Below are 55,891 nucleotides of genomic sequence, written 5' to 3' on the forward strand. Positions count from 1 at the left end.
GCCGGATGGCGGCGCGCGCCTCTTCCGCCGAAGCGCCCATCGGCACGTCGTCGACGATGACGGCGACCTCACCTTCCAGATCGATGCCCCAGGCCTCGTCGGCCATCACGATCGGATCGCGCGGCCCAAGGAACGTGTCCGAACCGCCCTGATACATCAGCGGATCGGTCCAGAAGCTTGCCGGCATCTCGGCGCCGCGCGCCTTTCGCACCAGCTCGACATGGTTCACATAGGCCGAGCCGTCGGCCCACTGATAGGCGCGCGGCAAGGGCGATGCCGCATCATGCTCGTGGAAGCGCATAGTCGGCTGCGCACCGGTCTCGATACCCTCGGCGACAAGGGCGAGGCGCGGGCCGACATGGGCCCAGTCGTCAAGCGCTGCCTGCAGCGTGCGGGCGATATGGCCGACCTCCGAGCAGCGGGTGAGGTCTTTTGAGACGACAACAAGCCTGCCGTCGCGGGTGGAGTCTTTCAGCGTCGCGAGTTTCATGATGTTTCCGTCTTCACTTGATGCCCGGCGTGCCGTCGAACTTGCGTTCGAGGCCATCCCAACAATCGATGTAATTGTCCTGCAGCGTCTCCAGCTCGGCGGCGAATTTCGTCAGCTGCTGGGGATACCGCGTCTCGAACATGAAGGCCATGGTGTGGTCGAGCTTGACCGGCTTGAGCTCACCGTTCGACGCTTTCTCGAAGCCCATGGCATCGGGCCCGTGCGGCAACATCATGTTGTGCAGGCTCATGCCGCCGGGAACGAAGCCTTCCTCCTTGGCGTCGTACTGGCCATAGATCAGGCCCATGAACTCGCTCATGATGTTGCGGTGATACCAGGGCGGACGGAAGCTGTGCTCGGCCACCAGCCAGCGCGGCGGAAAGATGACGAAGTCGACATTGGCCGTACCTGCTTCTTCGGTCGGTGCGGTCAGCACCGTGAAGATCGACGGGTCGGGATGGTCGAACAGGATCGCGCCGACCGGCGAGAAGGTCCTGAGGTCGTATTTGAACGGTGCGTAGTTGCCGTGCCAGGCGACAACGTCGAGCGGCGAATGGCCGATCTCGGTGACATGGAATTTGCCGCACCATTTGACGAGCACGCGGCAGGGCGTTTCCTTGTCTTCGTAGGCTGCTGTCGGCGTCTTGAAGTCGCGCGGATTGGCGAGGCAATTGGCCCCGATCGGGCCACGGTCGGGCATGGTGAACTTGGCGCCATAGTTCTCGCAGATGTAGCCGCGCCGCAGCTCGCCGTCGCCGATACGCGACACCTTGAACATCATGCCGCGCGGGATCAAACAGATCTCCGAAGGCTCGACATCGATGATGCCCATCTCGGTGAAGATGCGGATCGACCCGACCTCAGGCACGATCAAAAGCTCGCCGTCGGCATTGAAGAAATAGTCGTCGACCATGTCGTCGTTGAAGGCATAGACGTGGGCCGCCATGCCAACCTGGGTCATCGCGTCACCCGCCGTCGTCATGGTGCGAATGCCCTGGATGAAGTTGAGCTTGTCTTTGGGCTGAGGCAGCGGCCCCCAGCGCAACTGGCCGAGCGCCAGCGAATGATCGTCGAGGCACGGCGCAGTCTTCCAGTGCGGATAACCCGCTGCCGAAAAGCGCTTGGTGTGACGCACGCTCGGACGGATACGGTAGAGCCAGGAGCGCTCGTTGGTGCCGCGCGGTGCTGTGAACGGCGAGCCTGACAATTGCTCGGCATAGAGCCCGTAATTGCATTTCTGCGGGCTGTTCTGGCCTTGCGGCAAGGCACCGGGCAGCGCCTCGGTTTCGAAGTCGTTGCCGAAGCCGGGCATGTATTTCACCCCAGCCGCTGCGGCCACCTGCTTGTCGGTTTTGTCAGGCATGACTTGCACCTCCCGTCAGCACATGGGATCGTCGAATTGGTTGCAAGTGTAACCATTGATTTTGTAACTATCAAAGGCTGTTCGATGTCGGCGCCCTTCGATCTCGAGAGTTTCCTGCCCTACCGGCTGAACCGCGCGGCCGAGCTGATCAGCCTGAGCTTTTCCAAGGAGTACAAGCAGCGTTTCCAGATGACGCGACCGGAATGGCGCGCGCTGGCGGCACTCGGCAGCGTCGGTCGGATGACCGCCACCGACATCGGCGTCCATTCCAACATGCACAAGACCAAAGTCAGCCGTGCCGTGCACGCGCTGGAGGAGCGCCGCTGGTTGAGGCGCCAGGAGAACGAGACCGACCGCCGGGTCGAACATCTCGAACTGACAGCGCAAGGCCAGAAGGCTTATCGCGAGATTGCCGATCTCGCCCGCGCCTATCAGTCCACGCTCGAAAAGGCTCTCGGATCGGGCGCCATAGAGCGCATCGAGGCTGGGCTCGCCGATGTCGAGCAGGCCTTGCTGGCCCGGCCCCGAAAGCGGGCGTGATCACCCGATCGGCAACGGTCCGAACTGCTTCAGCGTCGTCAGCACGATCGCTGTCTTCACATGCTGCACGGAATCGTGCGGCAGAAGCACTTCGTTGACGAAGCGGGACAGGTCCGAAAGGCCGCGCACCACGACCTTGATGTGGTAGTCCATCTCACCTGTCAGCGAATAGGCTTCGAGTACCTCCGGCAGGTCGTTGACCAGCCGGGCAAAACGCTGGGCGTTGTCACGGTTGTGGGTAGCCAGCGTCACCGAGATCACCACCAGAAGATCGAGCCCCAGTCGCTCACGGTCGAGCATCGCCTGATAGCCACGAATGTAGCCCTCGGCCTCCAGCCGGGCGCGCCGGCGTGAGCACTGCGAAGCCGACAGCGCGATCTTCTCCGACAGCTCGTTGTTGGTCAGCCGGCCGTCGATCTGGAGCTCGCGCAGGATCTTGAGGTCGAACTGGTCGAGCACCTCATTCATTGCATCCAACTCCCCATCCATGCACGCTTCGCGCATAGATCGACCCATACGAGCCCATAATGCAAGCACATTGCATCGAATCGGGAGCACAATATGCGTCACCGAGATTTGAGGAGGAATTTCCATGGGTCCGTTCCCGCACGACGCACCGCCGGCCAAGATCAGCGCCGACAATCCCGCAGGCACCGACGGCTTCGAATTTGTCGAATTCGCCCATCCAGAACCTGAGAAGCTCGAAGAGCTGTTCAGCCGCATGGGCTATGCGCCGGTTGCTCGCCACAAGACCAAGAACATCACCGTCTGGCGCCAGGGCGACATCAACTATCTGATCAACGCGGAGCCGGGCAGCCACGCCATGCGCTTCGTAGGTGAGCACGGTCCTTGCGCCGCCTCGATGGCCTGGCGGGTGGTCGATGCCAAGCACGCCTTTGACCACGCGGTCTCCAAGGGTGCCACGCCTTACACCGGCGACGACAAGGCGCTCGACGTGCCGGCCATTGTCGGCATCGGCGGCTCGCTGCTCTACTTCGTTGACAAGTATGGCGCCAAGGGCTCGACCTATGCGGCGGAGTTCGACTGGCTTGGCGAGGCCAATCCGAAGCCCGAAGGCGTCGGCTTCTACTTCCTCGATCACCTGACGCACAATGTCTATCGCGGCAACATGGACAAGTGGTGGGACTTCTACCGCGAGCTGTTCGGCTTCAAGCAGATCCACTTCTTCAACATCGACGGCCGCATCACCGGCCTCGTCAGCCGCGCCATCACCTCGCCCTGCGGCAAGATCCGCATCCCGCTGAACGAGTCCAAGGACGACACCAGCCAGATCGAGGAATATCTCAGGAAGTACAAGGGCGAAGGCATCCAGCACATCGCCGTCGGCAGCGACGACATCTATGCCGCAACCGACAGGATCGCCGACAAGGGCCTGAAGTTCATGCCCGGCCCGCCCGACACCTATTACGAGAAGTCACATACGCGCGTGCACGGCCATGACGAGCCGATCGAGCGGATGAAAAAGCACGGAATCCTGATCGACGGCGAAGGTGTGGTCGACGGCGGCATGACCAAGATCCTGCTGCAGATCTTCTCCAAGACCGTCATCGGACCGATCTTCTTCGAATTCATCCAGCGCAAGGGCGACGAGGGCTTTGGCGAAGGCAACTTCCGCGCCCTGTTCGAGTCCATCGAGGAAGACCAGATCCGCCGCGGCGTGATCTCCCAGACCGCCGCCTGACCGGCGACATCAAGCAGGTCTCTGTTCGGGGCGGGTTGCACGCAGGGCAACCCGCCTTCTTTTTTGAAATCAGGCCCTTTCGACCATGGCCCAGCGCAGGCGCGCGCGCCGGTAGGCGTCCGGGATCGATAACGCCCAGACGAACAGTCCTCCGGCATGGCGGCCGATGAAGGACGTTTCAGGCGTCGTCGTGACGTAAGAAATCACCGAAAACAAGACCACGAAGAACGCGAAGGCCAGTCCGCGCATGGCGTCGCGCGTGGCGACGTGCCCTGCCCCCGGCAAAACGATTGCCAGGACGAGCACCAGGTAGGGATTGATCGGCTTGGCCATGGGGTGTCCTCAAGCTGCTTCGCAGGCAGAAATCATGCTGTCGTCTTCAGCCAGCAAGGCGCTCAGCGTCTCGGCTTCGGCGATGGCCAGGCTCACCAGTTCAGGGGGGATCGCCGTCAGCGGGAAACGCGCCTGACGGAGAACCTTGTGCGCGCCGGGCTCGCCCTGCGCAGCCTGGCGGATGATGCGCGTGCCGCGTGCGGTGATGACGGCTTCCTTGAGCCCGGGATCGGCAAACAGGCTCCGGAAAAGCGCTGAAACCCGTTCGACCTGCCACGCGGTCGCGCTACCGTCGCCACGCATCAGCACCGATGCCTCGGTCTCGGGCGGCGTCATCCATTCCGCCATGTCGTGGACCAGCGAGTAATATTCGGCACCGGTCGGGCGCGCCAATGCACCGATCGTCGGCCTGGCATGTTGCCTGGCCTCGCTGAGCGTAACCCTGAGCCAGAGCTGAGGCAGCCGCCGCGTGACCATGGTGTCGGCGATGAGTTCGATCTTGGCCTGCCTGCCGTCGCCGAGCCAGCCAACGAGAACGGGAAAATGGTCGGGCCCGAAAGTGATGCGGCCATTGTCGAGCAGCTTGGCCGCATCGTCGAGCAGGCCCCGTCGCTCGGCAAGGGCGGCGCGATGCTCGCGGACAGCACGCACGCCCATCCAGCCGCAGGAAACCGCGACGAAAGCTGAAAAGGCAAGCGTGGTGATCATGGGGAGTGCCTTGCTTGCGAAAATGGCGGCGCGAGATCCGCGCCGCCATTCGCTGAGATGGTCAGTACCCGACCGGCTTCGGCCAGGGCATGGTGAACTGGTCGCCACGGCGCACGAACTGGTAGCGCCGGAAGTGGAACCAGAGCGATGCCACGATGTAGAAACACATCATCGCGCTGAGCTGCGTGCCATAGCCGAGGAACACGGCGAAATAGGCGGTCGAGCACAGGATCAACAGGACGATCGTCGGCAACGGGTGGAACGGATGCACATAGCCACGCTTGATCGTGTCGAGCGGCCACTTGTTGCGGAACATCACCATGTTGAAGGTCATGAAGGTGTAGCCGAGCAGACCCGACAGGATCGAGAAGGTCACGACCTGGTCGAGCGGAGCGCCAAGCGCAAAGATCAGCGCGATCGGCACCAGGAAGACGATAGAGCGGTAGGGCGTGCGGTAAACAGGATGCACGGCGCCGAACCAGCTCGGCAGATAACGGTCGCGACCCATCGAGAACCAGGCGCGCGAGGCGTCGTTGATGCAGCCATTGGCCGATGCCAACGTTGCGAAGGTCGTGCCGACGAAGAGCAGGATCATCAGCGAGGTGCTGCCGGTGACGCGAGCGGCATCGAACAGCGGGGTGCCGGCCTGGCCGAGATATTCCCACGGGATGAGACCCGAGCAGACATACCAGGTCATGGTCGCCGCAATCAGCAGCGTCATGATGCCGGCCATCGTGCCGTAGGGCAGCGAGCGTGCCGGTGAGCGCACTTCTTCGGCAGCCTGGCAGGTGCCCTCGATGCCGAGATAGTACCACAGGCCAAAGTGCAGCGACGCGACGATGCCGACCCAGCCATAAGGCAGCGGATCGGAGGTGATCGCCGAGAAGTCGAGCGGCACGTTGGAAGCGCCGAACTGCACCGAGATGAACAGCGTGATGATCGCCAGGAAGGCGATTGCGGTGATGACCAGATTGAAGGTCAGCGTCGCCAACACGCCGCGATAGTTGAGCCACGCCAAAAACATGATGGCGAGGATGATGAAGGGTTGCTGGTTGAGCCCGGTATGGCCTTGCAAGCCGGCCACCGTGTCGAGCAGGAAGCCGACGGTGATCGCATTGGCTGCTTCCAGCATGGTGTAGGCCATGACCAGGAACAGCCCGACATTGAAGGCCATGAGCGGACCGACGATGTGCTTTGCCTGGGCGTATTGGCCGCCGGCAGCAGCCACAGTCGAGGTCACTTCGGAGTCGATCATGGCGACGCAGGTGTAAAGCAGGCCGGCGACCCAGCAGGCGATCAGGCCGGCAATCATGCCGCCTTTGCCGACCGAGAAGTTCCAGCCCATATATTCGCCGACAAGAACGATGCCGACACCGAGCGCCCAGATGTGGGCGGGGCCGAGCACGCGCAGCAGCTGAAGCCGTTCAGGCTCCGCTGCAGTTGATGTCACATTTGCCATCGTCGTCCCCTCAGATCTCGTGGCGTTCTGCGGTGGCCTCGATCTCGCCTTCGCGAGAGGAGATCAGCAGCTCGTTGTCGTAGGTGGTGTCGATGCGGACGAGGTCGATGAGCATCAGCACGCCAAAAAGTGCGGATAGTGCCCAGGCCGCGTATTCCAGATAATTCCAGGTATCCATTGTCGCCTCCCCTAGCGCTTCTTGTCGCCGAAGCGCTCTTCGATGACTTCGCGGTACTCGCGGTCGGACAGGCGGACCACCATGACGAAATAGCCGATGACCAGCACGGCCATGACGATCAGCGCGCTCCAGCTGAAGCTGTAATCGAAGCGGGCGGTGATGATGTCGTTGGCAGCGGCCGGGTCGGTGACGCCGAGGGCCGCCCACTGCTGCTGTTCGGTGGCGTTCTGTCCAAGCGCTTCCCAGGTCGGGTTGGCGATCGGGTTGGGCACCTTGGCCGCACCGGCAAGACCCAGATAGAGTGGGATGTAGAGCGCGCCCACGGTGAGCACGAGCAAGGTCACGACGTCGAAAATCTGGCCGGCAAGGCCCTGTTTCGGTGGTTTGTAAGCCATTGTTCGCTCCTTAGCCCCGACGGCGACGCATCTCGTCGAGATGCTTGATGTCGAGGCCATAGATGAAATGTTTGTCTTCGACGTAATGGCGCAGCATGGCGAAGATAGCCGCCGTGTTGAAGGCCAGCACCAGGCCGCAGGCAATCGACAAGATGATGCGGATGGCCGGTATGGAGATGTAGGACCAGACGCTGAACAGCGCGAACAACATGGTGCACCAGAGCACCGCAACGAAAACCACGAGGCCGGCTCGATCGCGGCTATGCATCTTGTCAATGCGCTGCTCGAGAGTCGCGTCCCCGCGTTGCTGACTTAAAGTCGCTTCCATTTTTCCTCCTCCACCACGGCCGTTTTCGGCTTCATTCTGGTTTGCTTCTGCGGGAAATTAATTTCCCCTGAGGAATGTCTGGCAAAGTTAATTTCCTGTCAAGTGACGACCGCGCGCACTTGTCGCACTACGACTTTCGACAAAGCTGAACGGCATTGAATCGATTGGATTTTGTCGGCCTGACAAGCTGTCGGAATTTTTACTCGATGAACAAAATGCCTCCGCCCAAAGTCCTTGGACAGGCGATTTATTGAGACAGTAGCACTGTCTATTTGGCCGCTCCCGCCGGCAAGAGTCGCGGCCGATCGATTAGGCTGCCAATGCCAGGGCCAGCCTCCATGAGGTCGCGTGGCCAGCGCGGAAAAATCATTTGCCGGCGTGGAATAAGGCGCCTGCCCGACCGTTCTCCTTGCTAACAACAGGCTCGCTGCAGTTTCGGACCATGAGCTGCAGCGCACCGAGGAGAAGATGACAGATGTCGGAACAACAGGTCCTGCCCGCTGACGGGCATCCGCTACCCGCTGTAGCCTCGAGAGTTGCGGAACGGCAGATCTCGCTACGCTTTGTGCGCATTCTTGTCGGCGTCTTGCTGGTCGCCTTTGCGACCTTCGCCATCTTTGCCAGCATCGACGGCCTGTCCACCGACATGCGCATCGCGCTCTCCGTCTTCGCCGCTACGCTGATCGCCTGGACTGTCATGGACCTGCCGGAAACGCCGGTCGCGCTGGCAGGTGCGCTGGCGCTGGTTCTGGCCGGTGCCGTCGGCGAGCAGGCACTGTTTTCGGCACTTGGTAGCGAGATCGTCGTTTTGATGCTCGCAGCATTCGTCATTGGCGCGGTGCTGAAGCAGACCGGGCTCGCCGAGCGTTTCGCGTTCCGCATGCTCGCTCCGTTCCAAACCGTGCAAGGCATCTTTTGGGCAACGACAGGCGCGATCTTCCTGAGCGCCTTTCTGGTTCCGTCGACGTCGGCGCGCGCGGCGATCCTGATGCCGATCTTCCTGAGCCTTTCGGCTGCTATCGGCAGGCCGGCCGTGACACGCGCACTCGCCTTGCTGTTCCCATCGGCGATCCTGCTTTCGGCAGCGGCTTCGCTGACCGGTGCCGGTGCTCACCTGGTGGCGGCCGATGCTGTCAGGCGGGTTTCGGGTCAATCCGTCGACTTTGCCACCTGGGCGATGCTGAGCGCACCCTTCGCGCTGCTTTCCAGCCTCATCGCCTGCGGCCTGATCCTGTATATGTTCCTCAACGGTGAGGACCGCCAAGCGCAGGCAGCGCATGGTCCGGGGGCTGCATTTTCCCATCGCGACAAGACCATTCTCGCGGTCGTTGGCGCAACCGTCGCGCTTTGGGCGACGGGCGGCCTGCACGGCATCGGTCTGCCGATTGTCGCGCTCGTGGGCGCGCTTGTCGTCGCCTCGGAATCCATCTCGGGCATCACATTCAAAGCAGCGCTCAAGGGGGTCGAGTGGAACCTGTTGCTGTTTCTTGCTGCCACGCTGGTCATCGGCGAAGCCCTGCTCGAAACCGGTGCGGCCAAGCTGGTGGTCGATCGCGTCATGGCAGCCTTCCAGGGTTCGGTCGCGCCGGCTCCGTGGATCCTGATCGCCTTTGCCGCCATCGTGTCTGCGCTTGCCCATATCGTCATCACCTCGCGCACCGCCCGCGCCACCGTGCTCATTCCGGCACTTGCGCTGCCGCTTGCCGGCCTCGGCGTGAACCCTGCTGCGATGATCCTGGTCGTCACGCTCGGCAGTGGCTTTTGCCAGACACTGATGGTCTCGGCCAAGCCAGTAACCCTGTTCGGCGGCATGGAGCCACCGGCCTTTTCGGCGGTCGATCTGCTGTGGCTTTCAGCACTGCTTTTTGTGCCCTTCGTCGCTCTGCTTGGGGCCTTCGCGATCTTTGCCTGGCCGCTTGTCGGCATACCGCTCTAACCAGAAAACCTGCCGTCCAGACCCCAGACGGCCAAACCAGAAATGGCTTGGTCGTTTTTTCATAAGCCACTGTAATAATTTTACTTTTTGAACGGAATAAAGCGGACCGCCCGCCGTTTCTCCTCCATCGTTCACATGAAGACGAGGAGTTACTTCAATGACATTCACCGTTCTTGTCGCGCCGTCCGGTTTCAAGGAAAGCCTGTCGGCCAACGAAGTGGCCGACTGCATCGGCGAAGGCGTGCTGCGTGCTTTTCCGCAAGCGAAGATCCTGAAAGCACCGATGGTCGACGGCGGCGAGGGCTTCACCGAAGCACTGATCGCGGCCACCGGCGGCACCATGCATCGCCTTGCCGTCACCGGTCCGGTCGGTGATCCCGTCCAGTCGTTCTTCGGTTTTCTCGGCGGCGCGCCTGTGCCCACCGCCGTTATCGAAATGGCAGCTGCCGCAGGCCTGCGCCTGGTGCCGCGCGACCGACGCAATCCGTGCCTGACCACCAGCTACGGCGTTGGCGAACTGATCAAGGTAGCACTCGACGCTGGCGCTGAACGCATCCTGCTCGGCTGCGGCGACAGCGGCATCAACGACGGTGGCGCGGGCATGGCCGAAGCACTTGGCGTGCGGTTCCTTGACGATGAAGGCAGGCCGCTCGCCGCGGGTGGCGCGGCGCTCGCAAGGCTTGCGACCGTCGATATGTCGGGCCGCGACCCGCGCCTCGAAACCGTCCGTATCGACGCCGCCGTCAACTGGCACAACATGCTGCTTGGCCCGCGTGGTGTGGCACGCGTGTTTGGCCCGCAAAAGGGAGCATCGCCCGAGCAGGTTGAGCTTCTGGCGCAGGCCATGGACAACTACGCCGCGCATATTCTTGCCACCACCGGCACCGACGTCGGCGCGGCCGAAGGGGCTGGCGCGTCGGGCGGGCTCGGCGCGGCAGTGCTTGGACTTTTGTCCGGCAAACTCCACCCGCGCTACGACATCGTCATGAACTACCTCGACCTCGACAGCCTGATTGCCCGCGCCAATCTTGTCATCACCGCGGAGGGCAGCCTCGACGGCCAGACCCCGTTCGGCAAGGTGCCGGCGGAAGTCGGCCACAGGGCAAAGGCAGCAGGCCTGCCGGTGATCGCCCTTGCCGGCACGATCGGCAAGGGCGTGACGCTCAATTTCGAACACGGTATCGATGCCTTTGCCTCGATCCTCAAGCGCCCGTGCAGCCTCGACGAAGCCATTGGTGCCGCATCAAAGCTGCTGGTGCGCGCCGCCGAAGACGCCTCACGCATGATCCTGGTTGGCATGCGCCTCAATCAGGCCAGTGCCGTGCTGCGCAATCAAAATCTGGCACTGCGCGCGAAAGCCAGCCCCCGCGCCGCCGCCTGACCTGCCAGCAACGAAAAAGACCGGCCAGCAACGAAAAAGCCGCCGCGAATGTCGCGGCGGCTTTTTCGTGGCACCGATGTCAGCTCTGGCAGATCGTTCGTGCGTTAAGCAGGCCCCAGCCGAACACCGGGTCCTTGCCAGGCTTGCCGAGATCTTCAGCACCTTGACGCAGCAGCGCCTCGACCTCGTCACCCTTGAGCTGCGGATTGGCAGCCTTGATCATCGCAGCTGCAGCCGTAACGAAGGGGGCCGCAAAGGACGTGCCGGTCTTGGATGATGCGCCTTTGACCGAGGCGGCCGTCCACACCTGAACGCCAGGTGCCGCGATGTCGATATGGTCGCCGGCGCCGGCGCGGCGATAGGCATTCTTGTGCCGGTCGATTGCCGTCACCGCAATCACCTCGTCATAGGCGCCAGGATAGAGCGGGGCCGCTCGCGGGCCGCCATTTCCTGCGGCCGCAACCAGCACGATCTCGCGCTGCGTTGCCATCTCGACAGTTCGTTCGAGCAAAAGGTTTGCCGGGCCGGTCAGGCTCATATTGATGACGAGCACGCCCTTGCCCGCCAGAAGGTCGATCGCCCGCACCAGATCGTAGACGGCGGAACGGTCATCATTGCCGTTGCGCTGGAAGGCGTCGACAGCGACGAGTTCGCCGCCGGGAACGAGGCCGGGCGTTCGGCTTCCCGCCGACCCGACAAGAAGGGCTGCCACCGCCGTGCCATGCTGGCGCGCCGACTCCGGCAGATCGCCCTTTCCCAGCCTGATCGTCTCAATGCGCCCACCGGCAAAGGCGAGATGTTCGGCATTGATGGCCGTGTCGATGAGGCCGATCCGCACCGGCGCGGTGCAGCGATCCGGTATCGCCTCAGTCTCGGGCCAGCCCACGACATGACGCGCCAGGCACAGGTCCGCACCGCAGGGATCGAGACGATCCTGATCGGGCCGGTAGAAGTGATTGAAGTCGACCACTGCGTTGGGTGCCGCAGCCGCCACTTCGGCGCGCGCCGCTTGGAGCGTCGTGCCGCTGGGAACGCGCAGTTTGACGATTTCGGCCCCGGCGAGTGCTACATCGGCACGGTCGCTGATCAGATAGCCCGCGGCGGTCAGGTTCGTGATCGCGCCCTGATCAAGACCGAGTGCCACGATTTCTTGCGGCGCCTGGCGCACAAGTGCGGGAGCCGGCCGTGCCGCAGCCTTCCGGCTTGGTTCCGGTTTGCGAAAAAGGTCGAAAAGGCTGCGGCCCTTTCCAACACCTTGCCCCGAGGCGCTTGAGTCCCTGCTCCCGGAAGAGCTCCCGCCGCCACCGCCGCCGTCATCATCGTCATCGGCGAATGCCATGCCCGTTCCAAAAACCTGCCCTGCCAACGGCGCCGCCGCAGGGACACCAAAGGTCGCGCCGCTCAAGGCCAGCGCGAAAACGACTGCGAGCGGACGCGATGGGGTCTCGAGAGGCATGGCTCGTCCTTTCCTGGCGATATGGCGCGTCGACTGCAAATGTTAGCAATCCACATAAGCCTTTCGGCATCGCATATCATTTTGACTACATTTGTGCATTTTGGGCCCAACGGACGAGAGGCCGGTTTATTCCGTGGCTTCGTCAATTTCCGCGGGGGAGAGACAGGATACGACTGCATGAAGGCTGACGATGTTCCGGTCAGTGACCGTCTGGTCGCTTTCCTGCCCAATTTGCGCCGGTTCGCCATCTCGCTGTGCCGGTCACGAGACCTTGCCGACGATCTGGTGCAGGCGGCCTGCGAACGGGCGCTTGCTGGACAGGAGCGGTTCGAGCCGGGCAGCCGTTTCGACGCATGGATGTTCCGCATCCTGCGCAATTTGTGGATCGACCAGGTCAGGCGCACCAAGACGGCTGGCCCGCGCGAGGACATCGACGACCGCCAGGACATCGTCGGTTCAAGCGGCGAGCGCGACGTCGAAGCACGCCTGACGCTGAAAAGCGTGGCTGTGGCGATCGACGAGCTGGTTGACGAACAACGCGAGGTGCTGCTGCTCGTCTGCGTCGAGGATCTGTCTTACAAGGAAGCAGCCGAGGTGCTGTCGATCCCCATCGGCACGGTCATGAGCAGGCTGGCCCGCGCCCGCAAGAATCTCGCAGAGGCAGCCGGAATAAACCCGGCAGCTGACCGTTCACCCGAAAAAGGTGGGAAGATATGAACAGGCGCGATTTCGACGACGAAACCCTGATGGCCTTCGCCGATGGCGAGCTCGACGCTGAAACCACCGCGGCGATCGAGGACGCCATGGGCGCCGATGACGCGCTCATTGCCCGCGTCGCCAGCTTCATGGAAAGCCGCGCCCAGGCCTCGGTGGCACTGAAGCCTTTGATCGACGAGCCGGTTCCCCGAGGCGCTGACGCTGTCCGTGCAAAAGATGATCGACGAGGCGCGTCAGCGGGACAATGCAGCTGTCGAAGCAAGCACGCAGCCTGCCCGGGAGAATGTCATCGCGTTTCAACCGCGCGCGCCACGAAAAGTCAGCTCGAGCTGGGCACTGCCGCTGGCGGCCTCACTCGCTGCCGTCATTGTCGGCGCCGGCGGATACTTCGCCGGCAAGGCCGGCGGACCAGCTTCGGATGGCCTTGCCATCGCTTCGCTCAACGACCCGGCGATCATCAGGGCGCTCGATGCGGCACCCTCAGGTACTGATGTGACCATCGGCGACGCAACGGTAAAACTCATTTCCAGCTTCCGTGACGAGGCGGGTGCGCTCTGCCGCGAGTTCGAGCTTCATCGCCCGTCGAAATCGTCACTGGTTTCGGTCGTTTGTCGTGCGCAACAGCAATGGGATGTCAGGCTTGCGGTGGCCGCACCTGCTGCCGGACAGGATTACGTCCCGGCAGGCGCCTCCGAGACTGTCGATGCCTATCTGAGCACGACCCAGGCCGGGGCGCCGCTGTCGGAAGCGGAAGAGAAAAAGGCCCTCGGGCTGCCCTGACCCGCCTATCGCGGGTTCGGTTGCGGGCCGCGCTTGCGCTCGCTGGCATAAAGCGCGACCGCCATGGCGCGGTTGCGCACGCCCAGCTTGTCGTAGAGATTTTTCAGGTGATATTTGACCGTGTTCTCCGAGATCCCGGTCCGTGTCGCGATCTGCAGATTGGTCCAGCCGTCCGCCAGCACACCAAGCAGTTCGAGTTCGCGCGTCGTCAGGCGTGACAGCGGTGTCTCGTTGATCTTGGCGACGTCGATATAGGGAATGCAGATGCGGCCATTTGCGACTGCAAGCAGCGTGTCGAACAGGATGCACGGATCATCGAACTGATAGCAGAAGCCTTGCACGCCCAATCGGACACACTGCTTCAGAATGCCAATGTCATGGTCGTTGGAAAAGATCACCATACGGGCGCTAAGCTGCCGGCGCTGCAGTTCGGTGAGAACCTCGCTGGCGTCCATGTCGGACAGCTTCCAGGCAACAATGGCGACATCGAATGCCGGCTCGATCGCCGCCACCGCCTTGATGAAGGCCTCGCCACTCTGCACACCTTCGACGAAGGCAAAACGTTCGTCGCGGCTGATCATGTCGCGCAAAGCCGAAATCACCAGCGGGTTGCGCTCGGCGATCAGGACATTCAGCTTCTTTTGTTGCGCCATCAGCCCGCCATCCAGGCATCGTGCCTTGGCGCATTCCACTCGAATTCGCCAAGGCATGCCTGCTCTTCTACGACAGAAATCAGTCGTAGATTCGGAATCGGCTGACCAAATCGCGCGTTTCTTCACGCACGGCAGCCTCGATCTTGGCATTTCCGCCCTCGCCATTGGCGGCGAGCCCATCGATGACGGCCATGGTCATGCGTCCGACCTCGCGGAATTCCTCATTGAGGAAACCACGCGTCGTGCAGGCCGGCGTGCCAAGGCGAACGCCTGACGTGACCATCGGTCCTTGCGGGTCGAACGGAATACCGTTCTTGTTGCAGGTGATGTGGGCACGACCGAGAGCTGCTTCGACAGCCTTGCCGGTGAGGTTCTTGCGACGCAAATCAACGAGCATCAGATGCGTGTCGGTGCCGCCGGAGACGATGTCGACGCCGCCGTCCTGCAATGTCTCTGCCAGCGCCTTGGCATTGGAAACGACATTGGCGGCATAGACCTTGAAATCAGGCGTCAGTGCCTCGCCGAAGGCGACCGCCTTGGCGGCGATGACATGCATCAGCGGTCCGCCCTGCAGGCCGGGGAAGACTGCCGAATTGATCTTCTTGCCGATCTCCTCGTCATTGGACAGCACCATGCCGCCGCGTGGGCCGCGCAGGGTCTTGTGCGTGGTTGTGGTCACGACATGGGCGTGTTCGAGCGGATTGGGATGGACGCCACCGGCAACCAGACCGGCGAAATGCGCCATGTCGACAAACAGCTTGGCACCAACCTCGTCGGCGATCTCGCGGAAGGCCTTGAAGTCGATGATGCGCGGATAGGCCGAGCCGCCGGCAAGGATCACCTTGGGCTGGTGCTTCTTGGCCAGGTCGCGCACCTCGTCCATGTCGATGCGATGGGTGTCGGGCTTGACGCCATAGGAGACGACGTTGAACCACTTGCCCGACTGGTTGACCGGCGCGCCATGGGTCAGGTGACCGCCGGCGGCCAGATTGAGGCCGAGGAAGGTGTCGCCTGGCTGCATCAGCGCCATGAACACAGCCTGGTTGGCCTGACTGCCGGAATTGGGCTGGACGTTGGCGAAGCTGCAGCCGAACATCGTCTTGGCGCGTTCGCGCGCCAGATCCTCGATCTCATCGACATAGGCGCAGCCGCCATAGTAGCGGCGGCCGGGATAGCCCTCGGCGTATTTGTTGGTCAGCACCGAGCCTTGTGCCTCAAGCACTGCCCTGGAGACGATGTTTTCCGACGCGATCAATTCGATCTCGTCGCGCTGGCGCTGAAGCTCGCGGCCCATAGCATCACTGACTGCGGGGTCCGCCTGGGCGACGCCAGTGCGGAAGAAGTGACGCGCGCTGCCGATGCCGGGTCTGGTTGGAATGTTCATGAGGCTCCTCCTAGCGGCGTCACGCGACGCCTGAAATCCGGGTCATCCGGTCCAGCCAAGGCCGGCGGAAATGCAGTTGATCGAAAGCAGGAGCGCGTTGACCGCGCGCTTGGGATTGACGGTGGCATCATCCTGCGCGCGCACCTCGCGCAACAGCTGCACCTGCAACCGGTGGATCGAGTCCATCTGCGGGCGGATGCGGTCGAAATGGCGCTTGAAGGCCGGAAAGCGCTCGGACAGCTTCAAGCCGCCATTGACCTCGGAGATCATTCGCCGCGTCAGCGCATATTCGGCCGAAATCTTGGCGTAGATGCGCTCGCCCACCTCGTGGTCCTGCACCAGCCCGGCATAGAGCTTTCCGATGTCCATGTCGGACTGGTAGAGGCCCTTGTCGACCTCATCGATGACGAGCCGGAAGAAGCGCGAGCGCTCGAACATCTGCTGGAGCAGTTCCAACCCGGCATCGCCGCGCACGTTGACAAAGGAGTTCAGCGCGCTGCCGATGCCGTACCAGTTGGTCAGCAGGTGACGGTTCTGGCTCCAGGCAAAGACCCAAGGGATAGCGCGCAGGTCGGAGATGTCGCGAGCACCGAAACGCCGCGCCGGGCGCGAGCCGATCTTGAGCAGCGACAGCTCCTCGACCGGACTTGCCTGGTGGAAGTAGTCGATGAAGCCGGGCTCGTTGATGAGGCCCGAATATGAGGCCTGCGACATGCCCGTCAGCGCTTCCAGCGCCTCGCTGAACTCGGGAATGTCCTTCAGTTCAGCTTCATTCGGCGACTTGACGCTGTGGGCAAAGACACTCGCGGCGAGGATTTCGAGCTGATAGAGCCCGGTGCCGCGATTGGCGAACTTCGACGACACAACCTCGCCCTGTTCGGTGACACGCATCGCGCCGCCGATCGTGCCAGCTGGTTGAGCGGCAATCGCCCTGCCCGTTGGCGCACCGCCGCGGCTGACCGAGCCGCCGCGACCGTGGAAGAAACTGATCTTGACCTTGCGCTTGATGCCGAGCGCGGTGATGCGGCGCTGTGCCTTGTTCAGCTCCCAGTTGGAAGCAAGGAAGCCGCCGTCCTTGTTGGAGTCGGAGTAGCCGAGCATCACTTCCTGGGCATTGCCGAAATCGCGCACCGAGCGGCGCACGATCGACACGCCGAACAGCTGGTCGAGGATTTCGGGTGCTGCGCGCAGATCGGCAATGGTCTCGAACAGCGGCACGACGCGCAGCGCGATGGTTCCGCTGCCGTCCATCGCCGTGGCCAGGCCGGAATACTGCGCCAGCAGATAGACGGCCAGGAGGTCGTCGCTCGACCGCGTCATCGACAGGATGAAGGCGCCGACAGCACCGCCGTTGAGGCCAGCCGAAGCCTTGCGGATGACGTCGAACAGGTCGAGCAGTTCCTGCGCTTCTTCAGACAATGCCAGCCGGTCGACTTCCAGCTGTTCGCCGGAATTCAGCGCCGCGCGGATACGCTGCGTCCATTGAGGCGTATCGGGTGCTGGCGCCGCAGCCGGATCGGCGAGCTTGAACAGCTCCGCCAGCACGCGATTGACGACCGTGGAATTCTGCCTGATGTCGAGCGAGACAGTACGGAAACCGAAGGTCTCGACTTGTTGACGCAAGGGCCGGACGAAACGTCTGGCGATCAGCTTGCCGCCGAGCAGGGCCAGCACGTTTTCAAGCTCGCGCAGATCGGTCTTGAAGCCATCGGAGCGGGCATAAGGCTTGGCCGAGGCCTCACCGCGCATCGCTTCCAGGCGATCGAGCATCGCGGCAGCGAACTGGCGCAGCGGCTCGTCAGGATTGCGCGCGACGATCTCCGAGGCATTGCCACTGCGGTGCAGCGCATGCCCCAGCGCCTTGATGAAGGCATCAGGGACATCGACGACATTGGCGCTGATGCTGAGCACGGTGACCAGCTTGCGCACCTGGCTGATGTACCAGCCGATGATCGCCTGGCGGCACTCGTTGAGCGCATAGGCCGTGGTCCTGGCGGTGACATTGGGATTGCCGTCGCGGTCGCCGCCGATCCAGGAGGCATAACGCATGAAGGACGGCACCTTCAGATCGTATTCCGGATAGTGGCGAGCGAGCGCCTCTTCCACCGAGTCGTAGAGCTTGGGCGTGGCCTCGAATATGACCTCTCGGAAAAAGTGCAGGCCCCAGGCGATCTCGCGTTCGACCGACGGGCGCTCGAGCCGAAGCTCGCCTGACATCCACAGAAGCTCGATCTCGCTCTTGAGATCGTCGATCAGCTGTTCGCGTTCGCGCGGCGCCCAGCGCTGCTGTTCGAGTTCGGTCAGCTTGCGATAGATACGGCGATGGATTTCGAGCACGGTGACGCGCTTGGCTTCGGTCGGATGCGCGGTCATTGTCGGGCCGACACTGAGCCCGTCGAGGGTAGTCTGGATCTCCTCGGCCGGGTAGCCGGCGGCGGCGATCTCGCCCACCACATTGGCGAAGGAACCGATGACCTCGTCAGCGCCGCCCATCTGTTCCAGCTCGCGACGCGACCGCATGGCCAAAAGCTCATTGGCAATGGCAACAAGCTGGAACCAGATGCCGGTTGCCTGCAACGCAGCGATGCGTTGCCCGCTTTCGAGCGCGTCGAGGCTCACACGGCCGGTCAGCACCTCCGCCATATCGGGCTCGCGTTCGCTGACGACGGCCAAAAGCACCCTGAACAGCAGGCTGCGGACGTCCTCGCGAAAGCTGAGTGGTCTGCTCTCCTCCAAGCGGCACCCATTCATCTCGAGTTGTTCCCGAACGTCGCCTTGTTGAGCCGGCTGTCCGGGAAGATGCAGTTTTCCTAACTGACAGCAGACAGTTTTTGTGCCGGCTTGAAAACGCCCCGGACGGGTAGATTTCCTATTCGTTCGGGGTGGTGCCGGCACTGGCCGAACGATGGTTGCCAAGCCCAAATTGGACTACCGCCCCGAACGGAAAATCACGATCTTGCGGAGGATTGGTCCAGCGCGTTTTGCAGTGGACGCAATTTAACTCATGTGCAAATATGTTGCATATAAGGCAAGTATGGGAGGCGCATGAAGGTGAGGTCCATTCTCAAAATCAGCATCGCCGCAGCACGATCCAACCGAGCTTGAAGAGGAACATGCCAATGCAGAAAGTGCTGCCGGAACTTTTCGAGGGCCATGCGCCCATTACCCTCCACAACGCCTTTCACGACGCGCTCGAAGCGCTTGATGAGTGGAAGGAAGGAAGCGAAGAACCGCTCGTACCGGTCGATGGCTTCAACGTCCCCATCAGCCATATCTTCGCACGCATGAGCGCCTGCACGGATCTTTTGCCGCTGCGCACGCGCGACGTGCTCGAAACCATCATCGACAAGGGCTCGTTTCGGGCAACGGGTGGCTCGTTTTATGCCGACGGCGCCAAGCTGGTCATGCCGCTCTGCGTCGAGCGCCTGACGCTATCGCTGCTGCGCCCGACGGCGTCCCTCATCCAGCTGCGCAAGGCCTGCGTCGAAGCCTGATCCGCTCCGACCCCAATGAGCTCTGGCGCAGGCGTTCCCGGGCCTGCGCCAGAGCTTTTCTGCGCCTGGATGGCAGCCTGGCGCGGGAGCCAAAACGCCAAATGAAAAAGCCCCGTCCGGTCGGACGGGGCTTTTCTGTTCGTTTGGATGGAGCGGCCTATGCCGCCTTGGCGCTCGAAGCTTCGACGCCATATTCCAGCGACGAATCCACAATGGTATGCCACAGGCTGTCGGAGAAGCTGGTGAAGACCAGCATGTTGTAGACCGGATGCCCGTCGGCGCCGTTGGCCTCGCGCCAGAAATTCACCGCCGTGTGGTCGACCGAGGTGTTCGCTGCGGTGCCAACCGGAAATGCCGTATCGTGCAAATCGAGCGACGAGAACTTGGCGATCGCATCGCGGCCGCGCGGGCCTGAAACGCGGATCAGGCAGCGGCCATCCGACTGATCGGACAGCGATGCCGAGCCGGCGAAGGCCTGGGTCAGGGCAGCAAGCTGCGATGCTTCATCGCTGCGTGGCGCGATGACCGTGAATTGATCGGGACCCGACCAGATCAGCGTCGCGGTTTTGCCTGTCACAGCCCTGGGCGTGCCAGGCGCCTCGACGCCAAACAGCTTCTTGGCCGCCTTGGCGGTTTCCACTGCCTTGCCGCGCCGCGCCATGACTTGAACCAGAACGATGTCGCGCACTTCCCTCAGCGTCACGCCGGCATGGGTTGCGACCACGCCGTGACGGCCGGGAACAAGCGCCTTCTGCAATGGCGATTGGGTGTTCCAGAGATAATCAACCACGCTGGCGCGCTCCTTCTGGATCGTAGAAGACAGGGTTGCAGATTTCGGCTTCGTAATCCTCGCTGCGCAGTGGATCGTGGATGCGCACGATCTCGCCGAAGCGCTCGCGGCCGCGTTCGACAAGTCCAAGGCCGATCCATTGTTCCAGCATCGGCGAATAGCAGACCGAGGTGACGTAGCCCTGGTCCGTCTGCGGACCCGGGATCGCCCCCTTGGGGACAACATGGGCGCCGGAACGCAGGCGGCGCTTCTGGTCGAGTGGCTTGATGCCGACAACGACCTGGCGGTCGGGCGCGGTCAGCGCCTCGCGGCCGGCCATGACGCGGCCGATGAAGTCCTTCTTCTTGGACATCATCTTGCCGAGGCCGAGGTCGTCGGCGGTCGTGGTGCCGTTGAGCTCGGGACCGGCGACGTGGCCCTTTTCGATGCGCATGACGCCCAGTGCTTCGGTACCGTAGGGCGTGACGCCCAGGTCGCGCCCGGCGATCATCAGGTTTTGCGCCATGGCAGCGCCGTAACGGGCCGGAACCGAGATCTCGAAGGCGATTTCACCGGAGAACGAGATGCGGAACAGGCGAGCGGTGACCCCCCCGCGCAGCTTGACCTCGCGGGCGCCCATGAACGGGAAGCCCTCGTTGGACATGTCCTCTGACGGATCGACAAGTTCCTGCAGCAGCTTGCGGGTGTTGGGCCCGGCGATGGAGAACTGTGCCCACTGGTCCGAGGCGGAAGACAGCTGCACGTCGAGTTCGGGCCAGAGCACCTGGCGGCAGAATTCGAGATGCGCCATGACGGGCCCGGCCTTGGCCGTGGTCGTGGTCAGGAAGTAGTGGTCTTCGGCGATACGCGAGGTCGTGCCGTCGTCCATGACGATGCCGTCTTCGCGCAGCATCAGGCCGTAACGCGCCTTGCCCACGGCCAGCGACGAGAAGGCGTTGATATAGACGCGGTCGAGGAAAGTGCCCGCGTCGGCGCCGCGCACGTCGACCTTGCCAAGCGTCGAGACATCGCAAAAGCCAACACCGTTGCGCACCGCGAGCACTTCGCGGGTGACCGATTCAATCCAGTCCTTTTCGCCCGGCTGCGGATACCATTGCGCGCGCTTCCACAGGCCGGTGTCGACGAACACCGCGCCGCGCTCGGCGGCCCAGTGGTGCGAAGGCGTCAGGCGCCAGGCATGGAAGCTCTCGTCGCGATGATGGCCGGCGAGCGCGCCGATCGCTACCGGCGCATAAGGAGGACGGTAGATCGTCGTGCCGGTCTGCGGGATGGTGCGGCCAGTGGCGTCAGCCATGATCGCAAGGCCGGTGATGTTGGAGGTCTTGCCCTGGTCGGTCGCCATGCCAAGCGTGGTATAGCGCTTGAGATGCTCGACGCTTTCGAAGCCTTCGCGCTGCGCCAGCGTCACATCGGACACGGTGACGTCGTGCTGGAAGTCGACAAAGGCCTTGCCCTTGGCCTTGACCTGCCAGAGCGGCGAGATTGCATAGACCTCGTCGCCCGCCTCGGACGCGTCACCAGCGTTGCCTGAGGCACCGCATTCGGCGGCCGCTGCCGCACCGGCGGCATGGCCGTCGCGCAGGCAGGCGCCGAGCGAAAACTCGCCACGCGCCGCACCCGCCATGACCATGCCCTTGGGGGCATCGCCGGGGATGAAGGCAGCGATGTCGTCGCGCCACACCGGCTTGCCGCGATGGAAGCAGGACAGGCCGACATTGGGGTTCCAGCCGCCGGATACGGCCAGGCAGTCGGCGTCGATCTGCTGTTTCCTGCCGTGATTGTCAGTCACGATGACGCCGCGCACGCCATCGACGCCGCCCTTCACATCGGAGACGCCGCCCGCAAGCACGCGCAGGTCCGAGAGCTCGGCCAGCGCCTGATATTCCGCCGGCACCTTGCCGCGTGGGTCGATCACCGCAGCGATGTCGCCGCCCGCCTGCTGGACCGCTTCGACTGTACGCCAGCCGTCGTCATTGTTGGTGAACAGCGCCACCTTGCGGCCTGGCATCGCTGCAAAACGGTGGACATAGGTGCGTACCGCAGATGCCATCATCACGCCCGGGCGGTCGTTGCCCGGAAAGGCAATCGGCCGCTCGATGGCGCCGGCTGTGACCACCGAGCGCCTGGCGACGATGCGCCAGACGCGCTGGCGGACCTGATGCGGACCGGGCACCGGCACATGGTCGTTGACACGCTCGAGCGCGGTGTAGACGCCGCCGTCATAGACGCCGAACAATGCCGTGCGGACCATGATGCGGACGTTTTCCAGCGAGGCAAGTTCGTCGGTTGTGCGACGCACCCATTCCTCGGCATGCATGCCGTCGATCTCGCCACCGTCACTCAGCAGGCGGCCGCCAAGACGAGTGTCTTCTTCGACGAGGATGACGCGCGAACCGGCGCGGCCAGCCGCCAATGCGGCCGATAGACCGGCAGCACCACCGCCGACGATGAGCACGTCGCAATGGGCCCAGGCCTTGTCGTAATGGTCGGGGTCGGGCAGCTCGGCGCTCTTGCCGAGGCCTGCGGCGCGACGGATGATCGGCTCGTAGATCGCTTCCCAGAACTTAGCCGGCCACATGAAGGTCTTGTAGTAGAAGCCGGCGACGAAGATCGGTGAGAACAGCTGGTTGATCGACATGACGTCGCGGCGCAGCGACGGCCAGCGGTTCTGGCTCTGGGCGACCAGCCCGTCATAGAGTTCCTGCGTCGTGGCGCGGGTGTTCGGCTCCTTGCGGGCGCCCGTGCGCATTTCGACCAGTGCGCTCGGCTCCTCGGAACCTGCGGTGATGATGCCGCGCGGGCGGTGATACTTGAACGAACGCGCCACCAGCTTGACGCCATTGGCAACGAGCGCCGAGGCCAGCGTGTCGCCGGCAAAGCCGGACATGACCTTGCCGTCGAAGGAGAACTGGAGCGGTTGCTGGCGGTCGATCAGACCGCCGCTGCGCAGCCGGTGCGACTGGCTGGCGGATGCTGCCTGGCTGCGCGCACTGGGGGTGTTGCCCTCAAGTGCTGCCGTCCTGCCGAGCGGTTCGGATCCGGAATAGCCCGACATCTTTATTCTCCTGCCTGCACCGGCTTGGCCGCGCCTACGCCTGGGGCTGCGGTCACCGATCTGAATTCGTGCGTCACCGTGTTGCGCTCGGCGATCAGCCAGGAACGGCAGCCGCCGCCGTGGTACCAGTATTCGCGCATGAAGCCGGCTACGTTGTCGCGCAGATAGACATAGTCGTAGAAAGCATCCTCGACGCGCTCGGGGCTTTCGCCGCTATCGGCTGCGAAGTTGGGCCGCTTGGGCGAAGCGTCGCCGAGATAGGTGAACTCGCCGTTCTCGCGTTCGCCGCAGAAAGGACATGCAATACGCATTCCGCCAGTCTCGCTTTCAGTGCAGGTTGGGTTGGGCGCCTTGGCCCTTTTCATCGATCATCGCGCCGCGACGGAACCGGTCGAGCCGGAAACGCGCAGCCTCTGGATGCGGTTCGTCGCGCGCCAGCAGGTGGGCAAAGACGAGGCCCGAAGCCGGCGTTGCCTTGAAGCCGCCATAGCACCAGCCGGCGTTGAGATAGAGGCCGTCGATCGGGGTCTTGTCGATGATCGGCGTCCCGTCCATCGACATGTCCATGATGCCGCCCCACTGGCGCAGCATGCGGACACGGCCGATCATCGGCATCACCGCCATGCCGCCTTCGCAGACGTCCTCGACCACCGGCATGTTGCCGCGCTGGGCGTAGGAATTGTAGCCGTCGAGGTCGCCGCCGAAGACGAGGCCGCCCTTGTCGGACTGGCTGATGTAGAAATGGCCGGCACCGAAGGTGATGACACCTGGGATAAGCGGCTTGATCGCCTCGGAGACAAAGGCCTGGAGCACGTGGCTTTCAATCGGCAGTTTCATGCCGGCCATCGCCGCGACCCGCGAGGTGCTGCCGGCGACCGCCATGCCGACCTTGCCGGCGCTGATTTTGCCGCGCGATGTCTCGACGCCGGTGATCTTGCCGTTGTGGTCGCGCACGAAGCCGGTGACTTCGCAGTTCTGGATGATGTCGACGCCGCGTTGGTCGGCGGCACGCGCATAACCCCACACCACCGCGTCGTGGCGGGCGGTGCCGGCGCGGCGCTGCAACAGGCCACCCATGATCGGGAAGCGCGGGCTGTCGTAATTGAGGAACGGCAGTTCCTTGCGGATCTGTGCAGCGTCGAGCAGTTCGGCGTCGATGCCGTTGATGCGCATGGTGTTGCCGCGGCGGGCAAAGGCGTCGCGCTGGGCATCGGAATGGTAGAGATTGATGATGCCGCGCTGGGAGACCATCGCGTTGTAATTGAGATCCTGCTCCATGCGCTCCCACAGCTTCATCGACATCTCGTAGAAGCCGGTGTTGCCGGGAAGACCGTAGTTGGAGCGGATGATGGTGGTGTTGCGGCCGGCATTGCCGGAGCCGATCCAACCCTTTTCAAGCACCGCGACATTGCGGATGCCGTATTCGTTGGCGAGGAAATAGGCGGTGGCAAGGCCGTGGCCGCCGCCGCCGATGATCACCACGTCGTAGTGGCTCTTGGGTGCCGGATCGCGCCAGGCTCGGGTCCAGCCCTTGTGGCCGGACAAAGCTGCCTTGGCGAGTGAGAAGATCGAATATTTCATCGCATGTGTTCCGGCGAAATGTGAGGTGTAGCCGAGGCTGCGCCCGATCGCGACGATCGGGCGCAATGCCTGTTTGGGTGCCTCAGACGTCCAGCGTGTGGTCGCGTTCCCACTGGGTGAAGTGGGAAGCGTAGGAGTTCCACTCTTGGTGCTTGAGCTTGATATAGGCGGCGGAGAATTCCTCGCCCATCGCAGCTTTCAGCTCGCTGTCTTCGTCATAGGCGCGCAGTGCATCAAGCAGGTTGAGCGGCAGCTTGGCACCGTGGGTTACGGTGTGGCCTTCGCGGTACATGTCGACGTCGCTGCGCGGGCCGGGATCGGCCTTCGAACGAATGCCGCTGAGGCCGGCAGCGATGATGATCGCCTGCATCAGGTACGGGTTGGCCGCGCCGTCGGGCAGACGCAGTTCGAAGCGGCCGGGTCCGGGCACACGCACCATGTGGGTACGGTTGTTGCCGGTCCAGGTCACCGTGTTCGGCGCCCAGGTCGCACCCGAGAGGGTCCGCGGTGCATTGATGCGCTTGTAGGAGTTGACGGTCGGGTTGCAGATCGCAGCGAGCGCCGAGGCGTGCTTCATAATGCCGCCGAGGAAGTGACGGCCCTTCTCGGAAAGACCGAGTTCCATGTTCTTGTCGGCAAAAGCGTTGGACTTGCCGGCAAGGTCCCACACCGAAATATGGGCGTGGCAGCCGCTGCCGGTGAGACCCTGGAAGGGCTTCGGCATGAAGGTTGCGCGCAGGCCGTGCTTTTCGGCGATCGAGCGGACCATGAACTTGAAGAAGGAGTGCTTGTCGGCGGTCTGGAGAACGTCGTCATACTCCCAGTTCATCTCGAACTGGCCGTTCGCGTCCTCATGGTCGTTCTGGTAGGGCTTCCAGCCGAGGTCGAGCATGGCATCGCAGATTTCGGCGATGACGTCGAAGCGGCGCATCACGGCCTGCTGGTCGTAGCAGGACTTTGCCGCCGTATCGTACTCGTCGGCAATCTGGCTGCCGTCCGGCGTGGTCAGGAAGAATTCCGGCTCGACGCCGGTCTTGACCCGCATGCCTTCCTTGGCGGCTTCGGCGACGAGGCGCTTCAGCGTATTACGTGGAGCCTGGGCGACGCCCTTGCCTTCCATCAGGCAGTCGGACGCGAGCCAGGCCACTTCCGGCCGCCACGGCAGCTGGATCACCGAGAGCGGATCCGGCACAGCCAGCATGTCGGGGTGTGCCGGTGTCAGATCCAGCCAGGTCGCGAAGCCGGCAAAGCCGGCTCCGTCTTTCTGCATGTCCGAAATGGCCTGCGCCGGCACCAGCTTGGCGCGCTGACCTCCGAACAGGTCCGTATACGAGACCATGAAGTATCTGATGTTACGAGCTTTTGCGAACTCTTTGAGATCAGTCACCTCCGACTGATCGATCTTGGCTTCGAACGCCGTACCCATGTGAATTGCTCCTCCCAATCCTTGTGGTTTTAAAAGGGACCCTTACCAGGTACCCAGCTCGTTCCCGCAAGCGGCACGCCAGCCATGGCGGCAGCTTCGATCGAAAGAGCGCAGAGATCCTCAGGCTCGAGATTGTGCAGGTGATTTTTGCCGCAGGCACGGGCGATCGTCTGTGCCTCAAGCGTCATGACCTTCAGGTAATTCGCCAGACGGCGACCAGCCGCGATCGGATCGACGCGCTTCATCAGCTCGACGTCCTGCGTGGTGATGCCGGCGGGGTCCTTGCCCTCGTGCCAATCGTCGTAAGCGCCGGCAGTTGTGCCGAGCTTCTGGTATTCGTCCTCCCAACGCGGGTCGTTGTCGCCAAGTGCGATGAGTGCCGCGGTACCGACCGATACTGCATCGGCACCGAGTGCCAGCGCTTTGGCCACATCCGCACCATTGCGTATGCCACCGGAGACGATCAGCTGAACCTTGCGGTGCATGCCGAGGTCCTGCAGCGCCTTCACTGCCGGGCGGATACAAGCAAGCGTCGGCTGGCCGACATGTTCGATGAACACTTCCTGGGTTGCAGCCGTGCCGCCCTGCATGCCGTCAAGCACGACGACATCGGCACCGGCCTTCACTGCAAGTGCTGTGTCATAGTAGGGGCGCGCGCCACCGACCTTGACGTAGATCGGCTTTTCCCAGTCGGTGATCTCGCGGATTTCGAGGATCTTGATCTCGAGATCGTCAGGACCGGTCCAGTCGGGGTGACGGCAGGCCGAGCGCTGGTCGATACCCTTGGGCAGCGTGCGCATCTCGGCGACGCGGTCGGAAATCTTCTGGCCCAGGAGCATGCCGCCGCCGCCCGGCTTTGCGCCCTGGCCGACAACGATTTCGATGGCGTCGGCGCGGCGCAGGTCACGCGGGTTCATGCCATAGCGCGACGGCAGGTACTGATACACCAGCTGCTTGGAATGGCCGCGCTCTTCCTCGGTCATGCCGCCGTCGCCGGTGGTCGTCGAGGTACCGGCCAGCGTTGCGCCACGACCGAGCGCTTCCTTGGCCGGGCCCGACAGCGAGCCGAAGCTCATGCCGGCAACGGTGATCGGGATCTTCAGCTCGATCGGCTTCTTGGCATAACGCGAGCCGAGCACCACCGTGGTGTCGCACTTTTCGCGATAGCCTTCGAGCGGATAACGCGAGATCGAGGCGCCGAGGAACAGAAGGTCGTCGAAATGCGGGACCTTGCGCTTCGCACCGGAGCCGCGGATGTCGTAGATGCCCGTCGCTGCGGCGCGACGGATTTCTGACATCGCATATTCATCGAACGTGGCCGACTTGCGTGGCGTCGTCGGAGGATTGTGATAGCTCATTGTGTTCCTCAGTATGCGTCAGCGTTGTCGATATTGAAGTTGTAGAGCGTGCGCGCCGAACCGTAGCGCGAGAACTCTTCCGGCTTGACGTCGCTGATGCCGGCGCGATCGAGCAGGTCCTTCAGGATGGCGATGTGCTCGGGGCGCATCTCCTTCTTGATGCAGTCAGCGCCCAGGCTCTTGACCGAGCCGCGCACGAACAGGCGAGCTTCGTAGATCGAGTCGCCAAGCGCGTCGCCAGCGTCACCGAGGACGACGAGGTTGCCGGACTGAGCCATGAAGGCCGACATGTGGCCGATATTGCCACGTACGACGATGTTGATGCCCTTCATCGAGATGCCGCAGCGCGACGAGGCGTTGCCTTCGATGACCAGCAGGCCGCCGCGACCGGTGGCGCCCGCATACTGGCTGGCATCGCCCTTCACGATGATCGTGCCCGACATCATGTTTTCCCCGACGCCGGGGCCGGCCGAACCATGCACGGTGATCGTGCTGTTTTGGTTCATGCCGCCACAATAGTAGCCAACGGAGCCCTGCACATCGATCGAGATCGCGTGCTCGGCGCCGACGGCAACGGCGTGGCTGCCCTTGGGGTTGAGAACCTCCCAGTTCGATTCACCCGCGGCATCCTTCACCTCATGGAGGGCCTGGTTGAACTCGCGCAGGGTGATCTTCGACAGGTCGAAGGTCTTCGGCGCGTAGTTGGCCTGGTGCAGGGGCGAGGTCGCAAGATTTGTTGAATGCATAATCTCAGTGCTCCCAGAAATAGACGGTGGACGGCTCGGGCTCCCAGACCTTGGCGTCTTCGATGCCGGGCAGATTGGCGAGCGCGCGATATTCGGAACCGAAGGCGACATATTGGTCGGTCTCGGCCATGACGGCGGGCTTGCAGGAGATCGGGTCGCGGACGACGCCGAAGCCGTTCTTGGTACCGACCACGAAGGTGAAGAAGCCGTCGAGGTCGTTCAGGCTGCTTTCCAGCGCCTCGCCGAGATTCTGGCCATGCGCGATCTTCGACGACAGGTAAGCCGCGGCAACCTCGGTGTCGTTTTCGGTCTCGAAGCGCATGCCGTCGCGGATCAGCTCGCGGCGCAGATTGTTGTGGTTCGACAGCGAGCCATTGTGCACCAGGCACTGGTCCGGGCCAGTCGAGAAAGGATGCGCGCCGAGCGTGGTGACAGCGGATTCCGTCGCCATGCGGGTGTGGCCGATGCCGTGGCTGCCGCTCATCTTGGTGACGTCGAAGCGCTTTACCACTTCGATCGGCAGCCCGACTTCCTTGTAGATTTCAATCGCTTCGCCAGCGCCCATGACGCGGACGTTGGGGCGCAACTCGGTGAGTGCAGCGCGCGCTTCCGCGACCTTGTCGGCGGGAACGTCCAGCACCGCATGGGTGGACTTCACAGTCGACGAAACCTTGGCACCAATCTTCTTGCCGAGCTCGGCATCGAGACCCTTGAAATCCGCATCCGGCGAAGCCGACTGAATGGTGATCTTGGCATGGCCCTTGGCGCCACCGCCGTAGATGGCGATGCCCGCGCTGTCAGGGCCGCGATCGGTCATGGTTATGAGCATTTCGGACAGCAGTGCGCCCAGTTGGGGCTCCAGCGACTTGTCCTTCAAAAAGAGTCCTACAATTCCGCACATCCCGGTTTCCTCACCTGATTGGCTGCCTGTGACAAAAGCTAGCAGGTTCCGGATGCCAATTCAACTGTGATGAATTTTTTATTCCTGTAGAAAAACAAGGGAGCGTCCGATTGATTGGCAGTGGAGCGCACTCCAATGGTTTGGACGCAGTTTTCCGCAGCCCTGTCCGGAGTCGGGCGCAAAGCAATAAGTTGTGGTGATTCAGGGGATGAGGCTGGTTGGCGCTCGATGCGGCGTCCAGAAATGCGCAAGCAGGCCCGCTTCCGCGAGGCTTTTCGACTTGCGCTACATCAGTCAGCTTTTGATTCAGGCCAACGAAATTGGACGCAGCCAATCAGGCCCGCAAAGACAACCGATGTCGCTGCGCAGCCGCCAGGGCCCGGATATCAGGTGATCAGATGTGGCGCCGTTCAGTCGCCACCACGACCGCGCGGATAAGAAATGATCGACAGATATTTGATCGGCAAATGGGTCAGTTCTTCAGGGCCATGCGGTGCGTCGGCATCAAAGAACAGGCTGTCGCCGGGCGTCATGCGATAGAGATTGTTGCTGTGACGATAAACGACCTCGCCTTCCAGCATGTAGAGGAACTCCATGCCGTCATGCTGGAAGGTCGGGAAGACGTCGGAATCCTCCGACAGCGAAATCAGGTAGGGTTCGACCGTTACGCCCGACGTGTCGGAGCCGATATGGCCCAGCAGCGTGTATTGGTGCCCGGCGCGCGTGCCGCGGCGTTCAACGTCAACGCCCTCGCCGGCCTTGACGAAAACGGCGTTGCGTTCCTCCTCGAAGCGGCGGAAGAAGGCCGTGACCGGCACACCGAGCGCACGCGACAACGCCTGCAGCGTCGTCAGCGACGGTGAGGTGATGCCGTTTTCGATCTTCGACAGCATGCCGAGCGAAATGTCGGTGGCCGAGGCAAGATCAGCGACGGTGATGCCGAGCTTCTTGCGGAAGGCGCGAACTTCATGGCCGATCGCCACTTCGAGCACTTTTTCGCGGGTGTCGCGGACAGCGTGCGGATCCTGATGGAGTGGCGGCGAGACGTGAGCCAGAGCGGACTTTGCAGCGCCGGCTGAAACCGCAGCCGACATCGCCTTGCCATTCTTTTTCGAATGCCCGTTCTTTTCTGCCGCCTTAGCCTTGCTCATGTCGACGCCGCCTGCCTCTGCTCGCTGAATCTATTTCACCGAGAGTAAACATTTTCAGCACCGGGTTCAACATATTCTGACAAACGCAGCAAAGCGACGAGCATCGCAAAGATGGTCGTTTACAAGGCTTCAGCGCCCGGAGAAGCGACAGGTCCGGTTAGTGCAGCAACAAGATCTGCAGATCGGCGACATTGGTGCCGGTAGCACCTGTCATCAGCAGATCGCCCGAGGACGCCAGCGCATGGTAGGAATCGTTGTTCTGGAGCAGTGCCACCGGATCGCAACCGAGCTTCCGCATCCAGCTGGTCGATCCGGGATCGACGATGCCGCCGGCGGCATCAGTCGGGCCGTCGCGGCCATCGGTGCCGCCACTCAGGAAAACCCAGGGGCGCTTGATCGAGGTCCATTCGTTGAGCAGCGCAAAGCGCAGCACAAGTTCCTGATTGCGTCCGCCCTTGCCATTGCCGGCGACGCGAACCGTTGGCTCGCCACCGGCGACAATCGCGACCGGTCCACGCTGGTTTGCCGCAAACACCGCCATGCGATGCAAGGTCTTGGCGACATCGGACACGTCGCCACTCAGCCAGTCGTCCGCCTTGACGACGACGGGATAGTTAGCTTCGGCGCGGTTCATCACCCTTTGCAGGCTGATGCCATTGGAACCGATGACGAAGTTTTCGACATGATCGAAGGGAGCAAGGGCTTGCGCGTTTTCGACCAACTGGTCGAGGTGCGCTTTAAGCGCCGGCGGCAAGATGTTGGTGAGGCTGTAGCGATCAAGGACTGCAAGCGCCTCCGCCTGCGTGGCCGAAGGCCGCGCGGTTGGCCCACTGGCGATGGTGCCGACGTCATCGCCGGGGACGTCGGACAGGATGAGCGACAACACCTTGGCCCGCGAGGCGAGCTGGGCGAGACGTCCGCCCTTGAGCCGCGAGAACAACTGCCTGACTGCGTTGATCTCGCTGATATCGGCGCCGCAGCGGATGAGCATGTCGTTGAGCGCGATCTTGTCGGCAAGCGCTATGCGCGGCGCCGGTGCGCAAGTCAGCGCCGAGCCGCCGCCGCTGACCAACACCAGAACCAGGTCGCCTGGCTCGGCCGCGCGCGCTGCAGCCTCGATCGCATCGGCGCCCTTCACGCTCCCTTCGTCGGGCAGCGGGTGGCCGCCGGCGATCACTTCGACACCGTCGATTTCGGCCAGATTTTCGGAGTTGGTCACCGCGCAAGCGGAATGCAGCTTGCCTTGGACGAACGGAAGGGCCGCGCGCGCCATCGGACAGGCCGCCTTGCCAAAGGCGATCAGGATCACCCGTTTGGCAGCGGCGATGTCGTCGAGCCGCGTTTCGAGCGCGGAGATCACCGCCTGCTCGGGATCGGAAGCCGCAATTCCTTCGCGAAACAGGGCCGTTGCCTGCTGGCGAAGCTTGACCAGTGCCGAAACCGAGCAATCGCGTTGCATCACACCACCTTGTCGGGTACGGCGCGGCCCTCGAAGAATGCGGTAAGATTGTCGACCGCCTTCATGCCCATGGCCACGCGGGTTTCTTCAGTCGCGCTGCCCAGATGCGGCAACAGCACCACATTTTCCATGCGCATCAGCGCGCCGGGCACGTCAGGCTCGCTGTCATAGACGTCGAGGCCGGCGCCAGCGATGGTGCCACTGTCAAGCGCTGCGACCAGCGCCTTCTGATCGACCACATCGCCACGCGCCGTGTTGATCAGGAACGCACCGCGCTTCATCGAAGCGAGGCGTTCGGCGTTGATCAGATGCCGGTTCTCGGCACCGCCTGGGCAATGCAGCGACACGAAATCGGAATGCGCCAACACATCCTCGATGGTCGCCAACTGCCGAGCACCCATGGCTTGGGTCTCTGCGTCAGCGACCTTCGAGCGGTTGTAGAAGACGATGTCCATGTCAAAGCCGAAATGCGCGCGCTTGGCCATGGCCTTGCCGATGCGGCCCATGCCGATGATGCCGAGCGTCTTGCCGGTGACCTTGGTACCAATCATGTGGGTCGGGCACCAGCCGGTCCATTGGCCGGCGCGCAACTGGCGCTCGCCCTCACCTGCCCGCCGGGCAACCGAAAGCAAAAGGCTCATGCCGATGTCGGCGGTGCAGTCGGTCAAGACGCCGGGCGTATTGGTGACGGCGATGCCACGGGCACGTGCGGCATCCGTGTCGATGTGGCTGAAACCGACGCCGAAGTTGGCGAGGATTTTGGTGCGAATGTCGGCGTCAGGAAAAACCGCCGCCGGCAGCTTGTCACTGACGGTCGGCAGGATCGCGTCAAAGTTCAGGAATGCCGCCTTGAGCTGGGTCGGCCCCAGCGGAGCATCCCCTTGGTTGAAGGTCGTGTCGAAACGCTCCGCCAGGATCTGTTCGACTGCCGCGGGCCAGCGCCGCGTAACGATAACGCGAGGTTTCATTTCAATTCCTTGATCATGCCTGGAAAGCCGCACGTCCCGAACGGACGCGCGACAAGCACTCTAGCAGTTCGAAACGGCACATCGTGCGATGGATCATCGATAATCGGCGTGCGCACGATCGGGCAGAAGGGAGCCGGTCGGCGCCGGCTCCCCGAAGGCCAGGTCAGGCGGCCTTCTTCTGTTGTTCCAGCACGCCGGCGACTGTCGGGCCAAAGGCTGCCGGGGTCGGCACGATGGTCACGCCGGCTTCGCGCAGGATCTCGACCTTTTCCTGGGCGGATTCGCCGAAGGCCGAGATAATGGCGCCAGCATGGCCCATGCGCTTGCCCTTCGGTGCAGAAAGGCCGGCGATGTAGGCGATCAGCGGCTTGCGCATGTTGTGCCTGGCCCATTCGGCGGCTTCGGCTTCCTGCGGGCCACCGATCTCGCCGATCATCACCACGGCATCGGTATCGGGATCGTCCTCGAACAGCTTGAGGATGTCCTTGAACGACGAGCCATTGATCGGGTCGCCGCCGATACCGACTGACGTCGAAACGCCGATGCCGAGCGCCTTCATCTGCGAGGCGGCTTCGTAGCCCAGCGTGCCCGAGCGGCCGACGATGCCGACACGGCCCGGCAGGTAGATATTGCCGGGCATGATGCCCATCAGTGCCTGGCCCGGCGTGATGACGCCGGCACAGTTCGGGCCAACGAGGCGCATGCGATCCTCGTAGCGGAAGCGGCGCATGTAGCGCTTGACCCGCATCATGTCCTGAGAGGGGATACCGTCGGTGATGCAGACGCAAAGCTTGAGGCCGGCCTCAGCCGCTTCCATGATCGAGTCTGCTGCAAAGGGCGGCGGCACGAACACGATGGAGGCTTCCGCGCCGGTCTCGCGCACCGCGCCCCTGACCGTATTGAACACCGGGATGCCCTGATGGACCTGCCCGCCCTTGCCGGGGGTGACGCCGCCAACCACGTTGGTGCCGTAGCGCTTCATGTCGTCGGCGTGGAAGCTGCCGATCTTGCCGGTCAGACCCTGGACGATGACGCGCGTCCTGCGATTCAAGAGAACTGCCATTTCGACCTCCCTTTAGTTCTTTTTTGATTTCGAATAGGCGCGCATCGCTTCAACCGATTTCTCGGCTGCCTCGGCGAGCGTGTCGGCAACGATTATCTTTTCGCCCGACTCGGCGAGGATGCGCCTGCCCTCTTCGACATTGGTTCCGGCGAGCCGCACGACCAGCGGCACGGTGACGCCAACCTCGCGGATCGCCTTGATGACGCCCTCGGCCACCCAGTCGCAGCGGTTGATACCAGCGAAGATGTTGACCAGGATCGTCTCGATGTTCTTGTCGGCCAACACGGCGCGGAACGCCTTGGCGACACGCTCAGGCGAAGCGCCACCGCCGATGTCGAGGAAGTTTGCAGGCTCGCCGCCGGCGATCTTGATCATGTCCATGGTCGCCATGGCGAGACCAGCACCATTGATGATGCAGCCGATATTGCCTTCGAGACCGACATAGGACAGGCCACGGTCGCTGGCGAAGGTTTCACGCGGGTCTTCCTGCGACTTGTCGCGTAGCTCCGAAATCTCGGCACGGCGGAACAGCGCGTTTTCGTCGAACGACATCTTGGCGTCGAGCGCGATCAGATTGCCGTCCTTGGTGATGACAAGCGGATTGATCTCCAGCATCGAGGCGTCGAAATCGCGGAACACGCGGTAGCAGCCGAGCAGCGTGTCGACAGCTTTGCCGATCAGGCTGTTTTCAAGCCCGAGGCCAAAGGCGATCTCGCGAGCCTGGAACTGCTGCATGCCGGCACCGGGATCGACGATGGCGCGGATGATCGAGTCGGGCTGCTTCTCTGCGATCTCCTCGATCTCCATGCCGCCGGAAGCCGACGCCACGATCATGACGCGCTCCGACTTTCGGTCGAGCACGATGCCGAGATAGAGTTCCTGGCGGATGTCGACGGTTTCTTCGACATACAGCCGCGACACCAGCTTGCCCTTCGGACCGGTCTGGTGCGTCACCAGCTTGCGGCCGAGCATGGATTCGGCCGCGTCGGAAACCTCGTTGTCGGTGGTGCAGATACGGATGCCGCCTGCCTTGCCGCGGGCGCCGGAATGGATCTGCGCCTTGACCACCCACTTGCCGCCGCCGATCTCGCTGGCGCGGTAGGTCGCCTGTTCCGGGCTGTAGGCCAGGCCGCCGCGCGGGATCTGCACCGAATAGCGCGCGAGCAGTTCCTTGGCCTGATATTCGTGAATATCCATCTCGAACTCCTCCTCAGTTTGGCAGGCCGTTGCGCGACCGCGCCGACTGCTCGATTGCGTCATGCATGACCAGGACGTTGCGGGCCATGCGCTCGGATGCGGCGTCGATCATCTTGCCGTCGAGAGCTGCGGCACCCTTGCCCTGCTCCTCGGCTTCCTTGAGCACCTCGATGATGCGGCGGGCACGGGTGACTTCCTTTTCCGGTGGCGAAAACACGGCGTTCGCCAACTCGATCTGCGAGGGGTGGATCGCCCACTTGCCTTCGATGCCGAGGGCCGCGGCACGCTTGGCGGCGGCGATGTAGGCTTCCGGATCGGAGAAATCGCCGAACGGTCCGTCAATCGGGCGCAGGCCATAGGCGCGGCAGGCGACCGTCATGCGCGACAGGGCGGCGTGCCACTGGTCACCCGGATAGTCGGGGTTGAGCCCGCCAATGCTGACGGTACGCGCCTTGCAGCTCGCGGCATAGTCGGCGACGCCGAAATGCATCGCCTCGAGCCGGCCGCCATAGGCGGCGATCGCTTCGACATTGGCCATGCCGAGTGCTGTTTCGATCAGCGCTTCGAGACCGACGCGGTTTTTGAAACCCTTGGCCGTCTCGATCTGGGTGACCATCGCATCGACCATGTAGAGGTCGGCGGGCACGCCGACCTTCGGCACCAGGATGGTGTCGAGCTTGTCGCCGGCCTGTTCCATGACATCGACCACGTCGCGGTACATGTAATGGGTGTCGAGGCCGTTGATACGGACCGAGATGGTCTTGCCCTTGGCGCGCCAGTCGATCTCGTTGAGCGCCTGGATGATGTTCTTGCGGGCGCGCTCCTTGTCGGGCGGTGCGACCGCATCTTCGATGTCGAGGAAGATGTAGTCGGCATCGCCATCGGCGGCCTTGCGGATCATCTCCGGGTTGGACCCCGGCACGGCGAGTTCGCTACGCTGCAGTCGGAGCTTGCGCAGGTGATGGAGTGTATGGCTCATTTTGGTTTTCCTCCCAGTTCCGCGTCAGGCTGCTTGGGCCACGGCCGGCTGAGCCGACAGGCGGTAGTGCTCGAGCGCGGCACCCACACCGGAACCCGGCTGCACCTTGACGCCGACGTCGCGCAGCGCCATTTCCGCCGCCGAGATCGCGCCGCACATCATTACTTCGTTGACCCAGCCGAGATGGCCGATGCGGAAAACCTTGCCGGCAACCTTGCTCAGGCCGACGCCGAGCGAGGTCTGGTAGCCGTGATAGGCGCGGCGAACGACTTCGGCGCTGTCAATGCCCTCGGGAACCAGGATAGCGCTGACAGTGTCGGAGTGCCACTTGGGTTCCTTGGCGCAGACCTTCAGGCCCCATGCGTCGACAGCCTTGCGCACGCCCGTCGCCAGACGGTTGTGACGGTCGAAGATGTTGTCGAGGCCTTCTTGCTGGATCAGGTCGAGTGCAGCACGCAGCCCGCGCAACAGCTGCACCGCCGGCGTGTAGGGGAAGTAGCCGGTGTCATTGGCGCGGATCTGGTCTTCGAAGGAGAAGTAGCAGCGATTGAACTTCGCGGTCTTGGCGGCATCGAGCGCCTTCTGGCTGACCGACAGGAAGCCGAGGCCGGGCGGCAGCATGAAGCCTTTCTGCGAGCCTGACACAGCGCAGTCGACGCCCCATTCTTCCTGGCGGAAATCGATCGACCCGACCGAGGAGACTCCGTCGACGAACAGCAATGCCGGGTGCTTGGCGGCATTGAGTGCAGCGCGCACGGCGCCGACGTCGCTGGTCACGCCGGTCGCGGTTTCATTGTGGGTGACGAAAACCGCCTTGATGCGGTGTTCCTTGTCCTTGGCGAGACGCTCGGCATAGATCTCGACCGGAACGCCCGTGCCCCATTCGGCATCGACGACATCGACATCGAGGCCGAAACGCTCGGCCATGTCGACCCACAGATGCGAGAACTGGCCGAAGCGCGACATCAGCACGCGGTCGCCGGGGCTCAAGGTGTTGGTGATCGCCGACTCCCAGGCACCTGTGCCCGAGGACGGGAAGATGAAGGCGCGGCCGGTCTCGTTGCGGAAGACCTTCATCAGGTCGGTGAACAGGCCGCGGGTGAAGCTGGGATAATCCGGCGCGCGCATGTCCTCCATCGGCATGTTCATCGCCTGCCGGACAATCTCCGGAACGTTGGTCGGTCCTGGAACGAAGAGCTGATTGAAGCCGGCCATGAAAAGTCCTCCCGAAACTGTTGCGGCGTGGTGCCCTGTCTGTGGCTTTCGGGAGGATGATCGGTTTTGCACCGCCGGCTCACAACACCTGCCGGGATAGATTCGCGGACCTTTGGGCGTTGGACCGGGCCTACTCTTTCAGATGCCGGCGCGTCCTATCGGATAGGGTCGAACCTACCCGGCCACAGGACGGCCGACGCTGGCAACCGGCTCACGGAATGTTGTGAAACAAGGGCTCGTTCCCCAGGCGTTTCGGACGATAATGGCGAAATCGGCGAACGAAACGGCCCATGGACATGAGGATCTTCGGCTCCTTCGCATTGGCGGCCTGGCTCTTGCTCCTGCCTGCTCAGGCATGGGCGGAGGACCCTCCCCGTTCGGGCCAGCCGGTGTTCGACCGCGCCGTCGAACTGGTCTTCGACCATTTCCATGACACTTCGGCGCTCGGACGGTTCGGGACAGCGGTCAGACATGAAATCGACGACGCGGATGCCCCGCTCAACGCCGCCAGCTCCAATGAACGGGTCAGCAAGGCGATCGATGCCATCCTCGCCAGCCTTGGCGCCTCCCACACCGGCCGCTTCCAGCCCGACACGATCGCCTATTTCGAACTCGCAGACATTTTCCGCTTTGCCATCCGTGGTGATTTGCGGCGGCTGTTTCCACCTGAAGGCGAGGTCTCCTATCCCGGCATCGGCATGATCGCACAGCCGGGCGGTGGCTCGCTGTTTGTCAACGATGTCTATGACGGGTCGCCTGCTGCGCGGGCGGGGATCCGCGCCGGCGACGAGATTCTCGCGGTGGATGGCGCACCCTATCACGAGATCGCATCGTTCCGCGACAAGGTCGGCCGGACCGTCGAGATCAGGCTGCGCCGCGACGCCGGCGCTGAACCCATCACCGTCAAGGTCGCGGTCGAGCGGCTGCGCCCGCTCCAAACGTTCGAAAAGGCGATCGAGGCGAGCGTCAGCATAACCGAGCTCAAGGGAAGGCGGATCGGCTATGTCAGGCTGTGGACCCTTTCCGCGCCTGACGGCCTCGACATCGTTGCCCGCGAAATGGCGGATGGCCGGCTCAAGGACGTCGACGGCATGGTCGTCGACCTGCGCGGGCGCTGGGGCGGCGGCCCTTCCGATGCGGCGGAGCTTTTCGTCGGTGACACCCCGACTTTCCGGCTCATCCAGCGCGACGGCGAGGCGACGCTTGCCAATATGCGCTGGCAGCGGCCTGTCGTTGGCATCATCGATGGAGGCGCGCGAAGCGGGCTGGAACTGTTCGCCTATGCGCTGAAGGCCAACGGCATCCCGCTTGTCGGCGTGCGGACCGCCGGCGCGTTGCTCGCCGGCCGGGCTTACCTTCTGCCCGACGACAGCCTGCTCGAAGTGGCAGTCTCCGATGCCGTCATCGGCGACGATGTGCGACTGGAAGGGCGCGGCGTCGAACCGGACATTCCGGTGCGCTTCGACCTGCCTTACGCCGCGGGCCGGGACCCGCAGCGTGATGCCGCCGTGGCGGAGATGCACCGCATCCTTGACGGCGGCTGAGACTTTCCGTCGGGTCTACACCCCCGTCGTTGGCCGATGTTTGGTCCCGTCGATGAAACGCTCGTAGCGGAAGGCCTGGGGATCGACGAGCGGTGTATCGCCCGTCACCAGATCGGCGGTTAGCCGCCCGGCAGCCGGACCGATGCCAAAGCCATGGCCGGAAAAACCGGTGGCGATGACCAGTCCGGGCAGCGACTTGACCGGCGAAATCACCGGCACAGCATCTGGCGTGGCATCGATGAAGCCGGCCCAGCGCTGCAACGTCGGCACGCCTTTCAACACTGGAAACACCTTCTCCATTTTGGCGCGTGCCGCCTCCAGCGCACCGACGGCAGGTGCCGGATCGAGCGTACGATGCCGCTCATAGGTACTGCCCTCGCCTTCCAGCCTGGGTGAAAGCCCGAAAGGACCGCCCACAAAATCGCCAAAGCGCAAGCCGACCGAGCGCCATTCACGTGACAGGATCGGCAGGAAGTCGGCGAAATAGCGGAAGCTGTCAGGGCTCAGATGATGATAGCTGATGGTGCCGTCGGCGATGGTGTAGCCGCCGTCGAGGCGCTTGCGATAGGCAAAGCCCTCGGTCCAGGCAGCCCCCTCCGGTCCGCCTTGTACCGGGCCGGTGCGCATGACCGACGAGCGCACGGCAAGCTGCGGCAGGCCTATGCCGACAGAACGGCATAGCCGGCTCGACCAGGCGCCGCCGGCCACCACGACGGTGCCGGCACGGATCAGGCCATTTTCGGTGACGACACCTGAGACGCGGCCGCCTTCGGTCTCGATCTCGCGCACAGCACAGCGCAACAGGATGCGTGCACCGGCGCGCTGGGCGGCACGGGCGATCGCCGGAGCAGCTTTCTGCGGCTCGGCGCGGCCGTCACTTGGTGTGTGCAGTGCGGCCCGGAATGTCTTTTGTGCGCCGGGCATCAACTCGGCCAGCGCCTTGCCCTCGATCATGCTGGTGTCGAGCGCATAGTCGCCTGCGCTTTTCATCCATCCGGCATGATGGTCGACGTCGCTTTCATCCTGGCAGAGATAGAGGATGCCGGTGCGCCGGAAGCCGACATCTTCGCCGACCAGTTCCTCGATGCCACCCCACATCTTCAGCGCCTCGACGATCAGCGGCAGTTCGCGCGGGTCGCGGCCCATGCGCCGGCACCAGCCCCAGTTTCGGCTCGACTGTTCGCCCGCGACATGGCCCTTCTCGCAAACGACGACCGAGATGCCCTTCTTCGCCAGGAACAAGGCGGCGCTGACGCCGATGATGCCGCCACCGACGATGACGACATCGGCACTCTTCGGCTGGATGTCGCCAGCGGGAACCGGATCGACTGGAGGCCCCATTCATATCTCCCCAATGTGCCAACGGGAGATATCCCACCCCGTCTTGAAAATAACATACAGTACTGTATGCATGGCGCCTGAATTCTTGCAATGCCGCCGGAAGCTACCCGGCGATCGAACCGGGGGAAAGAGCCATGTCGCCACGCAAGATCATCATCGACACCGATCCCGGCCAGGACGACGCCTTTGCCATCCTGTTCGCGCTCGGCTCACCCGAGTTGGAGGTGGTGGCGCTGACCACTGTCGGCGGCAATGTTCCGCTGGCGCTGACCTCGCGCAACGCCCTGCAAATCGCCGAGCTTGCCGGCCGCTCCGACGTGCCGGTCTATGCCGGGTGCTCGCGCCCGATGGTCAAGGCGCTCAAGACCGCCGAATATGTCCATGGCCCGACCGGCATTGACGGCTGCGTCCTGCCCGAGCCGACAAAACCGCTGCAGGACAAGCATGCCGTCAACTTCCTGGTCGACACGCTGATGGCCGCAGCCGAAGGCGAGATCACCGTCTGCACGCTCGGACCGATGACCAATCTCGGCATGGCGATGGTGATGGAGCCGCGCATCATCCCGCGCATTCGCGAAGTGGTGCTGATGGGCGGCGGCTTCTTTGAGGGCGGCAATGCCACGCCCGCCGCCGAATTCAACATCTGGGTCGACCCGCACGCGGCGGCGGTCGTGTTCGATTCCGGCGTGCCGGTCACCATGGCCGGCATCGACTGCACCTACACCGCCCAGATGACGCCGGAATGGCTGCAACAGCTGCGTGCGCTCGGCACGCGCTCGGCCATCGAAGCCGCCAACATGGCCGACTTCTATCGCCAGTATGGCTCGCACAAATTCCCGACCGAAGCCCGCCCGATCCACGACGCCTGTGTCACCGGCTACCTGCTCGCACCGAACCTCTACGAGCAGAAGCAGTGCAACGTCACCATCGAGCTGATGTCGCCCGAGACCATCGGCATGACCGTTGTCGACTGGTGGCACGTCACCGGTCGACGCAAGAACTGCAACGTGTTGCGCCGCATCGATGCCGACGGTTTCTTCGCGCTGATGCTGGCACGTTTCGGCAACCTGCCCTGAGGGGGCAAAGAAATGAAGCGCGGCACAACCTCTCCCGAGCGATCGGCCCGGCCCGAAGGGCGGAAGACACTGTCGCGCGAGGCGTGGATTGCAGCGGCTATTGCCACGCTGGAAAAGAAGGGCGTCGCCAACGTCAAGATCGACCACCTGTCGAGACAGCTGAAGGTCACGCGCGGCAGCTTCTATTTCCACTTCAAGAACCTGAAGGACCTGCTCGACAGCCTGCTCGAGGAATGGCGCCAGCGCAATTGCAAGCCGTTCGAAGCCCTCATCGACCAGGAGGTCATCGACGGTCCCGCCTTCTTCGATGCGGTAACAGGGGTGTGGATCAGGGAGGATCCGTTCAGCCCCCGGCTCGATCTTGCGATCAGGGACTGGGCGCGCAGCTCGGCGGTGATTGCCCGCAAGGTGCAGGCGCAGGACGATTTCCGCATGGCGCTGCTTGTGCGCGCCTTTGCCGTGATGGGCTATGACGATGACGAAAGCCTGATCCGCGCCCGCATCACCTACTTCCAGCAGATCGGCTACTACGCCACCCACTTCAAGGAGCCGCAAGCGGACCGCAAGCGCTTCCGCTCGCTCTACACCAAGATCCTGATCGGCTCCGAATGACGGCGCCGGCGCGTATGAATTGAGGAAACGAAATGTCCCTGCCTGTGTCTTATTTGTCCGCCCGGACGCTGACCGTCGTCAAGAAGATCGACACCACGGGTGCGGCACGCGTCGTCAATCTCGGGCTCAACGAAAGCTGGCTCGGACCGGCCCCGGGCGTGGTCGAGGCCATCCGCGCGGCAGCGCCCAACGTCTACCGTTATGCCGATCCGAACTGCGCAACGATGCGTGCGGCGATCGGCAAGCAGTTCAACCTCGACCCCGCCCGCATCGTCTGCGGCAACGGCTCGGAAGAGCTGCTCGATGCTGTCGGCCGCGTCTATGCGCGCGCCGGCGACGAGATCCTGTTTCCCGCCTATTCCTTCCTGCAGTTCGCCATCGTTGCCTACCGCCTCGGCGCAAGGGCGGTCGAGGCCCAGCTCGGCCCCGACTTTTCCGTTGATGTCGATGCGCTTTTGGCTGCCGTCACGACGAAAACACGTGTCGTCTTTCTCGCCAACCCCAACAACCCGACCGGCTCGGTGGTGCCGATGGACGAGGTGGCGCGGCTGGCGCGCGCGCTGCCGTCGCATGTCGTTCTGGTGCTCGATGCGGCCTATGCCGAATATGTCGACCCGGCCGAGGCGATCGCGACGTTCGAGATCGCCGATCGCCACCCCAACATCATCGTCACGCGCACCTTCTCCAAGGCATATGGCCTGGCCTCCGTTCGCGCCGGTTGGGCCTATGCCTATCCGGAGGTGGTTTCCGCACTGAACAATGTGCGTGGCATCGGCAACGTCAACGGCCTGGCGCAGGTGGCGGCGACGGTTGCTGTCGGCGAGCAGGATTTTGTCCAGCACGTGCGGACCCGCACAGCCGAGGAACGCGACTATCTCGAAGGCGAACTGCGCAAGCTCGGTTTCGAGATTTCGCCGAGTGCCGCCAACTTCGCTTTCGTCCGCCTGCCAGGTGCTTATGCCGGCTGGGCCCAGGTGACGGTGGCGCGGCTTGCCAGGCAAGGCTTCATCATCCGCTCGAACGAAGACTATGGCCTGCCGGAATGGCTGCGCATCTCGATCGCCGGCCGGGCCGATCTCGATGAAATGCTCGCCCTGTTGCGCGTCGAGGTCCGCGCCGCCAACGGCTAGGTCGCAACTAACCCAGCGGCTTTGCGCCGGGAGTGCGAAGCATGAGCGGCGTCCGCACCTAAGTGGTCCTTCTGCTGTTTGGTTCCAGGTCCGGTGAAGCCCAGCCTGGCCAGGCCAAGACTAACTTCCGGCGCGCCCATGAACAGCTTCCACAACAGCCCGGTTCGATGATTTTCGATCATTGCGACAATGGGGCCCTGGTTGATCGCCAGATAGGTGCGGGCATACCAGTTGCGGTTTTCACAGAACGCGTCGACAAAGCCGAAACGGCCCCAGATACGTTTCCTCGGCTTGGTCAGGAAACCGCGTAGAGCGGCCATCGTCTGGTCGGGCACATAAGGAAAGCTGGACAGTGCCGCACTCGGCGTGATGACGCCGACATCCCGATCGGGAGCATGCGCGATGTAGCCTGTCGGCCCATGAGAGGCGGTGAGCCCCCAGCAATCGGCGCCGTAACCTCGATGGTTATGCGGGTTGAGCACGCAATGCAGATGGTTGGTCCGCGCGTGACCGACATTTTGCTCCCAATAGTCGGCATAGCGATCATTGAGGCCGCGGGGATCCAGTCCACAGAAGGAATAATGCGCGAAAAAGAGCGGGCCGCCAAAGTCCGTTCCAAGCGGCAGGGCGATCCCGTGATGGTCACGCCCGTTTTGAAACGCTGGTCCGCCAGCAAAACCGTCGTGGTAGCAATCCGGATCAATGGCGTGGCGCTGCGATCCTGCTCCCAGAACGAATGCAAGCAGGCACTCGTTCCAGCCTTCGATCGGGCTGTTCATCGCCCAGCCGTACCTGGGACTCCAGTGCCAGTAGAGTTTGCCATTCCGCGCGAACCAATCCCACTCGGCCTGAGCCAGCAGCGCGTTGATCCGGTCGCGAAGACGTTGTTCCACGTCCGTGACGCAGTCGAGATACTCGCGCGCGCAAATCAGTCCCTGGAACAGGAACGTCGTTTCAACAATGTCGGCCCCGTCGTCCTTGCGCCGGAACGGGATGGTGTCGCCGGTAGAACCGTGGACAAAATGCGGGAACATGCCGTGGTAGCGTGGCGAACGTTCCAGCAAATCCAGCATTTGATGCAGCCGACCCAGGGCTTCCGCGCGATCAACCCAGCCCCGTTCAACCGCAACGATGATGGCCATGATCCCGAAGCCGGAGCCGCCAATCGCTACGAGATCGTTCGGCGCATCGCCCGTGGTCTTCTGGCGGTCCCGGGCAAGGCCGCTGACCGGATGTGCACCCTCCCAGAAATAGCGGATCGTCTGCCGCTGCACGAGATCAAGCAGCGCGTCATCGGCGAGTTCGACCGGATCTTTTGGAAGGGAGGGTGTCGGAAGGGAGGCAAGAATCATGATGCCAGTATGCAGCCAAATTCGTCGTTGAGACGGCCATTCCTAGTCCGACGATGTCGCCTCACGAGCGTGCCTGCCAGTCATGCTTTCGATCTTGATCCTGTAAAACACCGATGGTGAGCCGACCGCGGTTGATGGAGCGCTGGGTTTCAGACTTGCTGGCTCCCACCAGTTGGCGTGTTGCTGAAGCAGAGACCAGGCATGTTCGCGATCGCGTTGCCACTGCGGTGTCTCTGGCAGTTCCTCAAACAGGCCGAAAACGATAACGCTTCGCCATTCTCGATTGGCGCCTGCTTCATCGACCTGAACACACACTCGAGCATTCTCGCGCATCCAGTCGATCTTCTGACCCTGCATCGAAAAGCTGTACAGATGATTGTCGGAAAATGCGTAATGAAAGGGCACGAGATAAGGCTGATTGTCCCTGACACAAGCCAGCCGTCCGAGCCGATGCGCCGATACGACCGCAACGTTCTCCTCCCGCGTCATCTCCTGCACGATCATTGCCTGCCTCCTGCTTCCCCGACCATGGCGTCTGTCGGCATTAGCGGCGGCGCCATGAGACGCCGCCCATTGATGATGGTTAGCTGGCCTTGGCCATATGCCAGACGCCGCCAACGCCTTCGCCGTTCATTTCGCCGGCTTTCTTGTCCTTGGCATAGGTGTAGAGCGGCTTGCCGTCATACGCCCACATCTTGGTGCCATCGGTCCGGTCAACGACAGTCCATGCGCCCTCGGCCTTTGACTTGGCATCGGCCTTGAGCGCTGGCCAAGCTTCGGCACAAGCATCATAGCAGCTGGATGCGCCCGCCTTGTCCTTGTCGAACGTATAGAGCGTCATGCCCTTCATATCCGTGTATATTTCACCTTTTGGTGTCTTCGCCATCATTGCCGGCTCAGCTGCAAAACCCATTCCAGCGGTCATAAGTACAGCTGTAAGTCCAAATGCAATGCGTTTCATTTTGATGTTCCTTATTATTTGTGGGCGGTCGAATGCCGCCAGAAACAAAACGGATGGCCGCTGATGTTCGTTCCACCATGTTCAGAATTATTTGCCACACGGAATTTTTGATCATCGGTGTAGACGCGAACTTGATAAAGGCGCAGGGTCGATTGTCGGCCGCTCGTCTTAGGGCGCGGCTGATTGAGGGCGGCCATCGTGCCCTAGCCCCAACTGAAAGGAGGACACCGTGTCTTCCAACTATCTGACTTCCGAAAATATGAGCATGATCGGGCGCCCCTGATGGCTGAATTGCATCAGCGCGGCGTCGAACTCGTGGCCCAGCTTCTCGATGCAGCGGACGATCCACACGCTCTGACCGGGCAGGATATGCAAGCTCTGCTACGCGAGGCAGCCCGGATTCTCAGCGGTTTGCTGACGCGGGATATGCCGACGTCTCGACTGCACGATGAGGCGGAGGCTGACCCCTTGGCACGCATCACCGTACAAAGCGCAAATTAGCCAACCTAAGCCCGGCGATGGACGTTTGCGCTTCCGAGACGGAAACCCAAACCCACGCCTGGCACCGAGCGCCTTAGTGGCTCGCCATTTGTTTGGCGCCCTTCTTCGGCAACCTGATCTGCCCGACGATCGCACTGGAGCAAACGATGACACTCGCCTTTCCCAACAGAAGCCGCAGCTATGACGCCGCGAGAAAGGCCATACGTTTCCTGGGGTATGATGGCACGTTCGAAGTTCCGTTTTTCGTCGAAGTCCAGGCGCTCAAAGCCAGCCAGGCGACGGGTGACAATGAAACGCGGTATCTTGCCGCCTTCGATGCGGCTCGTATTTCGATCCAGGACGTCGCACGGGAAGTTTATTCCCATGGTCGCAAAAGCCTGTACGTGCTGACGTCATACGACTTCAAGTAACGGCCAGCAGGCCTAACTTGGCTTCTGCCGGGGCCGCCCTGAGGCGGCTCCGGCAAGGACATTGCTCAGGCCCTGGTTGCAACCACCTCTGTCGATGGCTCGCGGCCGGCTTGACGGTGCTGCCACCAATCGCCGAGCAGCAGCAGGATCGGTGCTGCGATGAAGATCGACGACGTCGTCGCAATGAACACGCCGAAGACCATCGGGATGGCGAAGTTCTCGACAGCACTGCCACCCCAGATCGCCATCGGCAACATCGAAAGCAGGATGGCAACGGAGGTGTAGATACAGCGCGCGAACACCTGGTTGATGCTCATGTCGATGATCTCGCGCAGCGGCATCTTCTTGTACAGGCGCAGATTCTCGCGCATGCGGTCATAGACGACCACCTTGTCGTTCACCGAATAGCCGATGATGGTCAGCAGCGCTGCGATCGCCGTCAGGTTGAAGTCCAGCCCAAACAGCGCGAAGAAGCCGACCATCTTGGTGGTATCCAGCACCAGCGTGGCGATGGCGCCGATGGCGAAGTTCCACTCGAAGCGCCACCAGATGTAGACCAACATGGCAAGGGCGGCCAGCACCACGGCCAGGATGCCGGACTGCGCCAGCTCACCGCTGACCTTCGGACCCACCACTTCGGTGCGTTCGAATTTCACGCTTGGATCGAGCTTCTGCACGGCAGCCTTGATGGTGTCGACGGCAGCGGTCTGCGCCGTTTCGCCACCTTCCTGACGCTGCACGCGGATCAGCACGTTGCCGTCGCTGCCGATCTGCTGCAGCGCCACCTCGCCGATGTTCAAGCCGCCGAGCGTGTTGCGCAGCTGTGCCAGGTCGGCCGGTGTCGACGTCGCGATCTCGACCTGGATGCCGCCCTTGAAGTCGATGCCGTAGTTGAGGCCCGGCTTGAAGAACAGCCCGATGGAGGCGAGCGACAGGAAGATCGACATGCCGATGCCGAGATAACGTGCCTTCATGAACGAGATCGAGGTCTTTTCCGGGAAGAAGCGGACCAGCGGTTCGATCGTGATCGTCTTCAGGCGCTTGCGGCGTACCACCGCAGCCATCAGGATGCGCGTCACCGAAACGGCGGTGAACATCGACAGGCAGGTGCCGAGGAACATGGTGATGGCAAAGCCGCGCACCGGGCCGGAGCCGAACATGAACAGCAGGCCGGTGGCGATGAGCGAAGTGACATTGGCGTCGACAATGGTCGAATAGGCGCGTTTGAAGCCGTTGTCCAAGGCAGCGAAGGCGCTGAGCCCCTTCTTCGATTCTTCCCTGATGCGTTCGTTGATCAGGATGTTGGCGTCAACGCCGAAGCCGATGCCTAGGATGATGCCGGCAATGCCGGGCAGCGTCAGAGTGCCGCCGATCAGGGTCAGCACACCGAAGGTCAGGATCAGGTGCAGCAACAGCGCAAAATTCGCAATCATCCCCCAGGTGCCATACAGCGCCACCATGAACAGCACGACGGCCACGAAGCCGGCGATACCGGTGTAGATGCCCATCTTGATGACGTCGCCGCCAAGGTCGGGACCGACGGTGCGTTCCTCGATGACGGTCAGCGGTGCCGGCAGCGCGCCGGCGCGCAGCAGCGCTGAAAGCGTCACCGTCTCTTCGACGCTGAAGCTGCCGCTGATCTGGCCCGAACCGCCGGTTATCGGCTCGCGGATGGAAGGTGCCGACAGCACCTTGCCGTCGAGAACAATCGCAAACGGCTTGCCAACATTGGCTGCGGTGATCTCGGCGAACTGGCGCGCGCCGACGCTGTCGAAGCGGAAGGAAACCAGCGGTTCCTGGGTACGTTGGTCGAAGCCGGCGCGGGCGTCGGTAAGGCGCGCGCCATCGAGCGCAACGCGATCCTCGACGGGATATTGCGCGCCCGACTTGGCATCGGGCAGCATCGAGACGCCGCGCGGCAGCGGCTCGCCATTGGCGACATTGGCCACCATGTGGAACGTCATCTTGGCGGTACTGCCGAGCAGTTCGCGCAGCCGCGTCGGGTCCTGCAGGCCCGGAAGCTGGACAAGCATGCGGTCGGAACCGACGCGTTGGATCGTCGGCTCGGCGACGCCGACCTGGTCGACGCGCTGGCGCACGATCTCAAGGCTCTGCTGGAGTGCCGCGTCGAGCTTGTCACGCTGGCCGGCTTCGGTCAGAACGACCTTGATCTGGTTGTCGGTCTGGGTCACCTCGATGTCGGGCTTGCCGGCGCCAAGGCCGAGACCGCTGACCGGAACGGCGAGCGACTGCAGCGTAGCCAGGGCTTTCGCGCGCTGCGCTTCGTCGGCAATGTTGACGACGATGGCATCGCCGGCAAGCCGCGCCGACGATGCATTGATACGCTCCTTGCGCAGGGCGCCGCGCACATCGTCGAGCAGCGAGCGCAGGCGGTCGGTCTTGAGTGCCGCCGCATCGACTTCAAGCACCAGGTGCGAGCCGCCCTGGAGGTCGAGGCCGAGCGTGACCTGCTGTTTCGGAAACCAGCCTGGCAGCGCTGCCAGTTGCTTGGCGGTAAGGACGTTGGGAAGCGCGGCAATGATGCCGGCCAAAATGATGATGGTGTATGTCACCACCACCCATCGGGAGGTCCGCATATATCTGATCCTGCAATAGCCATCGCCGCTGCTTCATGGCAGGCGGACGACAGCTGTTAGTTTGGCGGCGCGGCACACCAAGGCCCGCGTCATTCACAAATGTTCAGGAAAGGTGAGGCGGTGCACGAGCGCCATAGCCCGGTCCCGACGGGCGAGGGTCTGACCAGAAAGCCAGCCCATGGCGCGGCTTGGCGAAAGCCGCTTGCGGGATTTCGATGCCTTGCGGCAGCAAAGCCGCATTGCCGTCATCGTGAAGTGCCGCCGCTTTGACGCTACGCCAGTCGACGACGACAAATGAGCGCTCGGGAATGGCCGGGGCGCTCTTCCGCTCGCGGACGTCGATTCCGCCGGCGTTCGACCTGGGCGCTTCGGACGCGACTGCCAGACCATCGGCCAGCGGGCCGCAAACCATGGCAAGGGCCACGGCCAGGCATAGAAATGCGGCCGTCAGGATGCCGGTCGCGGGCGTTCCATGTGCCTTGGTCTGCTGCATTTCGTACTGGCGCAAAGGTCCGAACGGTTAGGGTTGAGTTGCCTCAGAAGCCGACCAGTACGGCATTTTGATGAAGACGCCAAGCGTTGGTGCAAGCGCCTGCAATGCGCTACCATCGTCCTGATGCGCGCGCCGGACGGCCCTAGGCGTAGAGATATCCGACTCCCCGAATGGTCTTGATCACCTCCGGCTTGGTCGGATCGGTCTCGATTTTCTTGCGCAGCCGGGAGATCCGGATGTCGATGCTACGGTCGAACGGGTCCCAGCCCCGGTCATGTGCCAGCTCAAGCAGCTGGTCACGATTGAGGATCCGCCCTCGATTCTCGGCGAACACCTTGAGCAGCCGGAATTCCATCGGCGTGATCGCTATGTCGCTGCCGTCTGCATCGAACAATTTGTGCGACTCCAGATCCAGCCGACAGATGCCGAACTGGGCACTCTGGGCGCCGTGAGCACTTTCCGAGGCACGATCCCGCCCCGTTGTCCTGCGCAGCACCGCCTTCACGCGGGCCAGCAGTTCGCGTAGGTCGACCGGCTTGCCTATGTAGTCGTCAGCACCGATCTCAAGGCCGACCACCCGGTCGATGATCTCTGCCGAGCCCGTCAACATGATGATCGCCACCTGCGAATGCTCGCGCAGGTAGCGCGCCAGAGAGAGGCCATCCTCGCCGGGCATGCGGATATCGAGGATCACGACGTCGACGGGTTGGCTTTCGACGAGCTGGCGCAAAGCCGGCCCGGCATCGGCTGTCGTCACGGCATAGCCATGGCGCTCCAGATACTCCGCGACCATTTCGCGGACATCGGGCTCATCATCGCAAACGACGATCTGCGGGTTGGCAGTCACCGGGTCCTCACCTCGATTGGAAAAGTAGCCCTCTTCGGCAAGGGCGGCAAATCAAACAGCTTCATTCAGGCCTGCCTGACCACCAGTCCGGAAACGAACCTGCGCAATTCGATCGGTTTCACCGGCTTTTCGAGATAAGGCCGCTTCGTCGCGCGCAGAAAGACCTGGGCGTCCGGACTGATCGTGTCGCCGGTCAAAAAGGCGAGCCTTTCGGCTTCGGCCGGATGATAGTCGGCGATGTAATTGTACAGGCGCCGACCGTCCATGCTCGGCATCTTCAGGTCGCTGAGGATGACCGCAAAGGTCCGCCTCCTGAGCTGCACCAACGCCTCTTCGCCCGATCGCGCAAGCACAACGTTGAACCCGTCGCGCCTGAGCACCTCGGCGATCAATTCGCCAACTTCCTTTTCGTCGTCCACCACCAGGCACGATAGACCCGTGGAATTCGAAGGCTCTTCGGCGGAAGGTTCGGCCGCCTCGACGAGCCGATCGGAAGCCGGCAGGGAGACGATGAAGGTCGAGCCCCCGCCGGGCGCCGTCTCGACCTCGATGGTGCCTTGATGGGACTGGACGATCCTGTGGCAGAAGGACAGCCCGATGCCAGTGCCCGCCCCGACTTCCTTGGTCGTGAAGAACGGCTCGAAAATGCGCGGCAGGATCTCTTCGGCAATTCCGGGGCCGGTATCGGTGACGCTGACAGTGATGTTTCCGCATTCCGGGTGCCGTCCGGTGGAAACGAGTATCTTCCTTGGCCCTTCCCAGTGGTGAAGCGCATGCTCGGCATTGACCAGCAGATTGATCAGTACCTGGCTGAGCTGGTCGGCGTCGCCCCAGATCGCCGGCAGGTCGGTGGAAAGATCGAGCAAAAGCTGGATGTCGGAAGACCTGATCGAATAGTTGACCACCTCGACCGCTGCGGAAACGACGTCGTCGATCGAGACGTTGGTGGTTCGTGTCGGCTGCTGCCTGGCCATCGCCAGGAAGGTCTTGACGATCCGCGCACAGCGTTCCGCCGCCTTGCTGATCTTGTCGGCCCGCTCGATCGTCTTGGGATCGACCGACGTCTCTTTCAGCGTCAGCGACATGCCGAGCACCACCGACAGCGGATTGTTCAGCTCATGGGCCACGCCGGCCAGCAGGCCACCAAGGGCCGACAGCTTCTCGTTCTGGTGCAGCTTCTCGCGCTGGTGCTCGAGCTGCTTTTGCAGCTCGATGCGGTCGCTCAGGTCGTAGGTGTGGGAAACAATGACTTGCTCGCCATGGAAGTCGATCAACCGCGACGAGATCGAACACCAGAACGTGTGGCCGTCCTTGCGCCGGAGCTGCGTTTCAAACTCGTCGACCGCGCCGTCGCGCAACAAGCGCTCGAGATACTCCTCGCGATGCGCCGGGTTGACGAAGTAACCGGCCTCGCCATCCACGTCGCCCAACAGCTTCGTCGTTGCTGGGCTGCGGTATAGCTGCTTGCCGTCATGAGCACGCGTCATCTGGATGCTGACCGGGCAGGCCTCGAGAACCCTGCGAACAAGCTCATCGGCCTCCTTGGCCGCCAGTTCAGCGCGCTTGCGCTCGGTAATATCGAGGCGAGTGACGACAAAGCCGCCTTCCCGCGTCGGACTGTTCGAAACGAAAAACCAGCCGCCGTCGGCATGCTGGAATTCCTGCTGCCGATATTCCCGCCGGTCCCTGGCGCGCTCTGCCAGCCACTCGTCGATCTTGTCGCCAGGAACACGGAACTGACTGCGCTCGGCGGTGACGCGCAGGAAATCGAACCAGTTTACCCCTGGGACCAGCACATCGGCACTTATGGCGTGCATCTTCCGATACTGGCTGTTGGCCAGGACCAGGCGATCGTCCTTGTCGTACAGCGCGAAGCCTTCAGCCAGCGACTCGATCGCATCGGTGAGGCGGTTGTTGGCCTGCCGTGTCTGTTGCTGCGCAACGATCATGTCGTTGATGTTCGTCGCATTGGACACGATCACCTTCTTGCCCTGGAAGTCGATCAGCCGCGCGGAGAGCGATCCCCAGAAGATGGTGTCGTCGGAACAGTATTGCCTCACGCGGAAATCATCGATGCTGCCTTTTTCCAGCAGCGTCCGGACCAGCGTCTTGCGGTCGTCGGCATCGACATAATAATCGGCGATATGCGGTCGGTCGCCATAGAGCTCGCGGCTGGCGGGATTGCAATAGAGCGTTTCGCCTTCAATCGTCGACATGCGCGTCGGCGACGGGCAGGCGTCGAGAACCCGCTGCATCAACGACGTCGCCTCCCGTTCGGCTGCTTCGGCCTTCTTGCGCTCGGTGATGTCGAGCACGCCGATGACCAGCGACGGGCGCGAGCGAAAGACGCTTCGCCGCCAGTTCGTCGAGCACCAGACGTGCGACCCATCTTCGCGCCGCATCTGGATCTCGCAGTCGCGCAGGATGTCGTTGCCGTGGACACGGCGACACGCCTGATCGAATTCGCTTGGGTTCACGAAATGGTCGGTGAGGAGCTGTTGCTGTTGCGGCTGCCATTTGCGGCCAAGCAGGTGCGATCCATCGAGACTCTCATAAAGGATCTGCTTGCTTTGCTCGTCGACGACCCAGACCGGTAGCGGGTGGCTGTCGGTGATGCAACGGAAGATCTCGGCGCTGCTGAGATGCGCAATCTGGGCACGCTTCATCTCGGTAATGTCGGTGCTGATCAGGGCAATGCCGCCGTCAAGGCGGGGGTGACTCGTCAGCAGTTTCCAGGCGCCGTCGACGGTTTGTGCCTCGATCGGCGGCACATTCGGCTGCCGCCAGCGCAGCGTCGCGCGCCGCACGAAGTCGTCGGCCGTTTCCACGGCCAGACCGTCGAAGCTCGCGAATTGCCGGAGAACTATGGCGACGGCTGCGATGACATTCATCGCCGGCTGCTCGCCACGTGGCTGGATAAAGCCACCAAAAATCTCGGCGTTGGCGTCGACAAGAATGTCGGCGCTATCGAAAAGCGCGTAGCCCGTCCGAACATTCACTGCCGGATCACTAGCTCGCATGATCGTCTCCTCAATCCTGAGCGCGGCCACATCACGGCGGCGTGAGCGCGGCGGATGATTACAAGCGCTGTGTTTCGGTATGAGGTCGAAACTCACTCCCTTTGTTTCAATTGTTTCGGCTTGAGAGCAATCGCACGAACAAACGAAACCTTTTCCCTAGGGCTCAGAAAAAGCGCCGAAACAGGCCTGAGCTAACTTCCGCCATGTCGACTTCGTTGGGTCGGCTCCCGGCATGCGGAAGCAACCAGTCTATCAAAAACCCACGGGATGTTGATAGGCGGCCCTTCAGCAGGCGATGCGCCCGACAAGTCGAGAACTCGAACGTCCCCCAAAGGAGACATGAGATGCGATCGACCATTCTAGCCTTTTGCGCTGTTCTGCCGACCTTCGGCATGGCGCATGCTTTCGACATCGCTTCCACCTTTCAATTCCCGCCCTCAGGCATGATGTCGTCACTGCACGAGCCTTCGAACGCAACGTCCTCGCGGATCGTGAAGAAGCAGCGAACCGACGTCTATTCACGCGTGTCGCTGGGCGCGACACCAGGGCGGCTCACCTCGCGCCGCCTGTTCAGCGTCCTGCCACTGTCTGCAACCACCAACTACGGGCACGGCTCGATCGGGCGTTCGTCGGCCGCCTCGATGGCGGTTGGCGGCCCTGCCCGCCCGGGCAGCCACCATGCGCTCTGCGGCAACCCGCAGATCGACTGAACATCGCCACTGAAACAAACGAAACACTTCTCCCCGATGCCGGGAACATGCCCGAAACAGGAGAGGTCTAGATCAGTATCGCCGACTTGGCACAGCTCAAAGGAGTTCCAGGACATGACTACCCTGACCATCCGATCACCCGTCGCCGGCCTCGTTTCGTCGCTGGTTTCGCGGATCGCGGCCGCCCATCGGGCATTCTGGCTGCATCGCGCCCATCGCCGCGCGGTGTGGAACCTTGGGGAACTTGACGACTACCTGCTCAAGGACATCGGCGTGGCCCGCTCCGAAATCCAGTCGCTTGTCAGCGATCCATCCGGTGACCGGAAGCGCGGCCATGAACACGATGTGGAATAGCGCCAGCTGGCAGTCCGATCCGGGCCACATCTGCCAGCCTGCGCTCGGCCAGCCTGTGCTCAGCAAGACTGTACTCGCCCCACCTGTACTCGCGCTGCACGGCTCGGCGAGTACAGGCAGGCTATGGCAAGGCACCGCAGACTACCTCCGAGGGCGCTACCGGCTGATCGCGCCTGATCTGTCCGGCTATGGCAACGCTTCCAGGCGAACGGCCCGCGATATCCCCGATGTCGCTGGCGTTGCTCTCGGCGCGATGGCCGAGCCGATGCATGTTGTCGGCCATGGGCATGGTGCAGCAGTGGCGTTGGAGATCGCGCAGTCGCGGCCCGAACTGGTCAAAAGCCTGACGCTGATCGAGCCCGCACTGTTCCATCTGCTGCGCGTCGGCGATCCGTCCGATCTGGCCTTGTTCACCGAGCTTGCCAGCATGGCCGAGAAACTGTCGACAACCGCAAAAGCCTCCAGGCCGACAGCCGGCATGCGTTCCTATGTCGATTTCTGGCATGGCGCGGGAGCCTGGCGCCGGACCAGCGAAAGCCTCCGGCAAGAGCTTGAGCGCCATGCGGAGCAAGCGGGCCGGGATCTTGCCACGGCACTTGCTGCAACCTGGCCGGCAAGCCGCTGCCGCCAGCTCTACTGCCCGACGCTTGCGGTGATGGCACTGGACAGCCCGATCGCAAGCTTGCGCGTCACCGAAATGGTGGCCGAAGCTATTCCCGGCGCACGGCTTGCGATGGTTCCCGATGCCGGGCACATGGCGCTGCTGACCGACCCTCACATCGTCAATCCGATGATTTCAGCACATTTGCGAGCCGCCGACCGCGTACGCTCCGTCCGAAAGTCGCGGCGTTCTAAGATGCCACTCCCCCATTCGCTCTGACCGACCGGCGCTTGCCGGTCGGTGTTTGCGTTCCCCGTCCGTTCGACTGGGTCGTGTCCGGCGCTGCGGGATACGAGCAAATTTCTCCGCTCCCGCCGCATCTTCCCCAACCCCGCGTTGCAGTTAGCGCGACAGAGCCATGACTGCACCCTCGCGCTTGGCTACAGTCATCCCGACTGTCACTACCCAATCAACACACGCCAAGCCCAAATCGTCTTGCGCCTGCGCCTTGTCACAAGCCATCGCGCCTGCATGGCTGCAATGGCACGACCGCTATTCCGGCAGCACACGGAGCCTGCATTTCCGGCCGAAAAGCAGTGCAATGTTTCGTTTCCCAGCAGCGACTGAAACAAACGAAACACTTATCGCTAGGTTCTGAAAACAGCTCGAAACGGGCCGCCGCTAGAAATAGGGCGTCGCCGATGTTGGCGTCACCTCCCAAGAAAGGAAATGTCCAATGAAGAAGCTCCTCCTCGCCGCCGCATCGCTTGCCTTCATGTCGGGCGCCGCCCTGGCTTCGGCAGACAATGGCGTGGTCATGAAGTTCAGCCCGGCCTCCCGGGTCATCACCCTTGAAAACGGCCACAGCTTCACCATCCCGCGCGACGTTGGCCTTCCCAATGTTCAGGTCGGCGAAAAGGTCTCGATCGAGATGAATGACGAAGGCGACAAGGTTACCGGCGTCCTGCGCTGATCCAGACTGCTCCACCGCCACAGGCAGCTTGATGCTGCCGCAAAGCCATGGGCCGCCCCTGCCCATGGCTTTTTGCTGTTGGCCGGCACGCGCGCGGCCCGGCTGCGCTACTTCGTCTGATCAGGCAGCCGGTGTCTGGCCGTTCTGCTGCTTGCCTTTGGCCTCGGTGTGCCAATCGAAGTC

General features: G+C 62.7%; 53 protein-coding genes and 1 pseudogene (2 of these 54 only partly in view). 17 read left to right on the forward strand and 37 right to left on the reverse strand.

What is annotated here, in order from left to right; genetic code table 11:
* Nucleotides 1–490: the beginning of a fumarylacetoacetate hydrolase family protein gene (locus tag ACHMW7_RS00230; protein ID WP_395446444.1), read on the reverse strand. Its footprint begins 527 nt before the window's first position; only the first 490 of its 1,017 coding nucleotides appear in the window; the start codon lies at nt 488–490; its stop codon lies off the left edge, out of view.
* Between the two features lie 13 nt (nt 491–503).
* Nucleotides 504–1,853: a homogentisate 1,2-dioxygenase gene (gene hmgA / locus ACHMW7_RS00235; RefSeq protein WP_395446445.1), complete on the reverse strand. Its 1,350-nt coding sequence runs from the start codon at nt 1,851–1,853 to the stop codon at nt 504–506.
* 84 nt (nt 1,854–1,937) lie between these two features.
* Between hmgA and ACHMW7_RS00240 the strand changes: the two genes are divergently transcribed.
* Nucleotides 1,938–2,393 (forward strand): MarR family winged helix-turn-helix transcriptional regulator, encoded by a 456-nt coding sequence (locus ACHMW7_RS00240; RefSeq protein ID WP_395446446.1) that lies wholly within the window; start codon nt 1,938–1,940, stop codon nt 2,391–2,393.
* On the opposite strand, the gene ACHMW7_RS00245 is transcribed toward ACHMW7_RS00240, so the two are convergent.
* Nucleotides 2,394–2,861, reverse strand: coding sequence for an Lrp/AsnC family transcriptional regulator (locus ACHMW7_RS00245; RefSeq protein ID WP_395446447.1), 468 nt, complete (start codon nt 2,859–2,861; stop codon nt 2,394–2,396).
* Between the two features lie 124 nt (nt 2,862–2,985).
* Between ACHMW7_RS00245 and hppD the strand changes: the two genes are divergently transcribed.
* Nucleotides 2,986–4,095, forward strand: coding sequence for a 4-hydroxyphenylpyruvate dioxygenase (gene hppD, locus ACHMW7_RS00250; protein WP_395446448.1), 1,110 nt, complete (start codon nt 2,986–2,988; stop codon nt 4,093–4,095).
* 69 nt (nt 4,096–4,164) lie between these two features.
* Here hppD and ACHMW7_RS00255 read toward each other — a convergent pair whose 3' ends face one another.
* The 6 genes from ACHMW7_RS00255 to ACHMW7_RS00280 form a co-directional block, all read right to left on the reverse strand.
* Entirely contained in the window at nt 4,165–4,428 is a 264-nt protein-coding gene (locus tag ACHMW7_RS00255) for a hypothetical protein (RefSeq protein ID WP_395446449.1), read from the reverse strand.
* A 9-nt stretch (nt 4,429–4,437) separates the two neighbouring features.
* Nucleotides 4,438–5,136: a hypothetical protein gene (locus tag ACHMW7_RS00260; protein ID WP_395446450.1), complete on the reverse strand. Its 699-nt coding sequence runs from the start codon at nt 5,134–5,136 to the stop codon at nt 4,438–4,440.
* A gap of 61 nt (nt 5,137–5,197) precedes the next feature.
* Nucleotides 5,198–6,595, reverse strand: a complete 1,398-nt coding sequence (locus tag ACHMW7_RS00265) for an APC family permease (protein ID WP_214391016.1) — start codon at nt 6,593–6,595, stop codon at nt 5,198–5,200.
* Nucleotides 6,596–6,605: 10 nt separating this feature from the next.
* Nucleotides 6,606–6,773, reverse strand: a complete 168-nt coding sequence (locus ACHMW7_RS00270) for a hypothetical protein (RefSeq protein ID WP_115734510.1) — start codon at nt 6,771–6,773, stop codon at nt 6,606–6,608.
* Nucleotides 6,774–6,784: 11 nt separating this feature from the next.
* The gene (locus ACHMW7_RS00275) at nt 6,785–7,168 is read right to left on the reverse strand and encodes a hypothetical protein (protein WP_395446451.1); all 384 of its coding nucleotides are present in this window, start codon (nt 7,166–7,168) and stop codon (nt 6,785–6,787) included.
* A 10-nt stretch (nt 7,169–7,178) separates the two neighbouring features.
* The gene (locus ACHMW7_RS00280; protein WP_395446452.1) at nt 7,179–7,496 is read right to left on the reverse strand and encodes a hypothetical protein; all 318 of its coding nucleotides are present in this window, start codon (nt 7,494–7,496) and stop codon (nt 7,179–7,181) included.
* Between the two features lie 475 nt (nt 7,497–7,971).
* Here ACHMW7_RS00280 and ACHMW7_RS00285 point away from each other — a divergent pair, with 475 nt between their 5' ends.
* The gene (locus tag ACHMW7_RS00285; RefSeq protein WP_395446453.1) at nt 7,972–9,432 is read left to right on the forward strand and encodes an SLC13 family permease; all 1,461 of its coding nucleotides are present in this window, start codon (nt 7,972–7,974) and stop codon (nt 9,430–9,432) included.
* A 157-nt stretch (nt 9,433–9,589) separates the two neighbouring features.
* On the forward strand, nt 9,590–10,813 hold the full coding sequence (locus tag ACHMW7_RS00290; protein ID WP_395446454.1) for a glycerate kinase: 1,224 nt from the start codon (nt 9,590–9,592) through the stop codon (nt 10,811–10,813).
* 79 nt (nt 10,814–10,892) lie between these two features.
* Here ACHMW7_RS00290 and ACHMW7_RS00295 read toward each other — a convergent pair whose 3' ends face one another.
* Nucleotides 10,893–12,269 carry a S8 family serine peptidase gene (locus ACHMW7_RS00295; protein ID WP_395446455.1) on the reverse strand — a complete coding sequence of 459 codons (1,377 nt, stop codon included), beginning with the start codon at nt 12,267–12,269 and terminating at the stop codon, nt 10,893–10,895.
* Nucleotides 12,270–12,446: 177 nt separating this feature from the next.
* On the opposite strand from ACHMW7_RS00295, the gene ACHMW7_RS00300 reads away from it, so the two are divergent.
* Together ACHMW7_RS00300 and ACHMW7_RS00305 are read left to right on the forward strand one after the other, a co-directional pair.
* Nucleotides 12,447–12,986 (forward strand): RNA polymerase sigma factor, encoded by a 540-nt coding sequence (locus tag ACHMW7_RS00300; protein WP_395446456.1) that lies wholly within the window; start codon nt 12,447–12,449, stop codon nt 12,984–12,986.
* Between the two features lie 207 nt (nt 12,987–13,193).
* Entirely contained in the window at nt 13,194–13,766 is a 573-nt protein-coding gene (locus ACHMW7_RS00305) for an anti-sigma factor (protein WP_395446457.1), read from the forward strand.
* Between the two features lie 5 nt (nt 13,767–13,771).
* Here the strand turns inward: ACHMW7_RS00305 and ACHMW7_RS00310 are convergent, their stop codons facing one another.
* From ACHMW7_RS00310 to ACHMW7_RS00320, 3 genes are all read right to left on the reverse strand, one after another.
* The gene (locus tag ACHMW7_RS00310) at nt 13,772–14,419 is read right to left on the reverse strand and encodes a LuxR C-terminal-related transcriptional regulator (protein WP_395446458.1); all 648 of its coding nucleotides are present in this window, start codon (nt 14,417–14,419) and stop codon (nt 13,772–13,774) included.
* Between the two features lie 79 nt (nt 14,420–14,498).
* Complete coding sequence (gene glyA, locus ACHMW7_RS00315) at nt 14,499–15,803, reverse strand: serine hydroxymethyltransferase (RefSeq protein WP_395446459.1); 1,305 nt, start codon at nt 15,801–15,803, stop codon at nt 14,499–14,501.
* A gap of 42 nt (nt 15,804–15,845) precedes the next feature.
* Nucleotides 15,846–18,554, reverse strand: coding sequence for a phosphoenolpyruvate carboxylase (locus ACHMW7_RS00320; protein ID WP_395446460.1), 2,709 nt, complete (start codon nt 18,552–18,554; stop codon nt 15,846–15,848).
* A gap of 362 nt (nt 18,555–18,916) precedes the next feature.
* Between ACHMW7_RS00320 and ACHMW7_RS00325 the strand changes: the two genes are divergently transcribed.
* Nucleotides 18,917–19,297: a hypothetical protein gene (locus tag ACHMW7_RS00325; protein ID WP_395446461.1), complete on the forward strand. Its 381-nt coding sequence runs from the start codon at nt 18,917–18,919 to the stop codon at nt 19,295–19,297.
* 157 nt (nt 19,298–19,454) lie between these two features.
* Here ACHMW7_RS00325 and ACHMW7_RS00330 read toward each other — a convergent pair whose 3' ends face one another.
* From ACHMW7_RS00330 to ACHMW7_RS00400, 15 genes are all read right to left on the reverse strand, one after another.
* Nucleotides 19,455–20,087 carry a sarcosine oxidase subunit gamma gene (locus ACHMW7_RS00330; protein WP_395446462.1) on the reverse strand — a complete coding sequence of 211 codons (633 nt, stop codon included), beginning with the start codon at nt 20,085–20,087 and terminating at the stop codon, nt 19,455–19,457.
* Nucleotides 20,080–23,142: a sarcosine oxidase subunit alpha family protein gene (locus ACHMW7_RS00335; protein ID WP_395446463.1), complete on the reverse strand. Its 3,063-nt coding sequence runs from the start codon at nt 23,140–23,142 to the stop codon at nt 20,080–20,082. The genes ACHMW7_RS00330 and ACHMW7_RS00335 overlap by 8 nt, the downstream gene beginning before the upstream one ends.
* 2 nt (nt 23,143–23,144) lie before the next feature.
* Nucleotides 23,145–23,453 carry a sarcosine oxidase subunit delta gene (locus ACHMW7_RS00340; RefSeq protein ID WP_395446464.1) on the reverse strand — a complete coding sequence of 103 codons (309 nt, stop codon included), beginning with the start codon at nt 23,451–23,453 and terminating at the stop codon, nt 23,145–23,147.
* A gap of 16 nt (nt 23,454–23,469) precedes the next feature.
* Complete coding sequence (locus ACHMW7_RS00345) at nt 23,470–24,723, reverse strand: sarcosine oxidase subunit beta family protein (protein WP_395446465.1); 1,254 nt, start codon at nt 24,721–24,723, stop codon at nt 23,470–23,472.
* Between the two features lie 82 nt (nt 24,724–24,805).
* Complete coding sequence (gene glnT, locus ACHMW7_RS00350) at nt 24,806–26,149, reverse strand: type III glutamate--ammonia ligase (protein ID WP_395446466.1); 1,344 nt, start codon at nt 26,147–26,149, stop codon at nt 24,806–24,808.
* A 29-nt stretch (nt 26,150–26,178) separates the two neighbouring features.
* Nucleotides 26,179–27,507, reverse strand: a complete 1,329-nt coding sequence (locus ACHMW7_RS00355; RefSeq protein WP_109573911.1) for an FMN-binding glutamate synthase family protein — start codon at nt 27,505–27,507, stop codon at nt 26,179–26,181.
* A gap of 8 nt (nt 27,508–27,515) precedes the next feature.
* A complete protein-coding gene (locus ACHMW7_RS00360) occupies nt 27,516–28,253 on the reverse strand; it encodes a protein GlxC (RefSeq protein ID WP_395446467.1) in 738 nt (245 codons plus the stop codon).
* Between the two features lie 4 nt (nt 28,254–28,257).
* Entirely contained in the window at nt 28,258–29,154 is an 897-nt protein-coding gene (locus ACHMW7_RS00365; RefSeq protein ID WP_395446468.1) for a glutamine amidotransferase family protein, read from the reverse strand.
* A 410-nt stretch (nt 29,155–29,564) separates the two neighbouring features.
* Nucleotides 29,565–30,305 carry a helix-turn-helix domain-containing protein gene (locus tag ACHMW7_RS00370; protein WP_395446469.1) on the reverse strand — a complete coding sequence of 247 codons (741 nt, stop codon included), beginning with the start codon at nt 30,303–30,305 and terminating at the stop codon, nt 29,565–29,567.
* Nucleotides 30,306–30,462: 157 nt separating this feature from the next.
* Entirely contained in the window at nt 30,463–31,764 is a 1,302-nt protein-coding gene (locus ACHMW7_RS00375; RefSeq protein ID WP_395446470.1) for a glycerate kinase, read from the reverse strand.
* Nucleotides 31,764–32,732: a 2-hydroxyacid dehydrogenase gene (locus ACHMW7_RS00380; protein ID WP_395446471.1), complete on the reverse strand. Its 969-nt coding sequence runs from the start codon at nt 32,730–32,732 to the stop codon at nt 31,764–31,766. Before ACHMW7_RS00380 ends, ACHMW7_RS00375 begins: the two co-directional genes overlap by 1 nt.
* Before the next feature lie 163 nt (nt 32,733–32,895).
* Complete coding sequence (sucD, locus tag ACHMW7_RS00385; RefSeq protein ID WP_018430922.1) at nt 32,896–33,795, reverse strand: succinate--CoA ligase subunit alpha; 900 nt, start codon at nt 33,793–33,795, stop codon at nt 32,896–32,898.
* A gap of 12 nt (nt 33,796–33,807) precedes the next feature.
* On the reverse strand, nt 33,808–34,992 hold the full coding sequence (locus ACHMW7_RS00390; protein WP_395446472.1) for a malate--CoA ligase subunit beta: 1,185 nt from the start codon (nt 34,990–34,992) through the stop codon (nt 33,808–33,810).
* Between the two features lie 13 nt (nt 34,993–35,005).
* Complete coding sequence (locus ACHMW7_RS00395; protein ID WP_395446473.1) at nt 35,006–35,971, reverse strand: HpcH/HpaI aldolase/citrate lyase family protein; 966 nt, start codon at nt 35,969–35,971, stop codon at nt 35,006–35,008.
* A gap of 24 nt (nt 35,972–35,995) precedes the next feature.
* A complete protein-coding gene (locus ACHMW7_RS00400; RefSeq protein WP_395446474.1) occupies nt 35,996–37,186 on the reverse strand; it encodes an aminotransferase class V-fold PLP-dependent enzyme in 1,191 nt (396 codons plus the stop codon).
* Nucleotides 37,187–37,482: 296 nt separating this feature from the next.
* Between ACHMW7_RS00400 and ACHMW7_RS00405 the strand changes: the two genes are divergently transcribed.
* The gene (locus tag ACHMW7_RS00405; protein WP_395446707.1) at nt 37,483–38,730 is read left to right on the forward strand and encodes a S41 family peptidase; all 1,248 of its coding nucleotides are present in this window, start codon (nt 37,483–37,485) and stop codon (nt 38,728–38,730) included.
* Nucleotides 38,731–38,745: 15 nt separating this feature from the next.
* On the opposite strand, the gene ACHMW7_RS00410 is transcribed toward ACHMW7_RS00405, so the two are convergent.
* The gene (locus tag ACHMW7_RS00410) at nt 38,746–40,071 is read right to left on the reverse strand and encodes an NAD(P)/FAD-dependent oxidoreductase (RefSeq protein ID WP_395446475.1); all 1,326 of its coding nucleotides are present in this window, start codon (nt 40,069–40,071) and stop codon (nt 38,746–38,748) included.
* A gap of 134 nt (nt 40,072–40,205) precedes the next feature.
* On the opposite strand from ACHMW7_RS00410, the gene ACHMW7_RS00415 reads away from it, so the two are divergent.
* From ACHMW7_RS00415 to ACHMW7_RS00425, 3 genes are read left to right on the forward strand one after another with little or no spacing between them, the layout of a single operon-like run.
* Entirely contained in the window at nt 40,206–41,147 is a 942-nt protein-coding gene (locus ACHMW7_RS00415) for a nucleoside hydrolase (protein ID WP_395446476.1), read from the forward strand.
* A 12-nt stretch (nt 41,148–41,159) separates the two neighbouring features.
* Nucleotides 41,160–41,759 (forward strand): TetR/AcrR family transcriptional regulator, encoded by a 600-nt coding sequence (locus ACHMW7_RS00420; protein WP_395446477.1) that lies wholly within the window; start codon nt 41,160–41,162, stop codon nt 41,757–41,759.
* A 32-nt stretch (nt 41,760–41,791) separates the two neighbouring features.
* Complete coding sequence (locus ACHMW7_RS00425) at nt 41,792–42,889, forward strand: pyridoxal phosphate-dependent aminotransferase (RefSeq protein WP_395446478.1); 1,098 nt, start codon at nt 41,792–41,794, stop codon at nt 42,887–42,889.
* On the opposite strand, the gene ACHMW7_RS00430 is transcribed toward ACHMW7_RS00425, so the two are convergent.
* The 3 genes from ACHMW7_RS00430 to ACHMW7_RS00440 form a co-directional block, all read right to left on the reverse strand.
* Nucleotides 42,886–44,241, reverse strand: a complete 1,356-nt coding sequence (locus ACHMW7_RS00430; protein WP_395446479.1) for a glucoamylase family protein — start codon at nt 44,239–44,241, stop codon at nt 42,886–42,888. The two genes, ACHMW7_RS00425 and ACHMW7_RS00430, sit on opposite strands and share 4 nt — an antisense overlap.
* Nucleotides 44,242–44,283: 42 nt before the next feature.
* Complete coding sequence (locus ACHMW7_RS00435; RefSeq protein WP_395446480.1) at nt 44,284–44,745, reverse strand: pyridoxamine 5'-phosphate oxidase family protein; 462 nt, start codon at nt 44,743–44,745, stop codon at nt 44,284–44,286.
* A gap of 79 nt (nt 44,746–44,824) precedes the next feature.
* A complete protein-coding gene (locus tag ACHMW7_RS00440; RefSeq protein WP_395446481.1) occupies nt 44,825–45,202 on the reverse strand; it encodes a hypothetical protein in 378 nt (125 codons plus the stop codon).
* Between the two features lie 282 nt (nt 45,203–45,484).
* On the opposite strand from ACHMW7_RS00440, the gene ACHMW7_RS00445 reads away from it, so the two are divergent.
* Both ACHMW7_RS00445 and ACHMW7_RS00450 read left to right on the forward strand, forming a co-directional pair.
* Nucleotides 45,485–45,703 carry a hypothetical protein gene (locus tag ACHMW7_RS00445; protein ID WP_395446482.1) on the forward strand — a complete coding sequence of 73 codons (219 nt, stop codon included), beginning with the start codon at nt 45,485–45,487 and terminating at the stop codon, nt 45,701–45,703.
* Nucleotides 45,704–45,849: 146 nt separating this feature from the next.
* The gene (locus ACHMW7_RS00450; protein WP_395446483.1) at nt 45,850–46,113 is read left to right on the forward strand and encodes a DUF1488 domain-containing protein; all 264 of its coding nucleotides are present in this window, start codon (nt 45,850–45,852) and stop codon (nt 46,111–46,113) included.
* 65 nt (nt 46,114–46,178) lie between these two features.
* Here the strand turns inward: ACHMW7_RS00450 and secD are convergent, their stop codons facing one another.
* The 4 genes from secD to ACHMW7_RS00470 all read right to left on the reverse strand — a co-directional run bounded on the left by secD (nt 46,179) and on the right by ACHMW7_RS00470 (nt 53,166).
* On the reverse strand, nt 46,179–48,710 hold the full coding sequence (gene secD, locus ACHMW7_RS00455) for a protein translocase subunit SecD (RefSeq protein WP_395446484.1): 2,532 nt from the start codon (nt 48,708–48,710) through the stop codon (nt 46,179–46,181).
* A 103-nt stretch (nt 48,711–48,813) separates the two neighbouring features.
* Nucleotides 48,814–49,203, reverse strand: coding sequence for a hypothetical protein (locus ACHMW7_RS00460; RefSeq protein WP_395446485.1), 390 nt, complete (start codon nt 49,201–49,203; stop codon nt 48,814–48,816).
* A 142-nt stretch (nt 49,204–49,345) separates the two neighbouring features.
* Nucleotides 49,346–50,050 carry a response regulator gene (locus ACHMW7_RS00465; protein WP_395446486.1) on the reverse strand — a complete coding sequence of 235 codons (705 nt, stop codon included), beginning with the start codon at nt 50,048–50,050 and terminating at the stop codon, nt 49,346–49,348.
* Between the two features lie 65 nt (nt 50,051–50,115).
* Entirely contained in the window at nt 50,116–53,166 is a 3,051-nt protein-coding gene (locus tag ACHMW7_RS00470) for a PAS-domain containing protein (RefSeq protein WP_395446487.1), read from the reverse strand.
* Nucleotides 53,167–53,414: 248 nt separating this feature from the next.
* Here ACHMW7_RS00470 and ACHMW7_RS00475 point away from each other — a divergent pair, with 248 nt between their 5' ends.
* The 4 genes and pseudogenes from ACHMW7_RS00475 (at nt 53,415) to ACHMW7_RS00490 (ending at nt 55,708) form a co-directional block, all read left to right on the forward strand.
* On the forward strand, nt 53,415–53,780 hold the full coding sequence (locus ACHMW7_RS00475; RefSeq protein WP_395446488.1) for a hypothetical protein: 366 nt from the start codon (nt 53,415–53,417) through the stop codon (nt 53,778–53,780).
* A 114-nt stretch (nt 53,781–53,894) separates the two neighbouring features.
* Nucleotides 53,895–54,083: pseudogene (locus ACHMW7_RS00480) on the forward strand (DUF1127 domain-containing protein); the annotation flags it as partial.
* Nucleotides 54,084–54,114: 31 nt separating this feature from the next.
* Entirely contained in the window at nt 54,115–55,014 is a 900-nt protein-coding gene (locus ACHMW7_RS00485) for an alpha/beta fold hydrolase (RefSeq protein ID WP_395446489.1), read from the forward strand.
* 457 nt (nt 55,015–55,471) lie between these two features.
* Complete coding sequence (locus ACHMW7_RS00490; protein ID WP_395446490.1) at nt 55,472–55,708, forward strand: hypothetical protein; 237 nt, start codon at nt 55,472–55,474, stop codon at nt 55,706–55,708.
* A gap of 120 nt (nt 55,709–55,828) precedes the next feature.
* On the opposite strand, the gene ACHMW7_RS00495 is transcribed toward ACHMW7_RS00490, so the two are convergent.
* Nucleotides 55,829–55,891, reverse strand: partial view of a DUF983 domain-containing protein gene (locus tag ACHMW7_RS00495; RefSeq protein ID WP_395446491.1) — the 3' end only. 384 nt of this gene lie beyond the right edge of the window; the window shows 63 of its 447 coding nt (coding positions 385–447); its start codon lies beyond the right edge, outside the window — the gene reads right to left on this strand; it ends in the stop codon at nt 55,829–55,831.

It is taken from the genome of Aminobacter sp. UC22_36 (assembly GCF_044056035.1).
In the GTDB taxonomy this organism is placed as follows: domain Bacteria; phylum Pseudomonadota; class Alphaproteobacteria; order Rhizobiales; family Rhizobiaceae; genus Aminobacter.

Bases quoted from the DNA above. Each gene is read 5' to 3' on its own strand.
- hmgA (WP_395446445.1), bottom strand. From the start codon at position 1,853: ATGCCTGACAAAACCGACAAGCAGGTGGCCGCAGCGGCTGGGGTGAAA.
- ACHMW7_RS00240 (WP_395446446.1), top strand. From the start codon at position 1,938: ATGTCGGCGCCCTTCGATCTCGAGAGTTTCCTGCCCTACCGGCTGAAC.
- ACHMW7_RS00245 (WP_395446447.1), bottom strand. From the start codon at position 2,861: ATGAATGAGGTGCTCGACCAGTTCGACCTCAAGATCCTGCGCGAGCTC.
- hppD (WP_395446448.1), top strand. From the start codon at position 2,986: ATGGGTCCGTTCCCGCACGACGCACCGCCGGCCAAGATCAGCGCCGAC.
- ACHMW7_RS00255 (WP_395446449.1), bottom strand. From the start codon at position 4,428: ATGGCCAAGCCGATCAATCCCTACCTGGTGCTCGTCCTGGCAATCGTT.
- ACHMW7_RS00260 (WP_395446450.1), bottom strand. From the start codon at position 5,136: ATGATCACCACGCTTGCCTTTTCAGCTTTCGTCGCGGTTTCCTGCGGC.
- ACHMW7_RS00265 (WP_214391016.1), bottom strand. From the start codon at position 6,595: ATGGCAAATGTGACATCAACTGCAGCGGAGCCTGAACGGCTTCAGCTG.
- ACHMW7_RS00270 (WP_115734510.1), bottom strand. From the start codon at position 6,773: ATGGATACCTGGAATTATCTGGAATACGCGGCCTGGGCACTATCCGCA.
- ACHMW7_RS00275 (WP_395446451.1), bottom strand. From the start codon at position 7,168: ATGGCTTACAAACCACCGAAACAGGGCCTTGCCGGCCAGATTTTCGAC.
- ACHMW7_RS00280 (WP_395446452.1), bottom strand. From the start codon at position 7,496: ATGGAAGCGACTTTAAGTCAGCAACGCGGGGACGCGACTCTCGAGCAG.
- ACHMW7_RS00285 (WP_395446453.1), top strand. From the start codon at position 7,972: ATGTCGGAACAACAGGTCCTGCCCGCTGACGGGCATCCGCTACCCGCT.
- ACHMW7_RS00290 (WP_395446454.1), top strand. From the start codon at position 9,590: ATGACATTCACCGTTCTTGTCGCGCCGTCCGGTTTCAAGGAAAGCCTG.
- ACHMW7_RS00295 (WP_395446455.1), bottom strand. From the start codon at position 12,269: ATGCCTCTCGAGACCCCATCGCGTCCGCTCGCAGTCGTTTTCGCGCTG.
- ACHMW7_RS00300 (WP_395446456.1), top strand. From the start codon at position 12,447: ATGAAGGCTGACGATGTTCCGGTCAGTGACCGTCTGGTCGCTTTCCTG.
- ACHMW7_RS00310 (WP_395446458.1), bottom strand. From the start codon at position 14,419: ATGGCGCAACAAAAGAAGCTGAATGTCCTGATCGCCGAGCGCAACCCG.
- glyA (WP_395446459.1), bottom strand. From the start codon at position 15,803: ATGAACATTCCAACCAGACCCGGCATCGGCAGCGCGCGTCACTTCTTC.
- ACHMW7_RS00320 (WP_395446460.1), bottom strand. From the start codon at position 18,554: ATGAATGGGTGCCGCTTGGAGGAGAGCAGACCACTCAGCTTTCGCGAG.
- ACHMW7_RS00325 (WP_395446461.1), top strand. From the start codon at position 18,917: ATGCCAATGCAGAAAGTGCTGCCGGAACTTTTCGAGGGCCATGCGCCC.
- ACHMW7_RS00335 (WP_395446463.1), bottom strand. From the start codon at position 23,142: ATGTCGGGCTATTCCGGATCCGAACCGCTCGGCAGGACGGCAGCACTT.
- ACHMW7_RS00340 (WP_395446464.1), bottom strand. From the start codon at position 23,453: ATGCGTATTGCATGTCCTTTCTGCGGCGAACGCGAGAACGGCGAGTTC.
- ACHMW7_RS00345 (WP_395446465.1), bottom strand. From the start codon at position 24,723: ATGAAATATTCGATCTTCTCACTCGCCAAGGCAGCTTTGTCCGGCCAC.
- glnT (WP_395446466.1), bottom strand. From the start codon at position 26,149: ATGGGTACGGCGTTCGAAGCCAAGATCGATCAGTCGGAGGTGACTGAT.
- ACHMW7_RS00355 (WP_109573911.1), bottom strand. From the start codon at position 27,507: ATGAGCTATCACAATCCTCCGACGACGCCACGCAAGTCGGCCACGTTC.
- ACHMW7_RS00360 (WP_395446467.1), bottom strand. From the start codon at position 28,253: ATGCATTCAACAAATCTTGCGACCTCGCCCCTGCACCAGGCCAACTAC.
- ACHMW7_RS00365 (WP_395446468.1), bottom strand. From the start codon at position 29,154: ATGTGCGGAATTGTAGGACTCTTTTTGAAGGACAAGTCGCTGGAGCCC.
- ACHMW7_RS00370 (WP_395446469.1), bottom strand. From the start codon at position 30,305: ATGAGCAAGGCTAAGGCGGCAGAAAAGAACGGGCATTCGAAAAAGAAT.
- ACHMW7_RS00375 (WP_395446470.1), bottom strand. From the start codon at position 31,764: ATGCAACGCGATTGCTCGGTTTCGGCACTGGTCAAGCTTCGCCAGCAG.
- ACHMW7_RS00380 (WP_395446471.1), bottom strand. From the start codon at position 32,732: ATGAAACCTCGCGTTATCGTTACGCGGCGCTGGCCCGCGGCAGTCGAA.
- sucD (WP_018430922.1), bottom strand. From the start codon at position 33,795: ATGGCAGTTCTCTTGAATCGCAGGACGCGCGTCATCGTCCAGGGTCTG.
- ACHMW7_RS00390 (WP_395446472.1), bottom strand. From the start codon at position 34,992: ATGGATATTCACGAATATCAGGCCAAGGAACTGCTCGCGCGCTATTCG.
- ACHMW7_RS00395 (WP_395446473.1), bottom strand. From the start codon at position 35,971: ATGAGCCATACACTCCATCACCTGCGCAAGCTCCGACTGCAGCGTAGC.
- ACHMW7_RS00400 (WP_395446474.1), bottom strand. From the start codon at position 37,186: ATGGCCGGCTTCAATCAGCTCTTCGTTCCAGGACCGACCAACGTTCCG.
- ACHMW7_RS00405 (WP_395446707.1), top strand. From the start codon at position 37,483: ATGAGGATCTTCGGCTCCTTCGCATTGGCGGCCTGGCTCTTGCTCCTG.
- ACHMW7_RS00410 (WP_395446475.1), bottom strand. From the start codon at position 40,071: ATGGGGCCTCCAGTCGATCCGGTTCCCGCTGGCGACATCCAGCCGAAG.
- ACHMW7_RS00415 (WP_395446476.1), top strand. From the start codon at position 40,206: ATGTCGCCACGCAAGATCATCATCGACACCGATCCCGGCCAGGACGAC.
- ACHMW7_RS00420 (WP_395446477.1), top strand. From the start codon at position 41,160: ATGAAGCGCGGCACAACCTCTCCCGAGCGATCGGCCCGGCCCGAAGGG.
- ACHMW7_RS00425 (WP_395446478.1), top strand. From the start codon at position 41,792: ATGTCCCTGCCTGTGTCTTATTTGTCCGCCCGGACGCTGACCGTCGTC.
- ACHMW7_RS00430 (WP_395446479.1), bottom strand. From the start codon at position 44,241: ATGATTCTTGCCTCCCTTCCGACACCCTCCCTTCCAAAAGATCCGGTC.
- ACHMW7_RS00435 (WP_395446480.1), bottom strand. From the start codon at position 44,745: ATGATCGTGCAGGAGATGACGCGGGAGGAGAACGTTGCGGTCGTATCG.
- ACHMW7_RS00440 (WP_395446481.1), bottom strand. From the start codon at position 45,202: ATGAAACGCATTGCATTTGGACTTACAGCTGTACTTATGACCGCTGGA.
- ACHMW7_RS00445 (WP_395446482.1), top strand. From the start codon at position 45,485: ATGGCTGAATTGCATCAGCGCGGCGTCGAACTCGTGGCCCAGCTTCTC.
- ACHMW7_RS00450 (WP_395446483.1), top strand. From the start codon at position 45,850: ATGACACTCGCCTTTCCCAACAGAAGCCGCAGCTATGACGCCGCGAGA.
- secD (WP_395446484.1), bottom strand. From the start codon at position 48,710: ATGCGGACCTCCCGATGGGTGGTGGTGACATACACCATCATCATTTTG.
- ACHMW7_RS00460 (WP_395446485.1), bottom strand. From the start codon at position 49,203: ATGCAGCAGACCAAGGCACATGGAACGCCCGCGACCGGCATCCTGACG.
- ACHMW7_RS00475 (WP_395446488.1), top strand. From the start codon at position 53,415: ATGCGATCGACCATTCTAGCCTTTTGCGCTGTTCTGCCGACCTTCGGC.
- ACHMW7_RS00485 (WP_395446489.1), top strand. From the start codon at position 54,115: ATGAACACGATGTGGAATAGCGCCAGCTGGCAGTCCGATCCGGGCCAC.
- ACHMW7_RS00490 (WP_395446490.1), top strand. From the start codon at position 55,472: ATGAAGAAGCTCCTCCTCGCCGCCGCATCGCTTGCCTTCATGTCGGGC.